At 44.2% G+C, this 57,671-nt stretch carries 27 protein-coding genes (2 of these 27 only partly in view); 7 read left to right on the top strand and 20 right to left on the bottom strand.

Annotation, left to right across the window (positions count from 1 at the left end; translation table 11 throughout):
• From ACH59B_RS05150 to ACH59B_RS05135, 4 genes are all read left to right on the top strand, one after another.
• A protein-coding gene (locus ACH59B_RS05150; protein WP_404303446.1) for an ABC transporter permease crosses the window boundary here: on the top strand, nucleotides 1–233 show its final stretch. It extends 694 nt beyond the left edge of the window; only the last 233 of its 927 coding nucleotides appear in the window; its start codon lies beyond the left edge, outside the window; it ends in the stop codon at nucleotides 231–233.
• A gap of 1 nt (nucleotide 234) precedes the next feature.
• The gene (locus ACH59B_RS05145) at nucleotides 235–1,185 is read left to right on the top strand and encodes an ABC transporter permease (RefSeq protein WP_016821457.1); all 951 of its coding nucleotides are present in this window, start codon (nucleotides 235–237) and stop codon (nucleotides 1,183–1,185) included.
• Nucleotides 1,186–1,425: 240 nt separating this feature from the next.
• Complete coding sequence (locus ACH59B_RS05140) at nucleotides 1,426–3,069, top strand: peptide ABC transporter substrate-binding protein (protein WP_017426313.1); 1,644 nt, start codon at nucleotides 1,426–1,428, stop codon at nucleotides 3,067–3,069.
• Nucleotides 3,069–3,449 (top strand): DUF3899 domain-containing protein, encoded by a 381-nt coding sequence (locus tag ACH59B_RS05135; RefSeq protein WP_017426312.1) that lies wholly within the window; start codon nucleotides 3,069–3,071, stop codon nucleotides 3,447–3,449. The genes ACH59B_RS05140 and ACH59B_RS05135 overlap by 1 nt, the downstream gene beginning before the upstream one ends.
• A 243-nt stretch (nucleotides 3,450–3,692) precedes the next feature.
• On the opposite strand, the gene ACH59B_RS05130 is transcribed toward ACH59B_RS05135, so the two are convergent.
• The 16 genes from ACH59B_RS05130 to ACH59B_RS05055 all read right to left on the bottom strand — a co-directional run bounded on the left by ACH59B_RS05130 (nucleotide 3,693) and on the right by ACH59B_RS05055 (nucleotide 19,728).
• Nucleotides 3,693–4,370: a VWA domain-containing protein gene (locus ACH59B_RS05130; protein WP_017426311.1), complete on the bottom strand. Its 678-nt coding sequence runs from the start codon at nucleotides 4,368–4,370 to the stop codon at nucleotides 3,693–3,695.
• A 43-nt stretch (nucleotides 4,371–4,413) separates the two neighbouring features.
• Nucleotides 4,414–4,962 (bottom strand): hypothetical protein, encoded by a 549-nt coding sequence (locus ACH59B_RS05125; protein WP_016821461.1) that lies wholly within the window; start codon nucleotides 4,960–4,962, stop codon nucleotides 4,414–4,416.
• Between the two features lie 339 nt (nucleotides 4,963–5,301).
• Nucleotides 5,302–6,402, bottom strand: coding sequence for a toxic anion resistance protein (locus tag ACH59B_RS05120; RefSeq protein WP_016821463.1), 1,101 nt, complete (start codon nucleotides 6,400–6,402; stop codon nucleotides 5,302–5,304).
• Nucleotides 6,403–6,498: 96 nt separating this feature from the next.
• Nucleotides 6,499–7,179, bottom strand: a complete 681-nt coding sequence (locus tag ACH59B_RS05115) for a hypothetical protein (protein WP_017426310.1) — start codon at nucleotides 7,177–7,179, stop codon at nucleotides 6,499–6,501.
• A gap of 58 nt (nucleotides 7,180–7,237) precedes the next feature.
• The gene (locus tag ACH59B_RS05110; protein WP_045244154.1) at nucleotides 7,238–8,269 is read right to left on the bottom strand and encodes an ATP-grasp domain-containing protein; all 1,032 of its coding nucleotides are present in this window, start codon (nucleotides 8,267–8,269) and stop codon (nucleotides 7,238–7,240) included.
• 25 nt (nucleotides 8,270–8,294) lie between these two features.
• Complete coding sequence (locus ACH59B_RS05105) at nucleotides 8,295–9,122, bottom strand: HAD family hydrolase (protein WP_045244155.1); 828 nt, start codon at nucleotides 9,120–9,122, stop codon at nucleotides 8,295–8,297.
• On the bottom strand, nucleotides 9,119–10,270 hold the full coding sequence (locus tag ACH59B_RS05100; RefSeq protein WP_045244156.1) for a cysteine protease StiP family protein: 1,152 nt from the start codon (nucleotides 10,268–10,270) through the stop codon (nucleotides 9,119–9,121). Before ACH59B_RS05100 ends, ACH59B_RS05105 begins: the two co-directional genes overlap by 4 nt.
• Nucleotides 10,267–11,613 (bottom strand): phosphoribosyltransferase family protein, encoded by a 1,347-nt coding sequence (locus ACH59B_RS05095; protein WP_045244243.1) that lies wholly within the window; start codon nucleotides 11,611–11,613, stop codon nucleotides 10,267–10,269. Before ACH59B_RS05095 ends, ACH59B_RS05100 begins: the two co-directional genes overlap by 4 nt.
• A 52-nt stretch (nucleotides 11,614–11,665) precedes the next feature.
• Entirely contained in the window at nucleotides 11,666–12,853 is a 1,188-nt protein-coding gene (locus tag ACH59B_RS05090; RefSeq protein WP_045244157.1) for an HpcH/HpaI aldolase/citrate lyase family protein, read from the bottom strand.
• 167 nt (nucleotides 12,854–13,020) lie between these two features.
• Nucleotides 13,021–13,755 carry a TerC family protein gene (locus ACH59B_RS05085; RefSeq protein ID WP_013369621.1) on the bottom strand — a complete coding sequence of 245 codons (735 nt, stop codon included), beginning with the start codon at nucleotides 13,753–13,755 and terminating at the stop codon, nucleotides 13,021–13,023.
• A 26-nt stretch (nucleotides 13,756–13,781) separates the two neighbouring features.
• Nucleotides 13,782–15,047, bottom strand: a complete 1,266-nt coding sequence (locus ACH59B_RS05080; RefSeq protein ID WP_222821932.1) for a TerD family protein — start codon at nucleotides 15,045–15,047, stop codon at nucleotides 13,782–13,784.
• A 102-nt stretch (nucleotides 15,048–15,149) separates the two neighbouring features.
• Nucleotides 15,150–15,731, bottom strand: coding sequence for a TerD family protein (locus tag ACH59B_RS05075; RefSeq protein ID WP_013369619.1), 582 nt, complete (start codon nucleotides 15,729–15,731; stop codon nucleotides 15,150–15,152).
• Nucleotides 15,732–15,762: 31 nt separating this feature from the next.
• Nucleotides 15,763–16,338, bottom strand: coding sequence for a TerD family protein (locus ACH59B_RS05070; protein ID WP_016821472.1), 576 nt, complete (start codon nucleotides 16,336–16,338; stop codon nucleotides 15,763–15,765).
• Nucleotides 16,339–16,384: 46 nt separating this feature from the next.
• Nucleotides 16,385–16,978 (bottom strand): TerD family protein, encoded by a 594-nt coding sequence (locus ACH59B_RS05065; protein ID WP_017426303.1) that lies wholly within the window; start codon nucleotides 16,976–16,978, stop codon nucleotides 16,385–16,387.
• A gap of 28 nt (nucleotides 16,979–17,006) precedes the next feature.
• Entirely contained in the window at nucleotides 17,007–17,453 is a 447-nt protein-coding gene (locus ACH59B_RS05060) for a tellurite resistance TerB family protein (protein WP_013369616.1), read from the bottom strand.
• A 490-nt stretch (nucleotides 17,454–17,943) separates the two neighbouring features.
• A complete protein-coding gene (locus ACH59B_RS05055; RefSeq protein ID WP_017426301.1) occupies nucleotides 17,944–19,728 on the bottom strand; it encodes a hybrid sensor histidine kinase/response regulator transcription factor in 1,785 nt (594 codons plus the stop codon).
• 146 nt (nucleotides 19,729–19,874) lie between these two features.
• On the opposite strand from ACH59B_RS05055, the gene ACH59B_RS05050 reads away from it, so the two are divergent.
• From ACH59B_RS05050 to ACH59B_RS05040, 3 genes are read left to right on the top strand one after another with little or no spacing between them, the layout of a single operon-like run.
• Complete coding sequence (locus ACH59B_RS05050) at nucleotides 19,875–20,786, top strand: ABC transporter ATP-binding protein (protein ID WP_017426300.1); 912 nt, start codon at nucleotides 19,875–19,877, stop codon at nucleotides 20,784–20,786.
• Nucleotides 20,783–21,718 carry an ABC transporter permease gene (locus ACH59B_RS05045; protein WP_017426299.1) on the top strand — a complete coding sequence of 312 codons (936 nt, stop codon included), beginning with the start codon at nucleotides 20,783–20,785 and terminating at the stop codon, nucleotides 21,716–21,718. The genes ACH59B_RS05050 and ACH59B_RS05045 overlap by 4 nt, the downstream gene beginning before the upstream one ends.
• A gap of 35 nt (nucleotides 21,719–21,753) precedes the next feature.
• On the top strand, nucleotides 21,754–22,452 hold the full coding sequence (locus ACH59B_RS05040; protein WP_017426298.1) for a DUF4097 family beta strand repeat-containing protein: 699 nt from the start codon (nucleotides 21,754–21,756) through the stop codon (nucleotides 22,450–22,452).
• A gap of 84 nt (nucleotides 22,453–22,536) precedes the next feature.
• On the opposite strand, the gene ACH59B_RS05035 is transcribed toward ACH59B_RS05040, so the two are convergent.
• The 4 genes in view from ACH59B_RS05035 to ACH59B_RS05020 are tightly spaced (at most 29 nt apart) and all read right to left on the bottom strand, a layout consistent with a single transcriptional unit that may run on beyond the window.
• On the bottom strand, nucleotides 22,537–23,844 hold the full coding sequence (locus ACH59B_RS05035; RefSeq protein WP_017426297.1) for an MFS transporter: 1,308 nt from the start codon (nucleotides 23,842–23,844) through the stop codon (nucleotides 22,537–22,539).
• 29 nt (nucleotides 23,845–23,873) lie between these two features.
• Nucleotides 23,874–36,416: an amino acid adenylation domain-containing protein gene (locus ACH59B_RS05030; RefSeq protein WP_404303440.1), complete on the bottom strand. Its 12,543-nt coding sequence runs from the start codon at nucleotides 36,414–36,416 to the stop codon at nucleotides 23,874–23,876.
• A 10-nt stretch (nucleotides 36,417–36,426) separates the two neighbouring features.
• The gene (locus ACH59B_RS05025; RefSeq protein WP_404303438.1) at nucleotides 36,427–44,196 is read right to left on the bottom strand and encodes an amino acid adenylation domain-containing protein; all 7,770 of its coding nucleotides are present in this window, start codon (nucleotides 44,194–44,196) and stop codon (nucleotides 36,427–36,429) included.
• A gap of 16 nt (nucleotides 44,197–44,212) precedes the next feature.
• On the bottom strand, nucleotides 44,213–57,671 hold the 3' portion of the coding sequence (locus tag ACH59B_RS05020) for an amino acid adenylation domain-containing protein (RefSeq protein ID WP_404303436.1). It continues 2,291 nt past the right edge of the window; the window shows 13,459 of its 15,750 coding nt (coding positions 2,292–15,750); its start codon lies off the right edge, out of view — the gene reads right to left on this strand; the stop codon is at nucleotides 44,213–44,215.

Raw genomic sequence — 57,671 nt, 5'->3', positions numbered from 1 at the left:
TTATCGGACCGCTATTCGCTTCCGTGATTACAGGTACCTTTGTCGTCGAAAAAATATTCGCCATTCCCGGCATCGGTAAATATTTTGTAGACAGTATCTTTAACCGGGATTATCCAGTCATTATGGGTACGACCATTTTCTACAGTGCCATTCTGGTCGTCACCTTATTTTTAATTGATATTTCCTATCGCCTTGTCGATCCACGAATCAAATTAGTCAGCAAAGGAGATTAACATGAAAGCAGCACCTACTGTCGAAAAGGACAGCCTTTTTAGTCTTGTAGACCGCAGCCAGATGCCCACCCCCGCGTTGACCAGACCCCAAGAGTCACCATGGCGGGATCGGCTTCGCAGACTTTTTAACAACAAGCTTGCTCTGTTGGGGCTTTCCCTACTTATCATCATTATTGTGCTGGCGATTGTCGGACCTTCCATGGTTCCTTATGCTCCGAGTGACCAGTCCCTTTTGAAGACGAATCTCTCTCCTTCGAAAGAGCATTGGTTTGGCACGGATGATCTGGGCAGGGACGTATGGGCACGGACATGGGCCGGAGCTAGAATTTCACTTATGATTGGTTTTGCTGCTGCTGCCATTGATTTAGTGCTTGGCATTCTCGTCGGCTGTGTAGCTGGTTATTGTGCAGGCCATGGTAAAATGGGCGACCGAATCGACAATGTCCTGATGCGAATTATTGAGATTTTGTACAGCATTCCTTATCTGCTGGTCATCATTCTGCTGCTCGTCATTATGAAGCCCGGCCTGCTCACGATGATTATTGCTTTATCTATTACTGGATGGGTCGGCATGGCACGGGTAGTACGTGGGCAAATCCTACAGCTCAAGCAGCAGGAATATGTACTGGCAGCCCGTAGCCTGGGAACATCTCATTCACGCATCATTTTCAGGCATCTACTGCCGAATGCAGCAGCAATCATTATCGTAAATTTGACGTTCACTATTCCGTCGGCTATTTTTGCCGAATCGTTCCTGAGTTTTCTTGGTCTGGGGATTCAGTCTCCTTCGGCCAGTTGGGGGACGATGGCTAACGATTCGCTCGGCGTTATTTTAAGTGGTCAATGGTGGCGTCTATTCTTCCCCGGTCTGATGATATCGCTCACCATGCTGGCGTTTAACACACTTGGAGACGGGCTTCAGGATGCACTTGACCCGCGTTCACAGCATTAAAAACACAGATATCCAAATTGGACAAGGAGGGGTGTCAACATGATCCGCAGCTTCTCGCCTAACCGCAGAAAAAACGGCAGTTCCTTTATGGAAGTGCGCACACGCGGCATACCTGCCGGAAAGGAGGTTGAATAAATCCCGGCTGATCGTTTCGCTCTCTATATATTACTGATTTGAAATCGCTTTGGGATTTAAACACAACGTTCAAATAACTAACCATAATAATGGAGGAAAACCACGATGAAAAAAATGCATTGGATGACGATCATCTTACTTTTAGCCGTAACGGCTTTGGCAGGATGCTCTGGCACTGCAGACAAGACAGCAAGCAACGACTCGTCCGCTGCGTCTCAAGCAGATGTCCCGCAAGAAATTACAGCCAATCTGGCAGGTGGCGAGCCTTATACACTGGACCCTGCTTTCGCCTCAGATACAACGTCCTATTTTGTCATTGATAACCTGTATGAAGGGCTGTATACATACGACAAAGCCGGTAAAATCGTAGAAGGTGCTGCCAGCAAAGTAGACGTGTCTCCTGACGGTAAAACATACACCTTTACCATTCGTGACGGCGCAAAATGGTCGAATGGTGACCCGCTGACAGCTAAGGATTTTGAATACTCCTGGAAACGGGTACTGAATCCGAAAACGGCTGCTTATGATCCTTCTGCCCTCTACTACATCAAAGGTGCCGAAGCGTACAACACAGGCAAAGGTAAAATTGAAGACGTAGGTGTTACGGCTAAAGATGATAAGACGCTTGTCGTTGAGCTAAAATCACCGCTGAGCTTCTTCCCTACGATTGCTGTCGGTCACGCCTATTTACCTGTGAACCAAGCTGTTGTAGAGAAAAGCGACAAATGGGCAGCTGAAGCTAACACGATTGTCGGCAACGGCGCGTATGTAGCCAAGGAATGGAAACATAACGAACAAATTACGCTGACGAAAAACGATCAATACTGGAACAAAGATGCCATTACGATGGCAACGATTAACTTCAAAATGGTGCAAGACTCCACAACCTATTATCAAATGTACAAAACAGGTGATTTGGATCTGATCCTGAGCCTTCCTGTAGATACACTGGATCAGGAAAAGAGCAGCAAGGAATTCCTGTCGCACCCATCTTTTAGTGTGTACACGTATTCTTTCAACGTAAAACAAAAGCCGTTTGACAATAAAAAAATCAGACAGGCCATTGCCTACGCCATCGACCGTGAAGCACTGGCTACCAACGTAACCAAAGGTGGCGAGACTCCGGCATACGGCTATGTTCCATACGGAACAACAACACCGTCCGGCAAGGACTTCCGTGATGAAGCGCCGAAAAAATACTATGAGTTTGATGCAGCAAAAGCAAAACAATTGCTGGCCGAAGGTCTGAAAGAAGAAGGTTTGACCAAGCTGCCTCCGATCACTTTCAAATACAACACATCGGACAAGCATAAAAAAGTAGCTGAAGCCATTCAGGAAATGCTGAAAACGAACCTGGGCGTTGAAGTGACGCTGGAGAATCAGGAATGGAAAACATACATTGATACCTTTAAACAAAAGAACTTCCAGATTGCCCGTATGGGCTGGGAAGGAAACTTCCTTGATCCGCTTGGCGTATTGGGACACTATACTTCCAAAAATTCGAACAACTTTACCAACTGGAGCAACCCGGAGTATGACAAGCTGATCGAATCCTCAACCTTTGAGCTTGATCCGGCAAAACGTTTTGAACAGCTTCACCAGGCGGAAGACGTATTGATGGAAGATCTGCCGATTATTCCGATCCAGTTCTCTGCGGACACCGCATTAATTAGTCCTAAAATTCAAGGCATCGTATTCGATGCTCGTTCGAACCCGGATCTCCGTTTTGCAAAACGGGTCGAAAAATAATGATTTTACGTTTCGGGATCACTACCCTGATGGTCGGTACCTTAGGATTTCTATCCGCCGCACCCCATCTCGTGTACGGTCGTGAAAACCTGGCTACCGCGAATCTGCTATTTCTGTTAGGATTGCTAGGCTTGGTAATCGGTGCAATCTTCCATGTCCTGCAAAGTGGCTTTCTCACCCTCTTTCTGCGGGGATTTGCCGACATCGGGCAGTTGTTCATTCGTCAATCCAAGGCATTGCAGGAGGAAAATGAACGTTTGCGTTCCGATGAATCTCTGTCAGCCTGGAAAACATCCATGTTCCGCCACCTCAAGGTATATACTTCGGGGTGCGGAACGGGACTTATATTTTGCTCGATAGTATTAATGGGGATGAGTTAGGGGGATGAGGAGCTTTCTTGCAGTTGGTGGGCGCTGCACGTGCAGATTGTTCTTCCGAACGCTTCGCTTCACCAGAACAATTCTGCCGGCTCCGCTAACAACCGCCATAATGCTTCTATCGTTTTAGAGATTTGTAAGATGAAAAGAGAGAGTTCCGCAAAGCGTTTGCTAGCGGAACTCTCTCTTCTTGCATTTTTTATATTAAACTTTGAAAAAAGTCTCATAGTACAATACTTAGTAGCCTTAATAAATATGCTTTTCCTTCGCTTCTTGCAGCCATGACGGGAACTCGTTAAGCAATAATTCGTACAATTGATTGTCTTCCATAGATTCGATATCTTGTATTTGAAAGAAGTTGGCATTATCTACCACACGACCTTCTATGTTGTCGAGCTTCTTTAACACACCAAAATCGGATTCACCCACACCGATAAATTGCCAGAAAATTGGCTCTCCTGATGAATCAATAACTGCGTTGTCAATATTGTCCCCTTTGCCACGCTTCACACCGCCATCATTAATAAAAATAACAAAAGCCGGATCTGAAGAGGGTTCTTCCTTGGTGTACTTGGCTATGACATCGCGCATCACTGGAGGCTCATCATTTCGACCAAACTTGGGTAAATAATCATTGGACAAAATATGTTTTTCCACATAGTTGTCAACGTCATTTTCGGTAACGGATGGCAACCGTGAAAAACGGTGATCATAGACCCACACATCCAGTACACCATCATCATCCAAAGAACTCGCTACAGCAACAATTCGCTCCAACACTTTTTGAACGATCCCATTTTTGTACAAACTTCTCATAGATCCTGAAATATCGAGCACTAATCCAACTCTCGCGGTCACATTCGTTAGATTCTTTTTAGTTAGTACCAATTGCGCATTCTTTTTAAGTAAAGAAATACCGCTCATGTTCCCCACGCTCCTCTATGCTGTTTTCACTAGTCCATTTAACCTACCATCTGCGTCGTCGCTCGTCGCCACTTAGAGGAAAGTCGCTCAATTCTCCGAGTTGGTCATGTGCAGCCTTATAAATGCGGAGGATCGCTTGCACCTTGTTAAAATCATTGTCTTCCGGACCGAATCCTTCCATATACATCCTTTGGATAATGTTTTGGAAAAAATCCATACGCTCGCGGATGGAATCCTGTTCGATTTGCAGCACATCTTCAAAGCTGTGTGTCTCAGCAAATTCAGACAGCTCATCAAAATCCTGTTCCTGATATCGCTCTCCCCGAGTTTCGGGATTGAGATCAATAGAGGTACGCAGGGTTGACAATAAAATATTTTCCCGTGCCAGCATGACATGAAAATCTTTGTTCTTAAACAGATCCGTAACGATCAGACGGCACATTTCCTTGTTTTGCAGCAGAATCCCATCAAAGGGATGTAGCGTCCACACACCGTAGTTAAAAAATAAATTAAAATTGAAGCTGCTGCTCCCATACTGATATACAATGTTGATTTTCGATTCATCGATGATTTCAAATGAAAATTCCAGCATGCATTCTCCTTTGGGATTCCAATATTTAACTCTATCCTATCAGAAAATGCATGATTTTCAATAAAAAATTTTATTTCACAGTTTCATTTAACTCCACAATAGAGTCTGCTTTTTCACTACTGGCAGCCACGAGTAAAAAGACAATCACACACCCCAAAATAAAGGACATCATACGCTCATTCTCTCCTTTGTCATTTCGCTTTTTAAGAGTTTATGCACGAGAATGCTATATATGTTCATCATGTCCTTTATGCTCCGCTGCCAAACCAAAGAAAGACGCCTTTGGGAATCACCCTGGCGTCTTTTTTCATAGATTATTGTGTTATTGAATATTAGTTATCAGTTCAAAAACGAACTTAGCCCCTCAGAAGAATGGTTGTCCTTCAGTGGTTTGGATTGTTCTTTCCCTTCGATGCCCAAACGCTGGCTAAGATTGGCATTGATTGCTGTCATTTTACTTGTATAATCGTGGCAACTTTCAATAATTCGACGGTTCGATTTTTCAGACAGATCCAAAGCAGATACCAAATCACCAATCGCCTGATTCACAGCCTCCAATGACATAGAAGGCTTGCTAAGCAGATCCGTTGTTCTCTCGGTCGTCGTTTTGAGAAGCTTCGCATTTTCCTTGAATTGATCCTCAATCGTACGGTTAGTCGCATCAACGGCTGAAATAATTTTATCTTGGTCCGCCAGTGCCATCGCGATCATAGCCGATACGGTGATCAGATTCGATGTTTTATCAATCGCATTATTAACAGAATCAATCAGTTTATCATTGTTATCATTAATAATATCCGTTGCTGCAATCGCCTGATTGTATAACAAAATCATTTCAGTCATCGACTGTGTGCGAGTAACCACTTTGCGCAATCCCCGCTCCAGATGAGGCTTACGATTTTCATTTTCCGGCTTGGCAATCTCGGTTTCGAACAGCTCTTTCAAGCGATTACCAAAGGCAATTTTCGTCTGTAAATTGTAGATTTCTTCAATGGAAGCCTTCTTCAACTGTCTCATGCTGACGATATTCTCTTCCAGATTATCCTTACCATCTCTCAAGGCAGTAATGATTTTCTCGATGTTCGTCTTCACCGACTGATACTTGTAGATATAGTTTTTCAACGGGCTTTTACGCAGGAGCTTGCCAAAAAAACCTACATCTTTACTCTGCTGGAGCGTTTCGCATTCATCCCGGAGTTTTAAGATCATATTTGAAACCTCAGCCCGATCACCGGACATGAGGTCGTTTACCGGACGATCCAACATTTTAAGGGTTTGTCCCGCCCGTTCCTGCGTTTTAACCCCCAGCTTGCCAATGTCATCCATTAAGGTATCCAGACTCATAACATCGCTTTGCGATACCTTTTGAATCAGCTGTGAAGCCTCCTCAGTCACCTTTTGTTCATCTTCTTTTTTCAATTCAGCCCATGGGGTCGCCATGATGCTAACCTCCTATTCTGAAAACAACTGTTGCCCAAGGCTAATAGTGTTTTTCAGAGCAGCTATGCTGCTGATTTTTTATTCTATTAAAATAACCTACAATTCGGAGCTGCTGTACCGCTGGTGAATAAGCTCTGCTTTGCTCTGTAATTCCATCAGGTCCTTATGCTCCACCGTGGATACAATTACAGATATTTTGCTATCTACATCTCGCAATCCGTTTAGTAGCGTCCTCCGGTTGGTCCGTTTCGCGTCGCCACTGAGACGAAGAAACGGGTTAATCAGTCCATTCAAGTCCTTCAAAATCAATCGCCGAACCGTGTGATTCACTTCACTATTGTTCAATTCATGCAAAAGCGGGATGACCCGCTGCAAACGTGCAAATAGAGCCAGCGCCTTCTCGACAATCTCGTTATCAAGCGCATCTTTCTGCCCCTCGGAGATCACCATATCCTCCAGTACTTCCAAATACTCCATGACCTGAGCAAATTCACTGCTCACCTGATCCGGCAAACGTGCTTGTCCTGTTATAGACTCTCGCGGTGCGGCGATTTCCTTTTTATGTTGCTGTGCCTGATCAGCCTGCTCCTGCATCACCGGAATCACGGAACCGGTCAGATTAGGACGAGGATGGCGAACAGCCATGACAGCACTGTATCCTCCGATACAAATGATCGGGATTGCCAGACACACAAACAACGGCAACCAATAACTTAGTAAAAGCGCAATCAGGTAGCTGACCACAGCAATCGTGGCACCCCACATTTTAGAAGTCATAGCTTATACCTCCTGACGTAAACCCTTACCATATTGTAGAAAACAATATTTGCCTATGTCAATGTAAGGATTTGCGTATCGTGATTGGCTGCTCGATGTGACTGGCTAGAATGTCGTATTGCGGGTGTAGTGAACCGATTTCATAACCCAAAGCCGATTTCACCGCCAGGTAAGGAAAATTGATACCAGACAAGCACGATACATGAAGTCCTCCAGACATCCGCGGATTGATCTCTAGCAACTTGGCCTGCTCGCCGTTATATTTCACTTGAATGTTATAATTGTACGGAATGTGATACGCCTCAGCGACCTTCTCTGCCACCTTCAACAGCTCAGGATGCTGCTCCAGCAGCCGTAATCGTCCTCCTGCCTTCCTACGCGGAACAGCTGCTAACAATTTTCCGTTTCGGTCAGCCAAGCAGTCGATACTGTATTCGTATCCCTCCAGCAGTTCCATCACCATCAAATTGGGAAACGTCTCTGTGGAAGACAATACGCGATAGGCCTCCTCGAACGAAATATGATTCAGTGCATGGCCGAACAGTTCCTCCAGCGGATCACGTTCATTATCAATGATACGAAAGCCCATTCCACCTTCTGCATTACATGGCTTGAAACACACCTTGTGCCCAAGCGCTATTAATGACTCGTAAGCCTGTTTAAACTGCTCGGCATTACTGGCAATGGCATAATCGGGAATGGCGACAATATCCTTTTGACGAATAGATTCATAAAAAAGATCCTTCTCCATCAATTGCTCCAGCAGTTCGGTATCCCGGCACACCATTACTTCTGTACCAATATCGTCGAACAAATAAAGATGCTTGCTAATATCGAGCATATTCCACCGCGGAATAAAGATATCAATTTCATGGCGTCTGCAAAAATCAGCACAAAACTGTGCATACTCCACACCGCTCGTGCGCGGCTCTACTTCAGCTACATCACTGGCCTGCAGTGCCATGTGCTGCGGATCAGAGTGTGTGGCATAGATCTCGAACGGAATACCGTCCTCATTGTTACGAATAGCATTCATATAATGATACACCACCGAAAACCAGCGGTTAAAATACACTTTGACCTTCTTCACAGCGCCACGTCCCCTATTAGTTTAATCATGAAGTACGAGCCGCTGACACGCTCCCGTGCACTTCATAGACATATTCCATAATTTCATTTGCTGCATAAACCCCCGACACTTCCGTAAATCGGTAATTGACCTCCAGCTTATCCCGCAGCTGTTCCCGGTATAATTCACCATGACGCGGGGCAATCGCATAGTCGGCATAATCAAGCAGACAACGGTCCAGTAAAGAGTCACCGGATGCAACCACAGCTCCCCCATTGGTGAGGTTACGGATATGCGCCACGGCTGCCCGTTTATTCACGGCCGCAGGCACCAGATATACTTTGCGCCCTTGAATGGATACCTCCCAGCCCATTTCATGCATCATCCGCGCCTTCTCCAGCACCTGTTCCAGCGGCATCCGATCCCGTTCAATTACAAAAGCATAAAATAGTTCATCGCAAAAACGCTCGTTTACGACCCAGTCTTCATGAAGAACCTGTCCGAACATCTGACGTGCCTCTTCCGCATGAGCACCATCGCGGCGTACTTGTTCGTGAATACGTCGATTCCACTCTCGGTCCACCTCGCCTCCGACGATGATGTTTCCGCCATTACTCGTCACGGCATATGCGGGAACCAGCTCCGTCTGAAACACGGTGATTCGTCTATACTGTTCCATGGTCCGAGTCGTCACAGGCATAAACATGACATCTGCCGGTAGTGTCTTGAGCCATTGCAAAGCTTGTGCAGAAATAAAGGCCGACGTCGCCCCATCGATCTGTTCCGCAGGCAACAGACCAGGGGACTCCAGCGGCACGCCAAGCGAGCGTTTGGAGTAAATCAGCGTCTGATCCAGGTCACTGGCGTAGATCATTCTTGTCCCCCCTTGAGCGGCTTGATGATTCCGCAACAGGAATAGGTCAATCCTTCAAATACCTCAACAGGCACTCCACGATCCTTGGCCAGCAGCATAATATGCTGAAGATTCGGATTATCTTCACGGTCAATCAGAATTTTCCATGGCACCCTGCGGAGCAGTACGCGAGTCGTCTCCCCCACTCCCGGCTTGACCAGATTAATATCCCGAATCCCAAATGCCTGCTGAATCGCCTCAATATCCCGTAAGCCCTGCCACGTCACGACAGGCGGATTCAATGTCATCTGTTCCGCATAGGCAGCCGCCGTTTTAGCCACGGCTTGAAAATAACCGGACACCGTATCCACAAACGTATTGGATTGATCCACCGACCGCCAGGATTCATAAAATTTAGCCCCATGAAAGTCGTCCGGACCTATCAGATCATCGCGTAATACCGTCCGGCTCATCAGACCTGATACGGTTGAATTCAGACAAGCGCTCGGGATCAAATAATCTTCTCGTGTACCAAAGGTCTCCGAGCAGCTGCCCGGATCGGCCAGCACCGCCAGATCATCATTTAGGCGCAGCCCGTAATCTGCATTCATCTCACGGCAGGCCTCGATCAGCACCTGACGAATGGCGCCTTTCCCCGTCCAGCCATCGACAAACTGAAGTTCAATCCCCAGCCCATGCTGCTGTAGAATGTATAAAATAGCATTCCGGTCAATGCCTTTGCCACGAATAATAGAAATACTGTAATGCGGCAAGGATACGCCGTACTTCAAGTCAATATAACGCTTGATCAGGATACCAATAGGCGTTCCCGCTCTGGCAAGAGAAACAATCGCCGTGTTTAGGCCTCTTTTTCTCACAATCATCTCAGCTACAGAAGCTGCCGCTAATGCAACCTTTTCGGCAGATTGGGCAAGCGTTTCGTGAAACAATCCAATATACTCTGCTGTGGGCTGATATTCCACTGGCAGCATTTCTGAATAATGGACGCCTGACTGTATCGCTTCTTCCCGATCCTCCGTCCCTTTTTCCAACGCAACCCGGCTCAAATCCTTTAATAAAAAGGTGACATCCGAGGCAGGATAACTGCCTAGCGGTACGGGCGGATGAATGTTCTTCTGCTGTATTTGCTCCATAAGTGCTTGCTTCATATCCGCGCTCCTTTACTCTCCTGCCTAGTTAAACCATTAAAATAAACGACATGCACTTTATCACAGCCCAGACGGCTCAATGCCTCCAACATGGGCTTCATTCGCTCTGGGTCCGACTCTCTTTCCAGCAAAACGAATATTTCGTCATACTGACCTGGCTCTACATTATAAATAAAATTGCGTACCGTACTGTCCTCAGGTGAGGGATAGGTCACGCCACTTGCGACGCCATACCCTTCTTCTCTATGGGGATACACCGGGCTGCGTGTGGTGGACTGATAATATACGTTCGGGCCTAACTCCGCTGCAATCCGCATTGGAATGTACATGAATTCCCCCGTACCCATTACCAGTGTTCGTTGTCCTGAACGAAGTTGGTTCAGTCGTTCAGCTGTGTACGCGATTTCTGCATCCAGCGCTGGATTGTCGGCGGATTGTAGACCAAAACGGCCAGTATATTTAAGATAAGGAGCTGTATTGGCGTACCCGTCGGTAGATATGGAGGTATATGATATCCGCTCAAAAGCGGAAGCATCCTCTTCAAAACAGCGGTCAATTGTTCCAGACAAATCTTTATTAACCTCTGCGGTGCTAGTGGCTGCATGCTCTGCGTTCCCGGTCTGTCCGGCATATTCTGCGTGATCCAGTATCGGTGTTCCCTGTATTTCTATCTTTCCTTTGAGCAAACTTAGAGGCGTAATCCTAATATCTAGCTCTGCTTCCAGATCAGCAAAAGCTCGCTCGTCGCTGTCTGTCCGCCAGTCCAATAACGAAGCTATCACATACTGTTTGCGCGGAAAATGTTCCTGAATATCCCGTATAATATTAAGCGTTGTTTTTCCCGTCGTAATCTCATCATCTACCAGCACAATGGGTCCATCTCCGGCAAAAGCATCCTCATTCAGTGCATAACAACGATGATCAACAGCATGCGAATGCTCTTCTTCAAACCGAATAATAGGCCGAAGGCCCGGAATATCCTCGCGTGTCGTATGAATATACGTGGCACCGCCATCAAACAACCGATACATGCTGTGTCCCAGTGCTGTAGCCGTCTCGGCAAAACCAACAAATTTAATCGGTTCTGGAAAAGAAAAAGCCAAACGCTCATCCATCAGCTTTTGATAGGCCTCTTTTGCATAATTCGGGTCAAGGAGTCCTCTCACGGCCTCTCCAATCAGTTTATCCATCTGTTGTCCTGACTGTGGGACAAGCTCTTTATATAGGAGGATCGCCAGGGCCGCCCCACTTAACAGAGAGGTGTATGGATTTACCGGAATATGCTTGCCCAGCACCTTGCTGACAAACAAAAACGAACGCTTTTTGTTGACCCGTGCCGCCATTGCAAACAGCTTGTCCACAGGAAGACGGAATGGATTATGAGTCTCCGTAATTTTAACGCTGAACTGCTCCAGAATTGGCAGCAGATGTGTTTTCGTGGTTGGGTAAGAGACTGACAAAATGTTGTTGTTCATGTAACACCCCGTATACTTTAGATCTATTTATAATACGATAAGCCCAATTCAAATGAGGCTTAATTTCATTCATTTTGTTGGCATAGGTGCTCTTAAATACACCTAGGCTACCGTCGTTACGTTCAACAATTTCAAGTGCATCCATATACTCTTCATGGGTCACCGCATACATGGCCTGTACCGGCTTAATGTGGGACGGATGAATGATCGTTTTGCCGATAATCCCATTCTCCTTATCCATCATGACTTCGCGAATCAGTCCGTCCACTGCATCTGAGATGAAGTCCATTCGCAAGTAGCGTCCCGGCTTCCCAAATGCGTCTTCGAAGGGCGATACTCTTAATTGAGGTTTAAAGATACGTTCTCGGTGAGAGAAATACTCCCATACAGGACCGGAAACAACATAATCCGAGTCCACGCGTCCGAACAAGTTAATAATATCTGCGATGCAATCCCGAATGACGGCAATTTCATAAATCGTAATATCCGGGCTGCGTCTCAGCCCATACAGACTGGAGAAATCGGTGGCCCCAATTCGTACATTCAGCACATATTCCTGAACCTCATCCAAAATTTCTTTAATCGCCAGCAGTTCTTTCCAACGAGTTTCCCGATAAATAATTTTAGAGCTTTCGAGAATCGGCAATCCATACAACACAGGCGTACGGCTTGCGTCTCCTGCCCCTGTATGCATAGTCCGGTTATATTCAGTAATGAGTGCAAAATACGCCCGTCCATTATCAGAGGAGAACTTGGGGAGGACAAAGCCCGTAAGCAGCTCCAGGGTTTCTCCCAAACTGTTCAGCAGTCGTTCCAGCTGTTCCACAGATCGCACACGTACAAACAGCAAAGGTAATTGCTGTTCACTCATCATCCCTGTCCGTACATAGGACAAGAGTTGAAGCAGTTGCTGTGCCAGCGATTCTTCGGCCTGTCCGACCTGCTGATCCCCTATAGCATCCTCCAAATCCAGAATGACCGTTGTAAGTCCTTCATGCTTTCCATTTTTGATCTCTTCCGCTACTTCCGAGCGGGTCGCCGGCATGTACAAAGCCGCTCCTATGGCATAAGCCAATATACTTTTGGGTGAACGGTTATGAAACTCCATCGGTGGAGTACAGAAGATCGCTTCTACTTCCTCAGAGGTTAAATCATTAAAATATTTCAGGGCCCTTCCCCTCCTCTTGCTCTATCTCGCCTGACTGAAGCCCTGTGCCTCGGGTATAAAAGAAATCCCCCCTTAGTTTCAGGAGGGATTTCGCTATACTTTGTACATTAAGCCTCTTTGTCGGCCTTTTTCTTTCTTTTCGCCGAGCTAAGAATCATTGTGCCTACAAAGACGGCAATCAAAATGCCGAAGAATAATACTTGCGACATATGAAAGCCAAAAGCAGCAGCCAGCATTTTACCCCCAATAATGGCGATCATAATAAAGGCTGTCTGTTCCAGTTCCGGAAATTTATCAATGAGCTTGAGGAACACTTGTGCAACACCACGCATCATCAGAACGCCGAGTATACCACCCAGGAACAGAACCCATACTTTCTCGCTCACACCAAAAGCGGCAATGACACTGTCAATACTGAAGGCAATATCCATCAGTTCGACCATTAATACGGTTTTCCAGAAAGAAGTAGGTTTGTTTTTCACTTCTCCATCACCCTCGGACTTGAATAAGCCCTTGTAAGCGATGTAGAGCAGATAAGCCGCACCCAGTACCTTAATCAGCGTGAACTTAATCAGGAAGGTACCCAAGCCGATGGCCAGAAACCTGAATATATACGCACCTAAAATCCCGTAAAATAAGGCTCTCTTCTGCTGCTCTTTTGGTAAATGCTTAACCATAACTGCGAGAACCAAGGCGTTATCCGCCGACAAAAGACCTTCCAGCAAAATGAGAGTTCCAATAATCCCCCAACTCACCGGGTCAGTAAGCGTACCTACCACATCACTCCATGAAAAGAAATGCCCGTAGTTCTCGCTGATATTTTTAAATAAATCATTCAACATGAAAAGAGTGCCTCCGATAATTCAATTTATTTACTACCCTGCGTCCAGCGCATGCCCCAGTTATATGCCTGATCCATTTCACGATGACCGCCATAAAACTGTACGAGTCTCTCAATACTAAACGTTTCATCGTTCACATTTTGGATCATTGCAATCGCACACATCCCTTTGCGATTGTCATGTTCATTCATATGAACGATAATGTCTGGCCCGTCCTTCTGGTACAGCGTGACTACCCCGTCTGCTTGTGACCAGTTCGTGACTCCTTCATAAATGAAGGTAAACACCAAAATTCGCTTAATTTCAGAAATTTTAGCCCCATTAATACGGAGATTTTCCCCTGTTTTCACAGAGCCCGTACGGTCGTCACCATCCAGAGCAATGTACGGGAAGCGATTTAGAGAACCGAAAACTTCCCCAAGCGCCTGAACGACACCTTTATCCCCGTTCTTCATCTCATACAAGCAGCCCAGATCCAGATCGACACCCTTGGAGCCACGACTGAAAAAGCCCTTGCTCTGCTGTACCTGATTCCAGTTCAGATTGATTAGGATTTCACCTAATCCGCCTGAGCCCTTTTTCAGGTTAATGGTATCTCCCTTTTTCTTCAGCTCAATTTTCCGCAGATTCAGATTTACCGGAGTTGCAGATGGCTCTGGCTTTGGAACAGGAGGTGCAGGCGGCGGTGTGGGTACTGGTCGAGGTGCTGGAGGTGGTGTAGGCACCGGCACCGGAGGGGCCGGATTATTTTCCACTTCAATGCCGAAATTTTCACACAACGCATCCAATCCACCGGAAAAACCTGCGCCTATCGCATTAAATTTCCATTCACCGTTATGGCGGTACAGCTCGCCTATTACAATGGCCGTCTCGACTGTAAAGCCACTATCCAAATTAAATCGTAAAACCTCTCCACTTATCGGATGAGCAAAACGTATAAATCCGCCTTGAACCTGTCCAAAATTTTGCCGTTTCTGATCCGCATCATAAATGGTCAGCGTAAACGCAATCTTCTCGATATGTGAAGGTATTCTGGTTAGGTCCAGGGAAAATTGTTTCTTGTCACCAAACTGTTGTCCATCTGAATAGGTGATAAAAGGTGTAGTCGGATTATTGTAAAAGATCAGATCCTCATCGCCTGATACTTTCCCTCCAGGGCCCAGCAAAAATGCAGAAGTATCAAGTTCCAGAGCCGCTGAGGACTCCCAACCGATCCCTATGTTGACATGGCTCAGGCCCGGATTCGTTTTGGTCAAATCCACCTTCTGCCCCTTTACTACGATAACAGCCATGATTGTGTCACCTTTCTGTCCGTTTGTCGTGTTCAGCGTACGCCCTTCAATGGCTTAAAAAGAAAGAGGTAGCGCCCTTTGGACACCACCCCCATGTGGATATTATTGAGCGTCCAAGCCATAGTTTTTAGCAAGCGCACCCAATCCACCAGCAAAACCACTACCGATAGCCTGGAATTTCCAGTCTGCATTGTGACGGTAAAATTCACAGAATACCACAGCTGTTTCGGTGGAGAAATCCTCTCCCAAATCGTAGCGCAACACTTCACGATCCGTTGCCGCATCTACCACACGTACAAAGGCATTGGACACTTGTCCAAAGTTTTGCGCACGTGCCTCATAGTCATAAATCGTAACTGTAATTCCGATACGATGGATATTTGCAGGAATCTTTGCAAAATCAATAATAATTTGCTCGTCATCCCCGTCGCCCTCACCTGTGCGGTTATCGCCTGTATGAGTAACAGCACCCGCTCCACCTGTTGGGTTATTGTAGAATACAAAATCGTCAGCTGCCTTCGCTTTACCGTCCTCATATAGCAGGAAAGCCGAAGCATCCAAGTCAAATTCTGCGCCGCCACTATATTTATTGGTATCCCAGCCAAGACCTACGACAACACGAGTCAAGCCTGGATTCGTTTTGGTCAGATCAATACGTTGTCCTTTGGAAAGACTAATCGTCATACTGCATACCTGCCTTCTTTGTGTAGATTTTTTAAGCTAAGCCGTAATCACGTGTCAAGCCCGCAAGACCATCCTGGTAACCGCTGCCAATGGCATTGAACTTCCACTCACCGCTATGGCGATACAGCTCGCCTACCACGACGCCTGTTTCGATCGAAAAATCTTCTCCCAGATCAAAGCGAACCAATTCTTCGTTGTTTGCCTCATTTACGATACGCGCGTAGGCACGGGACACTTGTCCAAAGTTTTGGCTGCGTTCTTGTGCATCATAGATCGTAATCGTAAAAGCGATTTTTTCTACGTTAGCAGGTACATTGCTCAGATCAACTTTAATTTGCTCGTCATCTCCGTCACCTTCACCTGTGCGGTTATCTCCGGTATGAACGACAGAACCGTTCTCGTTTTGTGGATTATTAAAGAAGACGAAGTTCTTTTCCGTTTCCACTTTGCCGTCCGCATTCGCCAAAAATACGGATACGTCCAAGTCAAAATCTTTACCGCCATCGTACTTATTGGTGTCCCAGCCGAGACCAACCGTGATTTTGGACAAGCCTGGGTTTGTTTTCGTCAAATCGATTTTTTGACCTTTAGATAAGTTAATTGCCATGAGTAAGTACCCCGTTTCTCATTAGTTTTGTATGAGCAATCTAAAATTACATATAACGCTGAGCCAGCACATCAATATGTACGGCATGGGTGCCTGCACCGATTGCAGCAAACTTCCATTCGTCGTTATGGCGATAGAGTTCTCCGCAGATCAGTGCAGTCATTCCCTCAAAATTATCAGATAAATTAAACGTCACCAGTTCCTTAGAATTAGCACCGTCCAGAATGCGGATATACGCTTTCTCGATCATGCCGAAATCCTGTTTCCGGTTTACGCAATCATATATATTCACAACAACAAGCACTTTATCGACATTGGCCGGAATCCGTGCCAGGTCAATCATAATTTGTTCATCATCGCCGTCACCTTCTCCGGTCAGATTATCACCGGAATGCACGACTGAGCCGCACGGGCTTTTTTTATTATGGAAGCATACTACATTGTCAGATTGAGTTAGTTTCCCGTTGGCATCCAGCAAAATGGCAGAAGCATCACAATCAATATTGGGTTGCTTCTTGAAACCAAAAAATCCTTTGGACTGCACGGGGTCCCATCCCAATCCGGCTATAACCTTGGTTAGTCCTGTGTTTCCCTTGGTCAAATCAATTTTCTGGCCCTTGACCAGATTAATTACAGCCACTGATTAACACACCTCCCTTCCGTAAAATTTACAGACTAAATTCAGACGGATTCAAACCAAGCGCACCACAAATCTCAGCAACAATCCGTTGCTCATTGGCATCAAAGTCACCGTCAGCTGCACCAATGGCACTGCATACGCCGACGACAAGTCGACCTACTTCAGGCTTGCCTTTTAATTTACCAATCGCTTTTAACGCTTCCTGTTTGCCGATTTCAGGTGAAAATTCAAAGTTTGCTACATAGTGATTGAAACGGTTGATGACCTCACCCATATCAAACACTTTCAATTCTTCACTGATATTTATGTATCCGGCCATTTTTGTTTTTTCTTCCGGACTAATAGTACCGTCTGCAAATGCCACTAATGCACAACCTGCAACAACAGCTTCCATAAAATCTTTGTTCTTAAATTTCTTAACCTGGTCGCCCAGTCCTTTTTTAGTTGTATTCAACCAATTTTTAAATGTACTCATATTTCCCTCCACAATTACGTATTTGGGTATAATCTATCCTAGTTAATTTCTTCCTTTACTATAACCTGAATTACGATCTTATTCTACAATAATATACAAAAATGCGGTAAATCCGATCTACCTTTTGTAGGTATCCTCTCTATCTTTAGCCCTATATTCTGTCGAAAGTATCTCTTCCATTATCACCCATTTGATAGCGCAAATGCAAGTTTGTAGAATGGTAGACTTCTATGGATATGCAACAAAATACAGTTGCTATTCTACATATACGGTTTTGCTAAGGTAAACGTTGCACATACTTGCGGATCACAGCATACAAAAATAGCGTCGACCAAATTTAGGACGACGCTATTTTCACTTCAATCTATTAGGTTCGGTCGTATATAGCTACTCTTTTAATTCCGAAGCTGAAAACCTCTATCTAATGTAGGATATCTCTTTCACGTTGTTTAAACAAGTGACACACGCAGTCTACCCATCTTGCATTTTATTAATAGTCTGTAAGCAACTCTGTTTTAGCTTTTTCAATTGCTTCGTCACGGCTCTGCACTTGCATTTTTGAGTATATGGTCGAAATATAGTTTCGAACCGTTCCTTCAGACAAGTGAACCTTGCTTGCAATTGCTTTATAACGGTGTCCTTCAGTTAAACAATGCAGAATTTCCAACTCCCGCTCTGTCAGTCCATAAGGATTCTTCATCGTCCCTGTCATTTGCTGAAACAATGTACTTGCTACTTCTTGGGTTATCATCGTTCCTCCGTGATGCACTAGCCGTATTGTATTAGCCAGCTCTCTTGGATCAATTGATTTTAGTACATAACCTTCAGCACCCAAAGCAAGTGATTTCGTAGCATACGAAATGTCATCAAAGGTGGTGATCATAATTACACGTGTGTTAGGCCAGCTTTCTTTAATTAGCTTCGTCGCAGTAATACCGTCCATCTGGGGCATATGTACATCCATTAATACAACGTCTGGCGGGTCGCTGGCACATTGATCTACAGCAACGTTTCCGTCTTCCGCCGTTTGAATTCGAAAATCAGGTTCGTTTTTGAGCAACAGGCCTAAACTGTCCCGAATGAGTAGTTGATCATCCACCAACAATACCTTGATCTCTGGATTACTAACATCTGTATCCTGAAGCAATGGTATAGAACAGGTCACAATCGTTCCTTCGCCTTCTTTGGAATGAAGGTATAGCTTGCCTTGAAGAGACGAAAGCCGCTCTTTCATTCCTGAAAGACCAAACCCGAACTTAATTTCGTCACTTCCCTTCCCATTGTCCTGCACCTGCAAAATGATCTGGTTACGGTCGTAGTGAAGAAGCACCTGAATAGAATTGGCATGCCCATGTCGGCTGGCATTAGTCAATAATTCTTGTAAACAGCGGTATAAGGTCAGTTTTGACTGTTTTATGACAGGAAGCGGCTCCCCCATCGTTCTGAACACAACTCGAATGGCAGTATTCTTTTTAAATTCATTAATGATATTTAGCAAGGATAGATCCAAAGATGGATCCTCCTCCATAGGGTCCATCTGATGAACTTGCTTTCGGATATCTTCGAGCCCTGTGCGACCAAGTTGAAGAACAGACTGCAATCTTTCAGTCCCCTCTTCAGAAGAGATATAAGGACGTAATGTTTCCATACCTAAGATAATGGAAGTGAATGTATGACCAATCGAGTCATGCAGCTCGCGAGCCATGCGGTATCTTTCTTCCAATAGTGTCATTTGTTCAACCTGAGTCGAATACTGCTCCAGGGTTTGATACTGCTTTTTTATTAATTCGAGTTTTTGTTTGATCCGATCTATAGAACGAAATGCCATTTGTAATCCGAAACCAATACCGTATACAAACGAAGCATCCACTAGGTTCTGGAATACGTCTTCTATCGTCCAATGAAACGCCCCTCTTCCTCCCAGGCAAAACATCACCAACGCAAGAGGAAAAGTTACCGCATGTGAACGGCCACGGCTATAAAACGAAATCGTAAAAACAGCTGGCAGAAATAGTCGGACAAGCTCATATTGATGAGCAAATAGCAAAGAAATTCCACCCACTAGAAATACTTCCGCCAACAAATACCAGCGGTAATGAATTCGATCAATGAACAAAGGTATTGAATAGCAAACGAGAACAGAGATAAATACAACAGTGAAAGGGAAAGATGGGCGGTCTTGATACGATAGCAAAACAAAGCAAATCAACCACAAGATTCGGAATACAGCAACAATCCATTCCTGCCAAGACCAGCGCATATTGCATCCAAGCATGTAAGTACCCCATTCTTCTTAAATTAAGGTAATTTTTTCAATCTTTTCACATCATAACAAGGTCATGACATTTTGTCACTAGGGAGTATGACTGCACTCCTGATACTTTATAGACAATCAAACTGTTGGCGGGGAGGGAATCGTTGTTGTCACTATTACAGATTCGTAATTTAAGTAAAAAGATTGGAAAGAAAACCATTGTTGAAGGACTGTCCTTGGATGTAAAGGCGGGGGAAATCATGGGTCTTGTTGGCCCAAATGGAGCGGGCAAGACGACCACTATTCGGATGATCGTGGGGTTAAGTTCAAAATCGGGAGGCCAGGTATTTATCCACGGCCAAGATATTGATCGCTCCTTTGAAAAGGCAATGAGACATGTTGGAGTTATCGTCGAAAATCCAGATCTGTACAAATATTTATCCGGCTATGACAATCTGATTCATTTCTCAAGAATGTCTCCAGGGGTTTCTTCGGAACGTATTCAGGAAGTAATCTCGCTCGTCGGACTTGAGGACAGCATTGATAAGAAAGTGGGAACTTACTCTCTAGGAATGAAGCAGCGACTGGGATTAGCCGTTGTACTGGCCCATAAGCCTTCCTTACTTGTGCTTGATGAGCCTACCAATGGTTTAGACCCAGCAGGAATAAGAGAACTTCGGGAACATTTAATCAATCTGTCTCAAAAAGAAGGCGTTGGTGTTCTTATTTCTAGCCATCTTATGGCTGAAATGGAACTGATGTGTGATCAGGTAGCGATTTTAAATAAGGGAAAACTGATTGGTATCCATAATGTAGCTGAGATGATGGATAATCGGCTTGCTCCTGTTCGGTTTGAAGTAGACAGACCCGAATTGGCTCTTCCTGTATTCCAGTCCATGCTGGCGGGGAAAGAAATTATTGCAGATCAACAAACTCTACAAGTTGACATTACAAAGGATCAAATTCCGGGTATTACAAAGAAACTTATGGATACGGGGGTGAACATATACAGCGTTCAGATTACGAAACAGACACTGGAGGATAAATTCATTGAAATCACAGGGGGAATTGAAAAGTGATTCAGTTAATTCGTAATGAAAACATGAAGATTTATAAGCGTAAACGTACCTGGCTTATCATCATACTGCTTATTTTGTATGTATTAATCCAGATGGCTAATTTAAAAAGTTCTGGTATGACTGAGTACAATGAAGGATGGAAAACACTCTTACAGCATGAAAATTCAAAGCTAACGAGAGATGCAGCAAAGTCAGACGCTCTACCCATTGAGAAAAAAATGGCAGCAGAAAAAATTTTGATGAATCAGTATTATTTGGACCATAACATCGCTCCTCAATCCAATGCTTGGAGTTTTACAGTGAGCCAATCCAGAAATTTAATTGTAGGTATCTCTCTTTTAGCTCTTATCGTGGCTGGCGATATTGTAGCCTCTGAGTTTTCTGCCGGTACAATCAAATTTTTACTGACACGTTCAGCTACACGCTCAAAAATTTATTTTTCTAAATATATTGCAACTCTCTTGTTTGGAATATTTTTGGTTTTGCTTACTTTTCTGGCTGCCATATTTTTCGGTGGATTAATGTTTGGCTTTAAGGGGATCGGCGATCCCTACTTCTTCGTCAAGGATCAAACCATTCAGCAGGCAGATATGATTCAAGCCTTGTTAGGAGGGTTTTTATTTAATATACCTTTTATGGTTATCGTGTTGACATTTGCATTTATGATTTCTGCAGCATTTCGCAGTGTTACATTTTCTATTGTGTTCTCTATGCTGGCAGCTATAGCAGGATTCGTCCTGAGTATCACCATGAATGGATGGCCTTGGACAAAATACTTTGTGTTTTCCAGTACAGATCTCAATCCTTATTTTTTTGGAACGACGCCAGTGGAAGGAATGACCTTGGGCTTCTCACTGTTCCTCCTTCTACTTCATCTGGTCGCTATGCATCTCGTTTCATATCCTATTTTTACAAAACGGGATGTAATCTAAATCTATACTAACTATTCTGAAACGGAGTGATTGTAATGAAATGGCTCACTACTTTAGTGATGATCTCAATGTTACTGTTAATTGCAGCCTGTTCATCCAAACCTGCAACATCTTTAAACAAGGAACTTGAATTATCATCTGCCGGTATTTCCAGCTTAGTTCTAGATAATAGCAACGGTCAAATTGAAGTTGTCGGAAACAAGAATACAGATAAAATACAAGCCAGTGTCGTTGCTAATGGCAGCAACATGGATAAGCTAAAATTAAGTCTGGAGGGAAAAGATGGTGTAGCTACTCTTAATACTTTTTTCGAGGGCCAATTCATGTCAACAGGTCCCCAAACAGTTGATGTCAAGCTAACCATTCCGGAAAAAATGAAACTAGAAATTAAACATCCACATAGAGATGGAGATATTCAAGTAACGAATTTAGCCTCGGATGTAAGCATTGAAAATGTGAATGGTAATATCACGCTTAAAGAAATCGGTGGAGCCATTGATTTAACCAACAGAGATGGTGGGATTACTATTCAAAATAGCTCATCTGATGTCAATATTGAAAATGTAAACGGACATATTCAAGCAGATAAAATAGGGGGTACTGCATATATTGAGTTAGGTGACGGCTCTCTGGATATTGATCAAGTTGCAAAAGATGTTGTCATTATTCAGAGCGGCAATGGAAAAGTAAGCATCGGTGATGTGAAGGGGAAAGTGACTCAAAGCAAAAAATAACTGAAAGACCAAAAGGCCAACATAAGTTGGCCTTTCCATTAACATCAGGTCCTTCAATCACATCATCATGAGCAGAAATTCAGTTTATAATGCTGATACTCGTTCTTTTTCACCTACGCTATTAAGGACTGGTTCGGCATTTTGACTGAAAAAGTTACGTAATGCTTTGTTCTTATGAGCCATGATCCCCATCACCAGAGCAACTATTCCCGATGCCAGAGGAAGGTATACCCAATGGATTCTATCCAATAGTATTCCGTACAACCCGATTCCGAGCGGAGTTGCTAGCATAGTGATCGAGCTGATTACACCAAACACCCCGGCTCTGATATGTTCTGGAGTATACAGCTGCACATAAGATATCATGGGAACATTGCTCATTGAATTAAAAAATCCGGTTACTGCCAAAATCATAATGAAGATGAACGTCATCTGTATCAGGCTTCCTGATGTTGAGGGAAACAATAATGGGAAACACCATGTTAGGAATAAGATGGCTTGAAGCTGAAACAGGATAAATATTTTGGTAATAACAAATTGATGTACTTTCCGACGTGAAACCACAATGGCTCCCGCAATGACTCCTACGAACCAGGCTCCTTGAATAACAGATAGTTGCTGAGCTGAAAGTTGAAGTTCCTGATAAGTCACATACGGCAGCACAACCTGGACTAATGGAGCGAGCATAAAATTGATACCAACAAAGATAACAAGTAAATACATTATGGCTTTTTGCTTGTTTATATACGCAAACACGTCTTTTACGCTGTCTAAATAACTTGAGGATACCGTTTGTTCATCAGACTTCCTGAATTGTAACCATAGTTGCATTAATCCAGCCGAAATAAATGTTATTCCGTTAATCATCACAATCGTTTCCAAGCCCCAAGCACGATAAGTAATTGCACCCAGGATCGGGCCAAGTACATTTATGATTGCTCCTATACTTTGATAGGAAGAGTTTACGCTATGAACGTTGTCTCTTTCCACTAAGTTAGGAATTGAAGCATTCAGCGTTAGGAACGTAAATGATTGAATAAGGCTTAATATAACGGAAAACACGGCAAGCAACATAACATTGGTTGAATCCAACAAGAAAATGGGTAAAAAGATTAGTAGCGCTATTCCGCTTAATATCTCGGTAATGACAAGCACTTTTTTCTTATTACTCCGGTCTATAACTACACCTGCAAAAATATTAACAAATACTCCGGGCAGAATGGACAAGCCTAACACCATTGAAAATACAGTGGCCGACCCAGTGATATCCAAAATATATAGACTTAAAGCAAACTTAAAAATCGAACTTCCTAGCTCCGATATAAGCCTAGTCACAGAAAAAATAAATAGGTTCCGGCGAGCATAAAACGAAAATTCCTTTGGCTGATTCATGAGATCCCCCTATTCGGTTAGGGCAAGAGTTACAGAACGGTTGCCCAGCGTCTTTCCAATTGCTCCAAGGCACTTTGTAGATGATTCCGTACTATACTTTCGTCTTCTGAAAAAGGTAGAGTTAGTGCCACAAACAGATTAGACTCGCTATCATGCCAAACTTCGCATAAGATTCGTGTTCTTCCTTCAACATTGACATTACCCAGATCCACCGTTTGTAGGAGTTGATGCTCACTTCTCAGCTCACCAAGGAAATTAAATACAATTGGCATTCTATCCAAAGCCTGCTGCAAGTATCCTCCAGATAAAGGATAATCATTCTGTACATCCGGGTTATACATTAAGTTAGCAAAGCTGATATTATGTTCAGCTGCCCATTGAACACTTTGGCGAACCTGCTGTTCTAGAGATACCAGATTTTGGTCTAAATTAGTTAGTATCGGGATATGATCCACAAATTCACCAATAACATCATAGTAACGCTTCTCTCCAAAGCTTCGGCCATATTGCGTTACCCAAATGGGAACCTGACTAAGCTCGAAATACATTTTACAAAAAGCAGTGAACGTAAAGAATGCAATCTCCCAATGACTAGTGTTGTCCAAGTGAATTACTCTCTCGGAAGATTTCAAATCCCAAATGACAGTTGTATGCCCTTCAAGTACTGCTTTTTGACTTACAAAATCGGTTATAAGACCAATTGCACGATCAAACTTATCTAGATTATAGGTAGTAACTAATTCCAAATCATCAACACCCTGAGGTCCTTCCATAATATGAGCTGTAAAATCAGAGTAACGATTTCTGCTCCCTTTAGGCGTTTCCTTTCCAGCTCGTACACATTCATAATAAGTGTTGAACTGGTGCTTAATAATCTCACTGCTCATAAAGTCAAAGATCGAGTGCGAAAAAGGTAATATAAGCATGTAGTCTTTCAGATTCTTTTTCACAATCAATATCCGATATAAGAGTGAATTGCTCAGTTCATGCTGCTTGTAAAAATAAGGCCAGACGATATTATTCAGAATCACTTGCTGTGTATCTTCATCGTACATAGAGATATCAACCAGTGGTACAGGAAGATGATCTGGTGCTTCCCTTACTTGCCACTGCAATTCTCCGTTTTCTTCACACAGCGTACTTCTCATCAAATCCTGCTCTCGAATAATCTGCCGAATCGCTTCTTCCACATATTCCATGTTCATATGTTTTTCTAGCGGAATAATCGTGCCAGAAATATCACTATGTTGGAGATGGTAACGTTGTGTTGGAGAAACAGGCAGTCTCTCTATCACTCCTAGGCTTAAAATAGCTTTGGAGAAAACGTCCAAATCATTGTCAATTCTTTCTGTCCATATGCTCTTAATGTCTTCAAGATTGGCCTTTTCCAGTCTCAGGTTTTCTTCTCCATGCCAAGTGATGTAATGAGGCTGAATCGATTCATCGCATTTCATGTCCAACAGTTCCATAATCTCTTTTTCAAAAGAAATGGCTCCATCTTCTAGATGCAGAACGATATAAGATTTTCCATTGAATTGCTCTTGTTGTAAGCATCCCTTAACGTTCAGCTTTTGATGCAGCAACGCTATAATTTGATCAAATTGTTGGGCAAGTGCAGAATGGTTTTCTTCCATCCCTTCCACATGTAGTGCCAACTCTCTGACCGTAGGGTATTGATAGATACTGCTCAACCGTAATTCACTACTCCAAATCCCTTGTAACCTGGATGCAAGCTGAATAGCCGTTAAAGAATGTCCTCCCAGTTCAAAGAAATTATCGTCGATACCCACATGTTCAATACCAAGTACACTCATCCAGATCTCAACTAATTCCTTTTCCAGCTCACTGCTTGGCTCCACATATTCCGTTCCGGTACCAAATTCCAGCTCAATCTCTAATAGCATACGACGATTAATCTTACCACTCGACGTGAGCGGCATCTGATCCAAGAATACAAAATAGGCTGGAATCATATACTCTGGAACTGAGACAGATAAATTTTGTCGCAACATTGCCGTTGTCACATGAGGTTCGGCAACAACATACGCCCCCAAACTAGGCATCCCCGTTCGGTCATCAGCACGGGCAAGTACTGCCGCTGCCCGAACTCCATCATGCGCAAGCAAAGCCGCCTCAATCTCACCCAGTTCGATCCGATATCCGCGGATTTTCACCTGATGATCGATTCTGCCCATATATTCGATATTTCCATCCGGCAACCATCTGGCCAGATCCCCTGTTCGGTACATCCGTCCTCCCGGCTCGTATGGATCTTCTACGAACTTCTCTTCCGTCAATTCCTCCCGATTCACATATCCTCGCGCTACACAGTCGCCTCCAATATGCAGTTCGCCAGGTATCCCTATCGGTTGCAAACGGTCCTTTTTATCCAAAATGTACAATTTTACGTTATCAATCGGCTTCCCGATCGGAATGCTCTCCGGTTCATGCTCGACAGGACAGTCATAATACGCCACCTCCACGGTCGCTTCCGTTGGCCCATACAGATTGTGCAGCGTGGCACCGCCGCCTCCTATCAGACGGTTAAACCGACGCACATGCTCTGTCATCAGTGCTTCCCCGCTGGCAAATACCCGTCGTACACTGCGCATTTTCCCCGCAGCTCCGCTGTGTTCCATGTATTCCAGAAACGCTCCTAGCATTGACGGCACAAAGTGCAATGCCGTTACCCGGTTAGACTCAACTGTTTCAGCTATTGTGGCCGGGTCCTTCTCTCCTCCTGGCTCCAAAAAGCATACCGTTGCCCCTTGGATGGCCCACGAGAACAATTCCCACAACGATACATCAAAGGTATATGGTGTCTTTTGCAGGATTACATCCTCCGCTCCAAATGGAATCCGCTTTTGCATCCAGTGCAGACGATTGATCAGCGAGGCGTGCTCAATCATGACTCCTTTAGGCTTACCCGTAGATCCCGAGGTGTAAATCACATACACCAAATCCGTCGAGCGATTGATCGATTCCGGATTCTTTTCTCTTTCTGTCTGCTCCTTTTCCTGTACCAGCAAATCTTCGATAGCGATCAGTTCCCTGGTTGTTCCATGACAGCGAAGCTGTTCCACTAACTCCTGCTGGGTCAATAAAATGGATGCTCCACTGTCCTCCAGCATGAACGCCAGTCGTTCTTCAGGGTCCTCTGGATTCAGCGGCAGATAGGCTCCACCTGCTTTCAAGATTCCTAGTAGTCCGATAATCATCTCCAACGATCGGTGAACCGCGATCCCCACCACACGATCAGGTCCTACTCCTTTTTCCCGCAGCACATGAGCCAACCGATTCGCTTGGGCATTCAGCTCCCGATACGTTAACTGCCGTCCTTTGTAAAGGGCTGCCGGATGTTCCGGTGTTCGCTCCACCTGCTCCTCAAACAATTGATGGATTGTCTTCGCTCGCGGATAGATCGCTGTCGTATTGTTAAATTCATTCAAGATCACTTCTTTCTCCGGTAAAGAAGTTACTTCAATCGAGGATATACTCATCTCTGGATTATCCACGATTTGTCGGACTACGCCATTTAGATGATTTTTTATACGTTCCACAAATTCTCTACTTAGGGTATCAGCGTTGTACAGAAATTTAATGTTCAGTTCTTCTTTTAGGGAAACAATAAGATTAAAGTCATAGTTTGTCTGTTCATAAAAGGCCATATCTCGCACATGAATTTTCAGATTGTGCTTCTGTAGCGCCTCTTCTTCGCCATACTCCGGGTAATTTTCAAACACAATAATATGATCTAACAGGCTTTGCTTCAGTGTGGTTATGGACTGAATGTCAGCTAATGATGTGTACTCATACTTAACAGATTCGATGGAGCTTTGTTGAGCTCTCTTGGCCATTTCAATGAAGCTTTCATTCTCCTCGCCATAAATTCGCACGGGAATAGTATTAATGAAAATACCTACCATGCTCTCAATGTCTGGGATTACTGGCGGTCGCCCTGAAACTACGGCTCCAAATACTACATCGTTGGTATTGTTATATCTTTGAAGCAATGCCCCCCATATGGATTGGAACAACGTGTTGACTGTAATCCGATTATGAGATGCAATCTCTGTTAATCGTCGTGTCATTGTTTGGTCTAACGAAAATTCCAGCTGACTCGTGCGGTAACCACCTTCTTTAGCCTGCAATTTGAACGTCTTCGGTATAACTGCACATTGCGCATATCCATCCAAAGCCTGTTTCCAATATTGCATGGACTCCCCTTTGTCCTGCTTTTCCAGCCAACGGATATAAGTTGAATAAGCAGGGGCTGTCTCAGACTTAAGCGGTCTACCATTTTTCAAATCTAGATACATGCTCATAAAATCGTGGTAGACAATCCCTACGCACCATCCATCCATAATCATATGATGGAAGGTCCACATCATAAGGAACTTATCAGGAGTTGTTTTTAATACATTTATACGTATTAGTGCTTCATTGGATAAATCAAATCCACGCAGAAGATCTTGTTTTTTGTGATCCTCAAGATAAGCGGTAATTTCTTGCTCATCCATCCCGGTAAGGTCATAAAACTGAAACTCTGCATGTTGATGTTTACGCACTACTTGCCGAGGTTCACGTATACTGGTAAACACAAAATTCGTACGTAATACTTCATATTTTGCCAACAATTCTTGAAAACTCTGTTCCAGAAGTTCCTGCTGCAGTTCACCTTCCATTTCAATCGCTACTTGTTCCACATAAGCTGTAGTTTCTGGCTCCATCATGTAATGGAACAGCATTCCCTGCTGCATAGGTGTTAACGGGTAAATATGCTCTACTTGTTCAGTCCCACCAAACTGCTTGAGAATCTGATCTAACTCAGGAATAGAGAGAGTATGGTCTTGGTAATCAGATGGGGTGAGAACCTTCTGTGAAATGCTTGTACAGTGATTAATTAACATTTTTAAATGCTCAATATACATAAGGGATAATTGTTCAATAGCATGGTCTGCATGCTCGCCACGAATATATCCAAATTCAAGTAACAGTTGGTCTTGGGAAACAATACTATTAATGTCCAGTGTAAAATGACTTTCTGCTCCTTCACCAACAGAACGTCCCGGAGATAGCGGTGACGATTCAAAGCTTCCCTCTTGCGTACCATCCATAAATTGTCCCAGATAATTAAAACTAATTTGTGGCTGTATGTTAAAATCTAAATCTTGAGTATGTTCCACATCGGTCAAATACTTCAGAACTCCGTAGCCAATCCCTCGATTAGGGATATGCCGAATCATTTCCTTAGTTCGCCGAATAACAGATGAAATATCTTCACTATCCCTCATATCCAGAACAATAGGAAACATCGAAGTAAACCAACCTATGGTTCGAGTAACATCAATCTCCTCCATAATCTCTTCCCTGCCATGTCCTTCAAGATTAATAGCGAAGATTTTACTACCCGCCCATTGCTTAATAGCCAAACCAAGTGCTGATAACAATAAGTCATTAATTTCGGTATTATAGGCCTGATGAGCAGTTCCAAGCAGTAGCTGTGTATTTTGCTTGTCCAGCCGGACAGCTATGCTCGTTCTTTCTTTTTTCACTCCACCCTCATCGGTAATTGTGCTCTTCTGAGGAAATGGGGACTCATATTGAACACCTTCAATTTGCTGCCAATATGCCTTCTCCTTCAGTAAAGTCCGACTGTTCGAATACTCTGCAAGGCGGTCGGACCAATACTGAAAAGAGTCTGTTTTATCCGGCAAAGCGATAGCTTCACCCTGTAATGCCTGGGTATATGCGCTCTCCAAGTCTTCCAATAAGATTCGCCAGGAGACCCCGTCAATAACCAAATGGTGAATAGCAATCAGCAAATGCTGACCTTGATCTGTTTGGAACAAGCCCACCCGGATCATCTCACCTGCTCTTAAGTCCATGGTAGCCTGTAGCCGACTCGCCTCTTCCTCAATCTTGCTTTCAGCATCGTTATTTCCTTGTAGATTATAAATATTTAAATGAAAAGGCTTTAACTGCGTTCCCGTATGGTATTGGCAAACAGAACTCTGACTGATTTCATACGCCATTCGTAGGGCATCATGGTGAATAATAATATTCTCCAAAGCAGTCTTTAGGGCTTCTTCATCAAATACACCACTAGTAAACAACATAACTGCTTGATTAAAATGGTTCCGATCATCCTGTACATTTTCGAAGAACCATCTTTGGATTGGAGTTAGCTGTACCTCACCTGTTACCGCCTTCTGGTCAATGATTCTGGAACGACGTTGGACATATGGTGCTACTTGCTGAACAGTAGGGTGCTGAAATATGTCCTTCATATCCAGCTTTAATCCCTCTTGGCTCAACCTTGCGATCACTTGAATGGCCTTAATAGAGTCTCCTCCAAGGTCAAAAAAACTGTGACTAATTCCAATTCCCTCTTGTCCAAGCACGCCTTCCCAAATTTTAACCAACTTCTCTTCCGTAGGGCTTGTTGGTGGTTCATACAGCGTGCTCAAGTCTAAGTTAATATGAGGCTCTGGCAGTATCTTCTGATCCACCTTGCCATTAGCGTTCAGTGGCAAACTGTCCAGCAGGATTAAGCTGGATGGCAACATGTAATCTGGTAAATACTTCGCCAAGTAACGGCGAATAGCTGAAGTATTTAATTCCCCATCTGTCACCATATATGCAGAAATACGATTTTGACCGGATGGATCCGGTTTAGCTACAACTATTGCCTCTTTAATGCGTTCATGGGATAGTAGCCGATTTTCAATTTCTCCAAGCTCTATACGAAATCCCCTAATTTTCACCAGATGATCTTGGCGGCCTACAAATTCAATATTTCCATCTGGAAGCCATTTTGCAATATCTCCTGTTTTGTACATTTTCTCGCCTGGATTAAATGGATTGTCTATAAACTTTTCGTTTGTAAAATCAGGTAGGTTCAAGTAGCCCTGGGATAGTGCATCCCCTGCTATACAAAGCTCTCCCGGTATACCAATAGGCTGCAATTTAAGATTTTTATCCAGAATGTACACAGTAGTACCTGTAATCGGGGCTCCAATCGGAACGGTACCTTTCCGTTCATGAATCTGATCTACACCATAACAGGTAGCAAAGACCGTGCTTTCGGTAGGACCGTACATGTGCAGCATTTTATGGGGTCCGATATGTTCAAACAACTTGCTCACATGCGGTAGCGAAACCCGCTCTCCACCAAAAAGTACTTTGCGAATTGTAGTAAAACATTCAATGTTTGTTTCTATCAACGTGTTAAACAAAGCAGTAGTAATAAAAAATACTGAGACATTTTCATTTCGAATTAAGGAAGACAGTTTTTCTGGATTCAGCATGTTCTCTTTACGTAAGAGAACCAGCTTAGAACCATTGACCAGAGCGCCAAATATATCGAAGACTGACCCATCAAAGGCATAGTTGGATAACTGCAAGAGAATATCCTGTTCCGTAAGATTGATATAATTGGAATTTTTAATCAATCTCTCCACGTTATAATGCATGGTCAGATTCCCTTTTGGTTTACCTGTTGAGCCAGAGGTATATAGCACATATGCCAAATCATCCGGTTCATTCACATAAGGTAAGTTACTAGAATCCGAATCCTTAACGATAGTATCGAGCTGATCCAAATCAAGGATTTCCCCTGCAAACCCATCTGCTCCTGCCTCTTTTATGAAAGTTGATTCAGTCAGGACATGATGGGAAGCCAATAATAGTGTTATCTTGCAATCGTATAGCATCAGACTAATTCGCTCCGCAGGATAATCTGGTGCTAGAGGAACGTACGCACCCCCAGCCTTTAAAATCCCTAGGATTCCGACTATCATTTCAAAAGATCGCTCTACCATCATGCCTACAAGCGTATTGGCCTGTACTCCTTTTTCTCTAAGCACTCTGGCAAGCTGATTCGCTTTATCGTTTAACTCGCTGTAAGTCCATTGTTGTTCCTCGAACGATACTGCGACACGCTCCGGCGTCTTCGCTACCTGCTCTTCAAAGAGCTGATGCAGCAATTTTCGGTTCTCTTTCTCGTTAGAAGCGGGTACCGTATTAAATTTCGTTAACAAAATCTCTTCTTCGGATACAGTTACCATGTTTACGTCGCCAATCCGTGCATCCGCAGAGTCCACAATAGTCTGTAAAATCTGCAAATAATGCTTCGACATTCTCTCAATACTTTCTTTTTGAAACAGCTTATTACAATAATCAATTCGAAAAGAGAGTCCCTCTTGATCCGCTTCTGCTGTTAACGTTAAGTCAACTTTGGCTATGCCAGCTTCAACAGAATAGGGCGATATGGATATCCCGTCAGCTTGTAAGCTTACCGAATCGGTATTTTCTAGAGAGAACATCGTATCAAACAGAGGATTTCGGCTTAAATCCCTGTGAAGTTCGAGCTTATCTACAAGATCTTCTATTGGATAATCCTGATGTTCGAATGCTTCCAGGCTGCTTCTTTGCACCTCCAGTAAAAATTGCTTGAGCGTTTTGTCAGCAGCTGGGCGGTTACGCAGCACAAGTGTATTAACGAACATCCCCATAATATTTTCTAAATCCGTATGATTACGACCTGCTATTGGAGACCCTACCACGATATCTTCCTGGCCTGAATACTTATGCAGCAATACGTTGTAAGCCGATAGCAGTACCATAAATAAAGTGGTCCGATTTTCTGCAACAAATTGCTGTAGACCTTCACGAAGTGTCTTATCAGCTTGAAAAGAATACCGGTCACCTTCAAAGCTCTGTACTTGAGGTCTCGTGAAATCAGTTGGTAGATTAAGGACAGGAAGCTCATCCGAAAACAAGTCTAGCCAGTATTGTTCCTGCTTAATCAAGTGTCCTTCTTTGATCCACTCACTATTCCAAACGGCGTAGTCTTTATATTGAATACGCAATGGTGGCAGCGATTTCCCGTGATACAATGCCGTGAAATCATTAGCCAAAACGCTCATGGAAACACCATCTGCAACAATATGGTGCATATCTACCATCAAAATATGCCTATTGTCCGAAATACGCACCAGCTTCGCCCGCAACAATGGAGCCTGACCTAAGTCAAACGGTCTTACGAACGTTTTGAATATCGCTTGAATCTGTTTGTCCTGTGCTTCTATTCCGATATCATCAGCTTGTTGGAAACTCAGTTGAAATAGAACCTCACTATGAATTTTTTGTACTGGCTCCTCTGTGCCCCACTCAAATGATGTCCGCAATGCCTCATGCCTATCTATTAGATCCCTGAACACTTGCTCCAGCCGCTGGATGTCCAGTTCTCCCTCCATCAGTAAGGCAAAGGGCATATTGTATGCTGTTTCTGCTCCTTCAAACTGATGTAAAATCATTTGTCTCTTTTGAACGGATGTCACTGGATAAGAATCGCGTAGCTCGGCAGGAGCAATATCCATCATCGTCCCAGCTGCAACCTCTGGTCCGCAGATCAAAACACTCATTTCTTCGATGGTCGGATGTGCAAAAATATCACGGAGTGGAATTTCAACTTGCAGCAACTTATTGATTCGAGACATAAGTCGAGTCGCCGTTAGTGAATGTCCACCCAGTTCAAAAAAGTTGTCATGTATACCGATGGAGGATATGTCCAGCAACTTCTCCCAAATCTCGGCTAGTTTTCTTTCCGTTTCGTTTCTTGGTGCAACGTAGCTGGTGGCTCGCATCCCATGATCCGGTTCGGGTAGCGCTTTACGGTTAACCTTGCCACTGGACAGGTGCGGCATAACATCTAGCCGAACGAAATGACTTGGCACCATGTAATCCGGTATAAGTGCCTTCAAATGTGCCCTTAAAATAGATGTGTTCAAACCCTCTCCGCTTTCAACATATGCGCATAAATATTTGCCGCCATCTCGATCATCAAGGGCAAGTACTGTAGCCGCCTTGATACCTTCGTACGCGAGTAAGGCCGCTTCAATCTCACCCAGTTCGATCCGGTAGCCCCGAATTTTCACCTGATGGTCGATCCGACCCATATATTCAATGTTTCCATCCGGCAGCCATCTCGCCAAGTCTCCCGTTCGGTACATCCGTCCCCCCGCCGCATAGGGGTCCGCTACGAACTTCTCCTCCGTCAGTTCTTTCCGATTCACATATCCTCGGGCTACGCAGTCCCCTCCAATGTGCAGCTCGCCCGGTACGCCTATTGGCTGCAATCGGTCTTTATGGTCCAAAATATACAATTTCACGTTATCAATCGGCTTCCCAATCGGAATACTCTCCGGTTCCTGTTCCGCAGGACAGTCGTAATACGCCACCTCTACCGTCGCTTCCGTCGGTCCATACAGGTTGTGCAGCGTGGCTCCTTCGGTCCCAAGCAAACGGTTAAACCGGCGGACATGCTCTGTCATCAGCGCTTCCCCGCTGGCAAATACTCGCCGTACACTCCGCATTTTCCCGGCGGCTCCGCTGTGCTCGATATACTCCAGGAACGCTCCCAGCATGGATGGCACAAAATGGATCGCCATTACTCCGTTGGCCTCCACCGTTTCGGCTATCGTTGCCGGGTCTTTCTCGCCTCCTGGCTCCAAAAAGCATACTGTCGCTCCCTGAATCGCCCACGAGAACAGCTCCCACAACGATACGTCAAAGGTATAAGGCGTTTTTTGCAGGATCACATCCTCCGCTCCAAACGGAATTCGTTGTTCCATCCAGTGCAGCCGGTTGATCAGTGAAGCGTGCTCAATCATGACCCCCTTCGGCTTGCCGGTGGAGCCTGACGTATAGATCACGTACACCAAATCGCTCGAGCGGTTAACAGGTTCCGGGTTCTTCTCGCATTCTTCTCCTGTAAGCTCCATCCCCTCCATCAGCAAATCTTCGATAGCGATCAGCTCGCGGTCGGCTCCGTGCGGACGAAGGCGGTCCAACTGATCCCGCTGGGTCAGCAGGATAGATGCCCCGCTATCCTCCAGCATGAATCCCAGCCGTTCTTCCGGGTCCTCTGGATGTAACGGCAGATACGCCCCTCCTGCCTTCAAAATCCCCAGCAGGCCGACGATCATCTCCAGCGATCGATGAACTGCGATGCCCACCATCTGGTCGGGCCCGATGCCTTTCTTCCGCAGGACGTGAGCCACCCGATTCGCCTGGGCATTCAGCTCCCGGTACGTCAATTGCCGATTTTGGTATAGGGCTGCCGGATGTTCCGGTGTTCGCTCCACCTGCTCCTCAAACAATTGATGAATCGTCTTCTCCCTTGGATAAGGCGCAGCCGTCCCGTTGAATTTCTTCAAAATCACTTCTTTTTCTTCTGGCAGAATGATATCTATTTCGTGCAAAACTATATCAGCAGACGAAACTACAGTGCGGGCGATTTCCTCAACATGTCGACCTAATCGATCTATATATTCTGGTTCGTATAATAGACCGTTATAGCTGAATTTCATCCGCAGTTTCTCACCGGGGACAACGTTAAGGTTGAACGAATAATTAGTCTGTTCAAAGCCAGCCATCTCCGAAACCGCTAAACTGTTTTCGTTCTCGTGATCGGAAGCTTCCTCCATACCCGGGAAATTTTCAAAGGCCAAAATATGGTGTATCAGATTACTCTTCAACAAACTACCCGCCTGAATATCAGCAAGGGGCACATAATGATGCTGCCCCGCCTCCATAACCGAATGTTGTACATGCTGGACGAAATCCGAAAAAACAAGATGATCCTCTTCACTCGATATACGCACTGGAATAGTATTGATAAATAGGCCTACCATGTTTTCTGCTCCCGGAATATCTGACGGACGACCGGAAACGACAGAGCCAAATACCACGTCGCGGGTGTTGTTGTATTTCATCAATAGCAAGCCCCAGATAGAGTGAAACAATGTACTCAAAGTAACCTTGAGTTCTTTGGCCAGTGATTCCAACTGACCCGTTAATTGCGAATCAAAGCTAAAGATTTGCTGCTGTGGATCGTAATCAACGTGGCTCCCTTTACCACTCGCAGGCAAGATACTCTGCTGTTCAAAACCATCCAAATATCGCTCCCAAAACGTAAGCGCTATATCTGTATCCTGCTTGTCCAACCACTTGAGGTATTTTTCATAAGAAGGAGCTTCTCCCAGTTGAACTGGCTCATTCTTTTGCAATGATGTGTAGATCTGGAACCATTCTTTCAAAACGATTTCTAAGCACCATCCATCCATAATGATGTGGTGGAAGCTAACGATCAGCTTGTATACATCAGACGCACACTGCAATATGGAGACCCGGAATAACTCATCCCGGGTAATATCAAATCCGTTGGCCTTATCACGTTGAACAAACTGTTCTATATAGGCCACCTGGTCAGATTGCGTTAGTGAAGAAATGTCCTCAAAGTGAATTGCTGGATGCTTTTGCCGAAATACGATCAATTTAGGCTCTTCAATATTGACGTGAAAAACATTGCTGCGCAATATTTCATGGCGCTCAAATAGAACAGAAAGACTTCGATCCAGAAGCTCTACCTCGAGTAAGCCGTTCAAGGTAAGACTCACCTGTTCAAAATAGGCGTACGAAGTTTGATCTAGCAGGCTATGGAACAAGATTCCTTGTTGCATCGGGGTTAATCGGAATATACTTTGAATTTGCAGATCTTTACTCATAATCCACCGCCTAGGAAGATGTATTATTTTTATAGTAGGCCATAATCTCATCCAAATCGTTAATTGAAAGATTCTCATCATCGCTCACATCTGCGGGAGTCCATTCCTTCTCCTTCTTTTCAGAGCAATGCTCAATAATTTCTAGCAAACGACTTTGCAAGAAATTTCCCAATTTTTGAATACTCGATTCAGCATATTCACGACTGCTATACTCAATCCCGAGGGTTAATATCCCCTGTTCGATACTGCCATTAATATCAAGCACAAATGGTGTCTCGGTCTCCTCACTTACTGTCCGGCCCGGAGAATACTTTGATTCGACAAATAAAGGCGCAACGGAGCCTGAATCAATCTGGCCGTGATAATTAAACCGGATTTCAGGTGCAAAATGTCCCTGATTAGTACTTTTCAAATCGTGTAAGGTCATATATTCCAGAATTCCGAAGTCAATGCCCTTATTAGGAACACGTCGCAACGCTTCCTTGGTCAGCTTAATTTGGTAAGCTAAATCTGCATTATGCTTCATATCCAGATGAATAGGATACATCGTAGTAAACCAGCCGACCGTTCTGGTTATATCTATATCATCAAAGATCTGTTCCCGTCCGTGTCCTTCCAGCAAAATGGTGAATTCATCATTATCAGTCCAGTCTCTCAATGCCAGTCCAAAGGCTGTCAACAGTAGATCGTTTACATTCGTACTATAAACCTTGTGTACATCCTTCTGCAGACGATCTGTTTGTTGCTTGGAAAGCCTTACGCTGCAGATTTTCAGCTCTTTCCCTCTTCTGTCAGCGACCGGGTAGTCTTTATGAAGCGGTTTACTGGCATGACGGATCACATTCTCCCAATAACGCTTGTAACGAGCTGGACGCGCACCCTTTGCATCATCACCCAGGCGATGGGTCCAGTCCTTCCATGAATGGGTCTTCGCCTGGAAGAGAATTTCTTCATTGTTAAGCGCCTGCATATACCCTTGCTCCAAATCTTCCAATAGAATTCTCCAAGAAACTCCATCTACCACCAAATGATGAATCGCGAGTAATAAGTGATCCCCTTGAGCCGTGTGAAACAACCCTGCTTGCACAAGTGGACCCTCTTCCAAATTCATACGCCGCTGAATCGCTTCGCTAAGGGTTTGGATTGCTTCTTCAATGGATGCCTCATGGCTTACATCCAGAACAGTAAGAGCATATGCCTTTCGATTCGTACCATGAATGACGGGAGTGATTCTGTCCGGACTCGCTGTATATGTCATTCGTAAGGCATCATGATGCTCTGTCAGCTTACACAACACCTGATCGACCAGTTCTTCCTTCCATCCCTTTTGGCTATACAACATAACAGCCTGGTTCCAATAGTTCGATTCCGTGAACTTTTGCTCAAAAAACCATCGTTGGATAGGCGATAACTCAGCCTCTCCTTCAATAATCCCTTGTTCGGCTTGAACACTGACTGCTCTTAGATCCGGAGTCAGGCTACCTATCGTTTGATGACGGAAAAGGTCCTTAATTTCCATACGATATCCGTGCTTACTTAGACGTGTGGAAATTTGAATAGCTTTAATTGAATCTCCGCCCAATTCAAAAAAGTTATGATTCGTTCCGATAGGAGCATAGCCAAGAACCTCTTGCCAGATTTCGGCCATCAACGCTTCAACCTCATTGGAAGGAGAAATATAATCTACCTCAATCGACAGACTGTGATCAGGCTCAGGCAATGCTTTTCTGTCGATCTTACCGCTCGATAGATAAGGCATAGCTTCCATAGATACGATATAAGCAGGCACCATGTACTCAGGTAGAACTTCTTTAATACGAGCCTTTAATGCTTGTATATTGAACTCCTGGGCATGTTCAACATAGGCGCATAAATAACTTCCCGCAGAACGGTCGTCACGAGCAAGCACTACTGCCGTCTGGACCCCTTCGTAGGCCAGTATTGCCGCTTCAATCTCACCCAGTTCGATCCGGTAGCCCCGAATTTTCACCTGATGGTCAATCCGACCCATATATTCAATGTTTCCATCCGGCAGCCATCTCGCCAAATCTCCCGTCCGGTACATCCGTCCCTCTGACGTATATGGGTCTTCTACGAACTTCTCCTCCGTCAGTTCTTTCCGATTCACATATCCTCGGGCTACGCAGTCCCCTCCAATATGCAGCTCGCCCGGTACACCTATTGGCTGCAATCGGTCTTTATGGTCCAAAATATACAATTTCACGTTATCAATCGGCTTCCCGATCGGAATACTCTCCGGTTCCTGTTCCGCAGGACAGTCGTAATACGCCACCTCTACCGTCGCTTCCGTCGGTCCATACAGGTTGTGCAGCGTGGCTCCTTCGGTCCCCAGCAAACGGTTAAACCGGCGGACATGCTCTGTCATCAGCGCTTCCCCGCTGGCAAATACTCGCCGTACACTCCGCATTTTCCCGGCGGCTCCGCTGTGCTCGATATACTCCAGGAACGCTCCCAGCATGGATGGCACAAAATGGATCGCCATTACTCCGTTGGCCTCCACCGTTTCGGCTATCGTTGCCGGGTCTTTCTCGCCTCCTGGCTCCAAAAAGCATACTGTCGCTCCCTGAATCGCCCACGAGAACAGCTCCCACAACGATACGTCAAAGGTATAAGGCGTTTTTTGCAGGATCACATCCTCCGCTCCAAACGGAATTCGTTGTTCCATCCAGTGCAGCCGGTTGATCAGTGAAGCGTGCTCAATCATGACCCCCTTCGGCTTGCCGGTGGAGCCTGACGTATAGATCACGTACACCAAATCGCTCGAGCGGTTAACAGGTTCCGGGTTCTTCTCGCATTCTTCTCCTGTAAGCTCCATCCCCTCCATCAGCAAATCTTCGATAGCGATCAGCTCGCGGTCGGCTCCGTGCGGACGAAGGCGGTCCAACTGATCCCGCTGGGTCAGCAGGATAGATGCCCCGCTATCCTCCAGCATGAATCCCAGCCGTTCTTCCGGGTCCTCTGGATGTAACGGCAGATACGCCCCTCCTGCCTTCAAAATCCCCAGCAGGCCGACGATCATCTCCAGCGATCGATGAACTGCGATGCCCACCATCTGGTCGGGCCCGATGCCTTTCTTCCGCAGGACGTGAGCCACCCGATTCGCCTGGGCATTCAGCTCCCGGTACGTCAATTGCCGATTTTGGTATAGGGCTGCCGGATGTTCCGGTGTTCGCTCCACCTGCTCCTCAAACAATTGATGAATCGTCTTCTCCCTTGGATAAGGCGCAGCCGTCCCGTTGAATTTCTTCAAAATCACTTCTTTTTCTACCGTTGTTAATAAATCTGTATCACCTATCGTTTGTGTGCTATTAGCTACAAAAGACCTTAGCACCACCACCATATGATCCAAGAAGCGTTCGACAGTGTCCTTTTGGAACAAAGCACTGTTGTACTCCAAATTTAAATGAAGGTAGCTGCCTGTTTCTTCCGCGCTCAAGGTTAAATCAAATCGGGAAACACCTGGATTGAACGGAAACGGTTTGAATTCCAACCCACTAGATTGTAGGGGTTGCCCTTTTGTATTTTGCATAACAAACATGGTGTCGAAGATCGGGCTTCGGCTCACATCTCTCCGCAGCGCAAGCTTTTCGACCAATTGCTCAAAGGGATATTCCTGATGCTCAAAAGCAGATAAAACCGCTTCCTTAACTTCATCCAAAAAAGCAGAAAGACTCTTCTCCGATGAAGGGCTAGTACGCAGTGCCAACGTATTGACAAACATGCCGACGATCTTTTCCGTGTCTGGATGTCTCCTCCCAGCAACCGGCGTACCGATGACAATGTCATCTTGTCGTGCATGCTTGGACAAAACAACGTTATATACAGCCAGTAAAATCATGAATAATGTACTTTGAGTTTCAGCTGCGAGTTTATGAAGTGGCTCTGTTATATCATCGCCCAGAATTCGAGATACCGTGTTACCTTCATAGCTTTGAATAGACGGTCTTGGAAAATCCGTTGGTAGCTCCAGTACAGGTGGCTCATTTTTAAAGATGTCCAGCCAGTAGGATTCCTGATCTTTAATAAATCCATGATTTACTTGCTCATTATGCCAGCTAGCATAATCTTTGTACTGAACGGATAGAGGCGGAAGTGCTTGTCCATCATACGATTTTACAAATTCATCCATAATAATAGACATAGAAACGCCATCCGAAATAATATGGTGCAAATCAACCAGCAGCATATTTTGGTTCTCTGTCAACGGAATCAGCTCGCCTCTTAATAAAGGGGCACGGCTCAGGTCAAACGGTTGGACAAATTCACTTAGCACCGTTTCTATTTGCTGTTCCTCTAAATCCTCTTTGCTGGTCAGACTATGAATCTTCAACTCAAATTCTACTTCGTCATGTACGCTTTGAACTGGCTCTCCGTTGATCCATGAAAATGAAGTGCGCAATGCTTCATGCCTGTTAATCAGAGTGGTGAATGCCATTTTCAACCGCTCCTGATCCAGATGGCCTTGAACGAGCATGACAGAAGGCATATTGTAAACCAGTTCCGCTCCTTCAAGTTGATGCAGTATCATCTGACGTCTTTGCGAGGAGGAAACCGGATAATAGGTTTGACCAGAAAGTAGAGCAATTTCGGTAAATGTACCTGCCCCTCTCCCGATGGTACGTTCAATGAGTTTGCTCATGCTTTCCACAGTTGGATACTCAAATATTTCACGCATAGGCAACTCGACCTGGAATTCTCGAATAATTTTCCCGATCAGTATTGTAGCCTTTAGCGAATGTCCACCCAGTTCAAAAAAATGGCTGTGTACACCTATTGGGCTCACATGCAGAATATCCTCCCACAAACGTACTAGACGAGTTTCTGTATCTGTACGAGGAGCTACAAACCCCTGCTCCCGAATCACATGATGGGGCTCAGGAAGCGCTCCTCGGTTCACCTTTCCATTAGTCGTAAGAGGTATCGCAGCAATCTGTATTAGATGAGCAGGTACCATATACAAGGGTAGAGACGCTTTCAAATAGGATCGTATTTCCTGTGTTAAGAGTTCACGGTCAGACACAATATAAGCGCATAAATACGTTTCGTCCTCTTGGTCTTTTCTAGATAGAACAACGGCCTCTCTGATGTCATGATGAGAGAGCAGGACCTTTTCGATTTCTCCAGTCTCAATACGATATCCACGAATTTTCACCTGATGGTCTGTTCTTCCGAGATACTCCACATTGCCGTCAGGAAGCCACTTTGCCAAGTCCCCTGTTTTATACATGCGCTCTCCGATAACGAAGGGACTATCTGTGAATCTTTCGTCCGTTAGATCAGGTTGATTAATGTAGCCTTGGGCTACTCCTGTACCAGCAATATAAAGTTCCCCCGGAATACCGACAGGAAGCAGTCTCCCCTCCTGATCCAAAATGTACAACCGGTTATTGTCAATCGGCTTACCGATTGGAATACTCTGCAAATCATCTCCATCCGGGCAATCAAACCATGTTGCATCCACTGTTGCCTCTGTTGGTCCGTATAAATTATGCAGAGTTGTGCCATTCGGCTTTCGAAGCAGAGTATTAAACCGTCTGGCTTGCTTTACTGTTAGTGCCTCCCCGCTAGCGAAAACTCGTTTAATACTGCTGAGTTTTCCCTCTGCTTGGTGCTGCTCAACATACTCCAAAAAAACAGACAACATGGAAGGTACAAAATGAAGGGTTGTAATTTTCTGCTCTGCCACCGTGTTCACCAGTAGCTTGGGATCCTTCTCCCCATCAGGTGGAAGAAAGTAGACTGAAGCTCCGGCTATAGCCCACCAAAATAGTTCCCATACAGAAACATCAAAGGTGTAAGGTGTTTTCTGTAAAATGATATCGCCCACACCAATCGGATACTTTTTTTGCATCCAATGAAGTCGATTCACTATAGAGGTGTGACGAATCATAACTCCTTTAGGCTTACCTGTAGAACCGGAAGTATAAATTACGTAAGCTACATCCTCCGGCCCACTGTAAGGTTCAAGATTAGTTTTTTCAGTTGCCCAGTCTGCTCCGATCGCAAGCACGCTGATATTCTGTGAAAGATCCTTCAGTGTAGATTGGATTTCCTGCTGCACCAGCAGGATGGAAGCTCCGCTGTTACCCGCTATATATTGAATTCGTTCCAGAGGATCCTCTGGATTGATTGGCAAGTAAGCCCCCCCTGCCTTAAGAATAGCCATGATCCCGACTAGCATCTCCGGTGAGCGATAGGCTGCAATCCCAACAATCTGGCCAGTTTGCACCCCTTTCATCCTCAAGACGCGAGCCAATCGATTAGCCCGTTCGTTCAATTCCAGATAAGTTAACCGCCCATCAGCGAATGCTGCTGCCAAACGATTCGGCGTCAGTGCCGCCTGCTCTTCGAAAAGCTGTTGAATCGTTTGACTTTGAGGATACAAGGCATTTGTATCATTAAAATCTCGCAGGATTCTGTGTTTTTCCTCGCCAGAAAGCAAATCAATATCGTCCACATCCATGTGCGGATTAGAGACTACCTGTTCAGCTATTTGTTTTAGGTGCAGTTCAATTCTTTGAATATCTGAAGCTTGATAAGCAATACTGTTATAGCCGAACTTAACTTTCAATTCTTTACCAGGAATGACTCCAATATTAAAATCATAATTCGTTTGCTCAAAACCTTCGGTTTCCACAATTGAAACAAGCTGTTCTCCTTCGCCACCCGCAAGCTCTTCAGTAATTGGGTAGTTCTCGAACGCTATGATATGGTGGATCAAGTTCTTACCCAGTGGGGTTAGCATCTGGATATCAGCCAAGGATAGAAAATGGTACTTCCCCGATTCCATCATGTTCTGCTGAAATTGTTTAATTATTTGAGAAAATGTTTGTGCTTCTTTATGACAAATACGTACAGGAATCGTATTAATAAATAATCCAACCATTTTCTCCGACCCTTCCAGCTCAGCTGGACGGCCGGAAACAACGGAACCAAATACCACATCCTTGGTGTTATTGTATCTTTGCAGCAACAGACCCCATATCCCATGAAATACAGAACTTAAGGTTACCTGATTTTGTTGTGCTATCATTTCCAAACCACGGGTTAACTGCTCATCCAGGGTGAAAATATGGTTGTTCAGCTTGTAGCTTCCATCCTCAGTTGACTTGCTGCTAAGAGGTAAGCCACTTTGCTCTTCCACACCTGATAATTGTTGTTCCCAATAAGCAAGAGCTGTCTTCTTATTTTGCTGCCCTAACCAACTGATATATCGGCTATACGGAAATACAGCGTCCAATTCTGGCTTCTGCTTGATGGAATAAGCTCTGTAAATTTGGAACAGATCCTTCGCAATGGTACCAATACACCAGCCATCCATAATGATGTGATGAAAGCTTAGAACCATTTTGCAGCTTGTGTCACTTAATGCAAGAACACTTATCCGAATAAGGAGATCTTTTTCAAGATCAAAACGCATTTTCCGATCATTAATCGTAAAATTATCAACATATAAACGTTGTTCTGCTTCATTTAATTCAGTAATGTCTCTATAATCAATCGTTGCTTCTTTATTAGCCAGCACGACTTGTAACGGTTGGTCTGTTTCTTTATAAACAAACACAGTCCTTAATACATCATAACGGTCAATTAGGGTTTGGAAGCTTTCCTTCAGCGTCTCTGCATTCAACCGTTCATTTAAGGTAATGACCGTTTGATCAAAATATGCTTCTGAGTGCTCGTCTAAAATGGAGTGATATAGAAGCCCCTCCTGCATGGGTGTCAATGGATAAATATTTTGAATGAGTGCGTTTCTCATACGGCTCACCACTTTGCTACAAGTTTAGTTTGTTACTTAAGAGTTGGGACAGGTTCTGAAACTCATCGATTGACAACTTGTCATAGAGAAAATCAGTTGGACTTTGTTCCGTTACTTGTTTGCTGCAGCAATGGTCGATTAGATTCGTCAAATGTTTTTGGAATAAAAATAATAGTTGTTCAATGGTTTGTTGCTGGTATTCTTGCTTGTTATAGTTGCATGTAATAATTAATTGTTCGCTCTCATTAATAATGCAGTTGATATCTAACGCTACAGATCTTTCCGTGAAGGGACTAGCCTCTTCTCCAGAGGAAAATTTAGAAAGTGTAAATACATCTGTATCTAGTTCCGTATCAAAACGCCCCATATAATTAAAGGCAATTTCAGGAGCGGCCTGAAATGCAGTCACACCAGACTCATTCACTTGAGCATAGTTTAATACCCCATACCCAAAGCCCTTGTTCGGTATCCTTCTAAGGCTGTCTTTGATGTTCTTAATCTGATATGAGAGATCATGCGCATTGTCCACTTCCAGTAAAAATGGATACATTGTTGTGAACCAGCCAACAGTTCTGGAAATGTTCATTTCCTGAAACACTTCTTCTCGCCCATGCCCTTCAAGATAGATCAACACACGAGACTGCTGAGTCCATTCTTTGATACTTAATCCAAGAGCAGTGAGCAAAATGTCATTAATTTCAGTATTGTAGGCCTGGTGCACCTGTCTTAACAATTTGCTAGTGTTCTCATTATCAAGTGATACACTTACATTTTCACTATCACGCAACATGTTGGTTTCATAGGAGCTGTCTTTAGGCAACGCTCCGGACTGAGTTTGCTCCAGCTGTGCCCAGTATTCCAGTTCCTGCGCCAGCTCCTCGCTTGTTGCATATTGGCTTATTTCTTGTGCCCATGAGCGGTAAGAATCCGTTTTGTCTGGCAAGTGTAGTGCTGTCCCCTGCTGATATTGCTGATAAAGGGACGTAAAATCTTGTAAAATAATTCTCCACGAAACCCCATCAACTACCAGGTGATGAACCGCAATGAGCAGGTGATCCCCTTCAGCAGTCCGGAATAATCCAAGCTTCATTAAAGGACCGGTGGTGAGATCGAAACTACTTTGAATAGCCGTCGCTTCTTGCTCAATCCATGCTTCTGCTGGTAGACCTTCAGGCAGTGATTTTATCGTCAAGGATAGTGGTTGATTGTTTAGTCCTTCATTGTATTGAACGATGCGATCTTCTCTCTGACAGAATGTCATCCTTAAGGCATCATGATGTTTAACAATGCAGTCAAATGCAGCCATAATCCCTTGCTCATCAAAACCGTCTTCAGAAAATAGCATGACGGACTGATTAAAATGCTGAGGACTTACCTTCTGTAGATGGAAGAATCGCTGCTGTATTGGCGTTAAAGGCAGCTCTCCCTCAATGGCTTCCTGACTAATCTTCCGACGGATCACCTTAACGAATGGGCTCAATTGTCTAATCTGAGGGTACAAAAATAATTCTTTAATGCTTAGCTTGTAGCCATGTGTGTTCAAACGTGAGACGATTTGCAGACCCTTAATAGAGTCTCCTCCCAAATCAAAGAAGTTGTGAGTCGCACTTACGCCTGTTACGGCAAGCACTTCCTCCCATATGTGGGCCAGCAATACTTCAGTCTCACCTGTTGGTTTCACATACTCTACTTCTAAGGCACCGCTCCAGTCAGGTTCAGGTAATGCTTTACGGTTAATCTTTCCGCCTGGTGTTATGGGAATCATGTCAAGCGGAACATACACCGAAGGTATCATGTAATCAGGAAGCTCCTTAGCCAACTGTATTTTGATACGATCCGTATCTACTGGGTTAGCTGATACCACATAAGCGCATAAATAAGAACTTCCCTTATTTTCTTTGACCATCACGACAGTTTCCTGAATATCAGCTATGCCTAAAAGATGATATTCAATTTCACTAAGTTCAATCCTGTACCCGCGAATTTTGACCTGAAAATCGGATCTACCCAGGAATGCAATATTACCGTCAGGCAAGTATTTAGCTAAATCCCCCGTTTTATAGAGCTTTTCATAGCCAGGCATTGAATAAGGATTATCTATAAAGCTGGCCTTCGTTTTGATCGGATCATTCAAATATCCAATCCCAAGTGGTGTACCTGCAATATACATTTCTCCTGTAATTCCTACGGGAACCCTCTTTAGTCCAGAGTCCAATATATAAATCTTGGTATTGGCAATTGGCTTTCCGATAGGAATTCTGTCTTCATCTCCTGTCACTCGATAAGCAACACAGCCAATACTTGCCTCCGTTGGACCATACAGGTTCGTGATTTGAACATGAGGAAAAATGGTTAAAAATGTATGAACTGTCGATGGCGTAATTTCCTCACCACCAAGAATAACTTGTTGAAGAGAATCCAATTGCTTAGTTCGAGTTGAATTTTGATCTAACTGGTTGACAATAGCATTAAATACGGATGGAACGAAGTCTGTAAAAGAAATACGCTCCTGTTCAATAATATTTGTCATGTACGTAGCATCCACTGTCATGCCTGTTTCCGGCAAAACAGTTGTGCCACCGTTCATTAATGGCCAGAACAATTGCCAGACCGCGCTGTCGTATACATGATGAGTCGTCTGGAGAACACTTTGTGCAGCCGATGTTCCAAAATAGTCATTCATCCATAGAAAACGATTGGTGATTCCTTTATGGGCAGCAATAACTCCTTTTGGTTTGCCGGTTGAACCCGAAGTGAAGATGACATAGATTGGTGATTCCATATCTACATCGACTACCGGGTTACTGATAGCGTTACTCCTCTTTTCGACTACAGAGCAGTCTATAGCTAGATACTCTCCAGCATTTATTTCTGAACTGATAGGAGTACTTGAATTGACCAATAGGATAGAACTTCCCAAATCCTGCAAGGCGCTCTGTAAGCGATCAATAGGCCACTCTGTATCAAGAGGCGAAAAAGCAGCCCCTGTTTTCATAACAGCCAGTATGGATACTACCAGTTCCAGGCTCCGTTCCATGAGTATAGGTACATAACTTCCAAGTCCAATTCCTTTAGCCAACAAATCGCCTGCTATCGCATTCGCCTGATCATTTAATTCCTTATAGGTCAGCACCTGATCTTGATAGATAACGGCTCTAGCATCAGGTCTTTTGCCAGCCTGCTCCTCAATATAATGATGTATAGGTCTCGGCTGTGGATAAGCTATATCAGTGCTGTTATAACGCTCCTCTATAGCAGCCGCTTCTGTTGCGCTTAGGAGATTAATATCAGTCAATGCCATATCAGCGTTTTGGACTATTTCCTCTAATACATTTAGGTAATGCTCGACGAGAAGCTCAATGGTTTCTTTTTTATACAGTTTTGTACTGTACTCAAATTCTAGATGAACTCTCCCAGCCTTTTGTTCGGCATTCAGTACAAGATCGAATTTGGAAATCCCCGTTTTGAACGGATATAACTCAAAGTAAAGGTTATCAGCTTGCCACTGCTGTGCATCCGTATTCATAAAGGAGAACATCGTGTCAAATAACGGATTTCGACTCAAGTCTCTCTTGATGGACAGCTTATCAACCAGTTCGGCAAATGAATACGATTGATTTTGCAGAGCTTGTAGCGTGTTTTCTTTTACTTCGTTCAAAAAGGTTTTGAAGCTCTTATGACTAGCCGGATGGTTCCGAATGGCCAGTGTATTAACGAATAACCCTACGATCCCGTTGGTATCTGCATGCGTTCGTCCAGACGTTGGAATACCAATTACGACATCTTCTTGTCCCGCATATTTCCCCAACAGCACATTATAGGCAGCAAATAAGAGCATAAAGAGAGTGCTATCTGTTTGAAGACAAGTGAGGTTCAACTGTTCTACAAGCTTTTCGGACAGCTCAATTTTCACCATATCTCCAACAAAACTCTGCAATTGTGGGCGCTGATAGTCTGTAGGTAGATCTAGAACGGGCAGTTCTCCCTTATATTGCTCAAGCCAATATTGTTCCTGCTTTGCATGAATTTCTGTATTCGATCTGAGCCAAGCAGAGTAATCTTTGTATTGAAGCGGTAAAACGGGCAGTTCTTCTCCCTTGTACAGCTTGTTCCATTCGTTAATAATGGTGTCGATAGAAGTACCGTCGGCTATCAAATGGTGCATATCAATAAGAAGCATACATTTATCCCGATCCATTTGAAGAAGCTCCGCCCGAAATAGTGGGGCTTTACCAACATCAAAAGGCCGTATGAAATTACGAATCAATGTATCTATACCCTTTGTCGTAATATCACCAGCAGCCCGGGCAAAGCCAAGTTCAAAGCTTACCTCTGGTTGTACAAATTGCACCGCTCTATCATCCACATATCCGAACGAGGTCCGAAATGCTTCGTGCCGGGCTACTAATTGTTCAAAGGTACGCTCCACTCTTCTTCGATCTACATGTCCTTCGATCATCAATGCTGCCGACATGTTGTAAGCCACACCCGTCTCATCCAGCGGCAGCACGGCCAACAATCTGGATTGTGCTGGAGAAACCTCATAATAAGCTTCCTCAGTCACTGCCTCAATTCGTCGATAATCTGTTGGCTTGGCAGCAAGTATTTTCTTGGAGAGTGCTTCGATTGTTGGTGCCCCAAATATATCTTGAGTCGAAATTTCGATATGAAAGACCTCGTTGATTTTCGCAGTCAACAGAGTAGCTTTCATCGAGTGCCCACCTATTTCAAAAAAATGATCGTGTATACCAATCGGCGAAATCTCCAGCAGATCCTGCCACATTTCGATCAATAGCTGCTCCGTTTCATTATGGGGCCCAACGTGCTGTAATTCTTTGTTGAGATGACCACCTGGTTCAGGCAATGCACTTTTACTAACTTTACCATTTGCTGTCAGCGGCATCGCATCCAACAAAATTACATGGGCTGGTACCATATAGTGAGGCAGGCTTGACGACAAATAGTCTTTCAAAATATCTACTGTAACTGATTCCCGCAAAACGGCATAAGCGCATAAATACGGATTGTCATCTGTTCCTTTAATCACTACTGCTGCCTCTTTTACCGCTCTGTGAGCCAACAATGTGCTTTCAATTTCACCTGGCTCAATCCGGTAGCCTCTGATTTTAACTTGTTGATCTGCTCGACCAAGATACTCTAGCGTTCCGTCAGGTAACCATCTCGCCAAATCTCCTGTTCTGTAGAGCTTCATATTGTCCAAATAAGGATGCGGGATAAATTTCTGCGCCGTAAGCTCAGGACGATTACGATATTCTCGCGCAATACCTTTACCCCAAATACACAATTCTCCTGGAAGTCCTATTGGTCGCAACTGCAAGTATTGATCCAGAATGAGAACACCCGTATTTGGAATCGGCTTTCCAATACACCCTACTTCTTCAGGCCCCATATCTCGTAACATCGTTGTAACAACGCTATTTTCTGTTGGGCCATATTCATTGAACAATTGAATGCCGGGATGTTTGGCTTGGCTGGCTTCTACCAACCGTTTCGTTGCTTTCTCACCGCCTAACGTTACAACCTTGAGAGACATGGCTTCATCTGGGGCCAGACCCTCTATAACAGACATGTACATGGAAGGAGTACACACGAGATGTGTAATATGACTTGATAAAATTAAGGTCTTCAGAGCCGATAATTCACTCAATTCCTCATTCGTAGGCAGCACCACCGTACTTCCAGACAGCAGCGGAGTAAAAAAGGCACCCACAAAAGCATCAAATGAGCTAGACAGCAATGGCAGGATACGGTCTGTTGCTTCTAGTGCGTATTCATTTATTCTCCAAGATAACGTATTTAATATCGCTCGATGCTCAATACAAACTCCTTTAGGAGTACCGGTTGAGCCCGATGTATAGATCACATATGCCAAATGACTTGAATCCGATTCCCACTTGGAAGACAACTTGCTTTCTGTTTTATACCACTCATCATCGTCCATATTTAGGACTAAGCCTTCATAAGTAGTAGCATTGTAATTAGATGAGTCATTCAACAACAGGAGCGGAGCCCCGCTATCCTCAAGCATAAAGTGAATTCGTTCTTCTGGATAAGAACTGTCGATTGGAAGATAGGCACCACCGGCTTTTAAAATAGCCAACATACCCACGGCCAAATCTAATGAACGGCCCGCCATTAATCCGACTACAGTGTCTGCCCCTACTCCCCGCTTCATTAATGCCCTCGCCAGCTGATTTGATTTCTCGTTCAGCTCTTTATAAGTAATCACATGTCCCTGATGAACTACAGCTACATGATCCGGACTTTTGAGGGCTTGCTCTTCGAATTGCAAGTGCAGCGTTTCTTGTTTCTTCACTATCGATGAAGATGGCGGATCAAAAGTGTTAAAGCCGTGTATTAGCTGTAACTTCTCTTCCTCAGGTAACCATTCCAACTTCCCAATCTCGCTCCAAGGTTGTTCCAAAATGGAGCGTAGTATTTGTATATAGAGACTAGCAAGGCGATCAATCGTTTCTGATCGGAACAATTGGGTACAATAATTGAAGCGTAAGGCCAGACCCTCCTGCCATTCGTCAGCACTTAGTACCAAATCGAATTGGGAAATTCCTGGATTGAATTCACTTGGATGAAATTTTACTCCATTGGCTTCAAGCGAACTCATTTCAAAATTCTGCATGACAAACATCGTATCAAACAAAGGATTGCGTCCTTGGTCACGACGGATATCCAGTCTCTCAATCAATGCTTCAAAAGGATAGTCTTGATAATCCATAGCTCGTAGAGTCGTTTCTTTGACCTCTTGCAAAAATGAATGAAAACTACGCTGAGGAGACGGACGGTTCCGCAAAGCTAACGTGTTGACAAACATCCCCATCATCGTTTCCGTGTCCGGATGCTGACGCCCTGCCACCGCTGTTCCTACAATAATATCTTCCTGACCCGTATACTTTGCGAGCAGTATATTATAAGCCGCAAGCAGGATCATAAAAGCTGTAGTCCCCGTATTTTTGGCAAGCTTCTTTAATTCTTCTGTCATCGCTGAAGTGATGTTATACGACAATACAGCCCCTTCGTAGCTTTGATGTAATGGTCTAGGGAAGTCCGTAGGCATTGCCAGTATAGGTAATTCTCCGTTCAAAACATTTTTCCAATAATGTTCCTGTTCAAACAAACGATTACTGGTATACTGTTCCTTTTGCCATGCAACAAAATCTTTATATTGAATTTGGATCGGAGCTAAAATTTCACTCCGGTACAGTTGTACGAGTTCATTAAGGAAAATGGATAACGAAAGCCCATCTGCAATACTGTGATGCATATCCATGACCAACATATGTTTATTAGCCTCAAAGCGAAACAATTCTGCTCTGAAAAGTGGCCATTGGCGCAGATCAAACGGACGGACAAACAAGCGACTCATCTCGTCTGCATCTTTCTCCAATATTTCTGTGACTTTGATTTCAAAAGTCGGCTCATCATGAATAACTTGTACAATTTCGCCATCCACGATATTAAAAGAAGTACGAAATGATTCATGACGCCGGATCAAATCCAGGCAAGCCTTCTGAAGACGAGGGATATCTAGATCCCCATCAATACGCACCTGACCCGTAATATTGTAGGCTGTACCTATCCCCATATCCTGTAAGACAAACATACGCCTTTGGGCATCTGATACTGCATAATGCGTACATTCTTCGAGCTTTTTAATAGAAACGGCTGTTCCTTGTTTGGCTCCTTCGATCACCTTGGCCAAGGTCGAAACTGTCGGTGAATGGAAAAGTACATTCAAAGGGATTCGTTTGCCAAACTCTTGATGAACTCTGGCAAGCAAGAGAGTCGCCTTCAACGAATCTCCTCCTAGATCAAAGAAATTGTCATCAGATCTAACACGATTTAATCCCAGCACCGTTTCCCAAATTTCTCCTACTTTTCTCTCCGTGCTACTAACTGCCTCAACAGGTTCTTTGGTAACAGCTTGTTTCATAGTAGAAAGCTGCGACAAGTCTACATATCCCTGCGAATTTAAGGGCATGTTTTCAAGCTGTACGATCTGTTGAGGTACCCATTGGTCTTGCAAATGATTTCGCAATTGCTTGCGAAGAATTTCCTCTATTCCATCATCAGGACTCGTAACATAGGCAACCAAATGTGTGTCTGCTCTGCCCTCTATGCTCTGGGCTATCACTTGGCATTCGCTAATTTGTGGAATAGAGGTAATAAATCGTTCAAGCTGTTCAGTATATATGGCATGTCCTTTTATATAGGCTCGCTTCTGAACAGGTCCCAACAATCGCAATTCACCGTTTGCGGTTCGCAAAGCCAGGATTCCTGTCGGTAAATATACTAAATTTTCGGAAGGCGATTCGTTTTCCTGTACTACATGCAATTCCCCGATCGTCCCCACAGGCGCAGGTTGCAGATAATGATCCAGTAAATAGATGGCTCTTGGTGAATCATTGTCCGTAATGTCGCTGGATTCGAGTTCCACATAGTCCCTGTAGTTTTTAGCCCCATATTTCAGTTCATCCTGATTTAAGAGTGAGATATCTACAAAATCCCGTTCCTGCCCATCAGCAATCGTGTTCAGGATGTGCAAAAAGTACTTTGCCCAAATCTGCATTGTTTCTGATGCGGCCAAGCTAGCTTTAATATCAAAATCAAACCAAAGCTCTCCTTCAACCTCCATCACATTGAGAAACATGTCATATTTGGAGTACAGGATCGGTGTCGGTATCAATTCAACATCCAGTCCATGAAAATGAAAATTCTGCATCGGTCGATCCATGTTGAAGATGACATTCATTTCAGGAATCAGTATGTTTTCTATACGCTCAATTAGATCAGCAAAAGAGTAGTTTTGAAGCGGTTCGACTTCCTGTATGACTCGCTTAACTTGTGTCATATACTTAAATAATGATTCTTTGCTGGTAATATGGCTCACAATCGGTAGCATATTAACACAGTTTCCGATCAAATTAACTTGTTCCATTCTAGACTGACCAGAGGTAGGAATACCTACTACTATCGTGGTGTTTCCCGTTAAACGGTGCAGAAATACTTTATATGCTGTCAAAAGTGTGACAAACAGACTGTTACCCGCTTTAATACTAAATTTTTTCAATTTTCTCGTCAGCGTACTGTCTGCCCGAATATTTATTCTTCTTCCACTATACGCTGGTTTCTTCATACCACCGTCCTCTGACGGAATGTCCATGGCGACAGAGACGGAATCCAATGTCTGTGCCCAGTAAGAAACTGCCTCACTCACTCCTGCACGCTCTAGTTCCAACTGTTGCCAAGCTTGAAATTCCCTGAATTTTGGCGGTACAGGCAGCTTGACTATATTTTCACCTTTGCAGAAAGAAGTGTAGACTTGCTCACATTCACGGATAAACACTGCCATTGACCAACCATCCGCAATAATATGATGAAACGTGAATACTACAATATGTTCATCCGGTTTTAAACGTAAAATGTGAGTTCGGAACAATGGTTCTTTGGACGTCAGATCAAACGTCCTTTGCCCCTCTTCCTCAAACCATTGCTTGACCTTTTCTTCATGCTCTGATGGAGGAAATCCTGAGAAATCATTCAGGGAGATGACCACATTCACATTCTCAAGAACATGCTGTTCTTCACCATCGGGGTCAATAACCGTCCGTAGCGACTCATGCCGATTCACAATTGTCTGTACTGAACGTTTTACAGTATCAAGCTGCAGTTGACCCTGCATTCGCAATGCTGCTATCTCGTTGAATGCAGTAGATGAATCACTTCTGGATTGCGTAGCAAACCAAATTTGCTGCTGCTCCTTTGTTAAAGGGAACGATGAGGATTCGAGGGGAACCACATCATTTTTTCGGCTTCCATTTCCATCTGGTGATGGCGTATGGTCAGGTAGGAATCCCCCTTTTCTCAATTCCTCCACACTTTCCTTTACAGCCTGTGTAATTTGTTGAAGGTCTCCATCTGTATGAGAAGTCGATAAAAAGCAATTGCGACCTTCCCATATGTAAATTCCCTTGTCAATCAGCAGATGGAAAAAGAGCTCAATGTCGCCAAACGAAACAAACCGGAATAATGAGCCATAGTTCACCATGTGGATAGGCACACTATTTTGTTTAAAATAAGTATTCAGCTCTGCTACCCATTCGTTGGTTCTTCGGTTCAGTTGTTCCTGAAGATTCGGCCCTTCAGACTTCAAATATTTCAAAGTGGCTAGAGCCGTATGCATGGTCAGCGGATGTGTACAGAAAGTACCACCTACGAACGTTTTAATATTCGTGTTTTCTGGATAGGAGTTATCTCCGAACGACCACACACCTCCATCTACGGTGTCCATAAATTCTGAGCTTCCGGCGACTATGCCAACAGGCATACCTCCGCCCGCCACTTTTCCGTAAGTAACTAAATCAGCTTTAATTCCAAACCAGGCTTGAGCACCTCCTGGATGAATTCTAAATCCTGTGATTACTTCATCAAAAATAAGTGCCGTTCCCGAATGTGCTGTTATTTCGCGAATTTGCTCCAAGAACTCCTTTGGTTGCAAATCCGGTCTTCGACTCTGTACAGGCTCCACCAATACGGCGGCAAGTTCATGTGCATAATGTTTGATAGCTTTTATAGAATCCGGGTGATTATAAGGGAGTACAATTACATCCTCCATCATGCTCGAAGGGATTCCCGGTGCCATGGGCAAAGCCTCTCCCCCGCTTGAGTTCGGATCAGACACGGCAAGTACACCATCGAATGTTCCATGATAAGAACCAGCAAATAGTACTATTTTGGAGCGTCCTGTAGCTGCTCTAGCCAAACGTAAAGCGACCATAACAGCTTCTGACCCCGAATTGTAAAAGGCAACCCGCTCCACTCCTGTTAGCTCGCTAATCAAGGCAGCAACCTCGCCTGCTGTATTCGACATAGGGCCGATCGAAGGCGTACGGTCGTGCACATTGCTCCGTAAAGTATCGGTTAGCCAAGCTGGATTATGACCCAATAAATGAACCCCGAAGCCCATAGTTAAATCAATGTACTCGTTCCCATCCACATCCCATATCCTTGAACCCGAAGCGCTCTCTGAAATGATAGGATATACAATTTCTTTCCAATAGGATCGGAACCCAGACACATGACGATTATTGGCATGAACCAGTCGACTTTCCTGTGTGTATTTCTTGGACCCAAGGGTTCGTTGAGTATATCGTTTAATAAAACGCTGTAAGAAATCATTTTGCCGCGCACTGTATCCACTTTCCTCACCGATCAGTAGAGGTTGATAGGGTACAAAGGGTTTGGATTCAGTAGTTGGATTCACTTTAATTGTAGAAGTGATAGGCACGTCAGTTGCCACAACATGCAGAGATGTAGGCTGAACACTGACTGTGTCTTTGTTTGTGGTTAACGGTGCTGCCTGAATAGTTCCTCCTTGACCGCCACTAAGCATCTCCAGTTGTTTGGTCAACACTTGAGTAAGTCCCAGCTGTTGGTTGTTCAGTAATTCAATTTGTTGAGAGAGTAACTTTTCCAGGCCACCCAACTCGGACGAAGGCTTTGCAGCAACCGTATTTTCCGGATTGACTTCTGTCCGATCATCGACCGTATTTAGAGCATCCGCAGCCGCAACTGATTGGGTGGTATATGTCAAATCTGAAATAAACGTTGTTAGACGATCCAGGTTTGTGACACTTTCAAAAAAGTGGTTCATGGGAACATCCACATTAAATTGTTCTCTAATTTCTTTTTGAACTTGAACTAGCATAATTGAATCCAAGCCCATTTCTAGAAAATGCATCTGCTCATCCAGTTGTTCCACCGTAAAACCAGAAACTTTACTGATTACATCTTTTAATACTTTGGAAATATTTGCTGTGTAGTCGATCTGATCTGTAGCTTGCAGCTCTTTTGGATACGCGGACTCCATACGTCTCTCCTCCCTGCCTACGTTACTTATCTGCACTACTTTTGGAGTAAACCAGCAACGATTTCGTTCAAAAGGGTACAAAGGCAGCGACTGGATTATTTTGATCTCATCCGTATAAAGCGCTTGCCACGGAATAGCCATACCTTTGACATACAGTTCACCCAATTGACGTAGAGCGTGAATATCTGTATGTGCACTTGCTCTGATAGCTGTAATCAATCGACCTACCGTATCATCTTTTTCCCGTTTATGATCAACGCTCTGTTTATGAGAACCTATATACATATCAGGTACATTCTCTTGTTGGTTCCCGGAAGTCCATCGCTCCAACTTGTGTAATAAATCCTCTAAGCTGGAAGTGATAACTGCTAATTTATGTTCCATATGAGCTCTGCCGATATGTGTGGTATAGCACATCTGCTCCAAGGAAACCGCTGGATTTAGGCGTAAATAGTCCACATATTCCTCAACCAAATGATGCAGGCTTCGCTCATTTTTTGCAGAAACCGTAAAAAGATGAACACCATCCGGCGTGTTTACAGATTCCTCATGTGTTCGCGTTTCTATAAACTCCTCCATAACAACATGAGCATTGGTTCCACTGAAACCAAAAGAACTTACTCCGCAGCGAAGTGGGGCATCATTTGAACTTAAATCTGCTACTTCTGTCGTCAAATAAAACGGCGACAATTCAAAATTAATACGGGAGCTAGGTTTCTTAAAATGAACCAACGGAGGATTCTTCCTCGTTTGCAGCATCAGAACTGCTTTAATAAGACTGGATACTCCTGCTGCTTCAAATAAGTGACCAATATTGGGTTTGACCGAACCGATTGCACAAAATTGTTTTTTGTCCGTATATTTTTCAAAAGCTTGTGTCAATCCCGCAATCTCAATAGGGTCCCCCAGTTTAGTTCCCGTTCCATGGGCTTCGATAAATGACAGAGTTTCCGGGTGAATAGCCGCATCATTCCAAGCCGCCTCCACCACTTCTGCCTGTGCGGAAGGACTAGGCGCAGTAATTCCTACCGTTGTACCATCCTGATTCACCGCACTTCCTTTTATTACTGCATAAATACGGTCTCCGTCTTGCAAAGCTTGATCGAGAGGCTTCAACAGAACCGCTGCAACCCCTTCTCCTACACCTGTTCCATCCGCTTCTGCATCAAAGGTACGAGCTCTGTAATTTGGCGATTCCATATCTAGTCCCAGCTTCACTGGTAATAGCATCGTTCGGATTCCTCCGGCAATCGCCATCTTGCAATCCCCTGTCGCTAACGCCTTACAAGCCATATGAATCGCGACAAGTGAAGAGGAGCACGCCGTATCCACTGTTACTGCTGGACCTTTTAAATTAAGAAAGTAAGAAATTCGACTTGCCAGCACTGACGGTAAATTTCCAACAATATACTGGTGAAATTTGTCCGGTTCTCCTTTAGAGAGCATCCGTTCATAATCGTAGCCCACTTTTGAGAAGCCGACGTAAACTCCTACCTTTTGTCCATGAATCCGATCCCCTGCATAACCCCCATCTTCAAGTGCATGCCATGCCGTCTGAAGGAACAATCTC

This window comes from Paenibacillus sp. DP01 (assembly GCF_044784315.1).
GTDB lineage: Bacteria > Bacillota > Bacilli > Paenibacillales > Paenibacillaceae > Paenibacillus > Paenibacillus polymyxa.
The sequence above is the reverse complement of the archived record's forward strand: the minus strand, read 5'-3'. Positions and strand labels throughout refer to the sequence as shown.

Bases quoted from the DNA above. Each gene is read 5' to 3' on its own strand.
- ACH59B_RS05035 (WP_017426297.1), bottom strand. From the start codon at position 23,844: ATGAATCAGCCAAAGGAATTTTCGTTTTATGCTCGCCGGAACCTATTT.
- ACH59B_RS05085 (WP_013369621.1), bottom strand. From the start codon at position 13,755: ATGTTGAATGATTTATTTAAAAATATCAGCGAGAACTACGGGCATTTC.
- ACH59B_RS05095 (WP_045244243.1), bottom strand. From the start codon at position 11,613: ATGGCGGCACGGGTCAACAAAAAGCGTTCGTTTTTGTTTGTCAGCAAG.
- ACH59B_RS05115 (WP_017426310.1), bottom strand. From the start codon at position 7,179: ATGACTTCTAAAATGTGGGGTGCCACGATTGCTGTGGTCAGCTACCTG.
- ACH59B_RS05055 (WP_017426301.1), bottom strand. From the start codon at position 19,728: ATGCTTGGATGCAATATGCGCTGGTCTTGGCAGGAATGGATTGTTGCT.
- ACH59B_RS05070 (WP_016821472.1), bottom strand. From the start codon at position 16,338: ATGGCAATTAACTTATCTAAAGGTCAAAAAATCGATTTGACGAAAACA.
- ACH59B_RS05080 (WP_222821932.1), bottom strand. From the start codon at position 15,047: ATGGCTGTTATCGTAGTAAAGGGGCAGAAGGTGGATTTGACCAAAACG.
- ACH59B_RS05145 (WP_016821457.1), top strand. From the start codon at position 235: ATGAAAGCAGCACCTACTGTCGAAAAGGACAGCCTTTTTAGTCTTGTA.
- ACH59B_RS05090 (WP_045244157.1), bottom strand. From the start codon at position 12,853: ATGGAGTTTCATAACCGTTCACCCAAAAGTATATTGGCTTATGCCATA.
- ACH59B_RS05140 (WP_017426313.1), top strand. From the start codon at position 1,426: ATGAAAAAAATGCATTGGATGACGATCATCTTACTTTTAGCCGTAACG.
- ACH59B_RS05125 (WP_016821461.1), bottom strand. From the start codon at position 4,962: ATGCTGGAATTTTCATTTGAAATCATCGATGAATCGAAAATCAACATT.
- ACH59B_RS05030 (WP_404303440.1), bottom strand. From the start codon at position 36,416: ATGAGTAAAGATCTGCAAATTCAAAGTATATTCCGATTAACCCCGATG.
- ACH59B_RS05025 (WP_404303438.1), bottom strand. From the start codon at position 44,196: ATGAGAAACGCACTCATTCAAAATATTTATCCATTGACACCCATGCAG.
- ACH59B_RS05100 (WP_045244156.1), bottom strand. From the start codon at position 10,270: ATGAAGCAAGCACTTATGGAGCAAATACAGCAGAAGAACATTCATCCG.
- ACH59B_RS05105 (WP_045244155.1), bottom strand. From the start codon at position 9,122: ATGATCTACGCCAGTGACCTGGATCAGACGCTGATTTACTCCAAACGC.
- ACH59B_RS05040 (WP_017426298.1), top strand. From the start codon at position 21,754: ATGAAATGGCTCACTACTTTAGTGATGATCTCAATGTTACTGTTAATT.
- ACH59B_RS05060 (WP_013369616.1), bottom strand. From the start codon at position 17,453: ATGAGTACATTTAAAAATTGGTTGAATACAACTAAAAAAGGACTGGGC.
- ACH59B_RS05135 (WP_017426312.1), top strand. From the start codon at position 3,069: ATGATTTTACGTTTCGGGATCACTACCCTGATGGTCGGTACCTTAGGA.
- ACH59B_RS05120 (WP_016821463.1), bottom strand. From the start codon at position 6,402: ATGGCGACCCCATGGGCTGAATTGAAAAAAGAAGATGAACAAAAGGTG.
- ACH59B_RS05130 (WP_017426311.1), bottom strand. From the start codon at position 4,370: ATGAGCGGTATTTCTTTACTTAAAAAGAATGCGCAATTGGTACTAACT.
- ACH59B_RS05075 (WP_013369619.1), bottom strand. From the start codon at position 15,731: ATGACGATTAGTCTTTCCAAAGGACAACGTATTGATCTGACCAAAACG.